At 66.3% G+C, this 57671-nt stretch carries 51 protein-coding genes, 1 tRNA gene and 1 pseudogene (1 of these 53 running past the window's edge); 34 read left to right on the top strand and 19 right to left on the bottom strand.

Features of this window, described 5'->3' with window-relative positions; translation table 11 throughout:
* Both gyrA and KVS69_RS06660 read left to right on the top strand, forming a co-directional pair.
* Positions 1-240 carry the 3' portion of a DNA gyrase subunit A gene (gyrA, locus tag KVS69_RS06665; RefSeq protein ID WP_217537552.1) on the top strand. 2475 nt of this gene lie to the left of the window's left edge, so only the last 240 of its 2715 coding nucleotides appear in the window; its start codon lies beyond the left edge, outside the window; its stop codon occupies positions 238-240.
* Between the two features lie 243 nt (positions 241-483).
* Positions 484-3033 carry a membrane-bound PQQ-dependent dehydrogenase, glucose/quinate/shikimate family gene (locus tag KVS69_RS06660; RefSeq protein WP_217537551.1) on the top strand — a complete coding sequence of 850 codons (2550 nt, stop codon included), beginning with the start codon at positions 484-486 and terminating at the stop codon, positions 3031-3033.
* 498 nt (positions 3034-3531) lie between these two features.
* Here KVS69_RS06660 and KVS69_RS06655 read toward each other — a convergent pair whose 3' ends face one another.
* Positions 3532-3921 carry a DUF3037 domain-containing protein gene (locus KVS69_RS06655; protein ID WP_217537550.1) on the bottom strand — a complete coding sequence of 130 codons (390 nt, stop codon included), beginning with the start codon at positions 3919-3921 and terminating at the stop codon, positions 3532-3534.
* Positions 3899-4675 (bottom strand): HipA family kinase, encoded by a 777-nt coding sequence (locus KVS69_RS06650; protein ID WP_217537549.1) that lies wholly within the window; start codon positions 4673-4675, stop codon positions 3899-3901. Before KVS69_RS06650 ends, KVS69_RS06655 begins: the two co-directional genes overlap by 23 nt.
* A gap of 76 nt (positions 4676-4751) precedes the next feature.
* Here KVS69_RS06650 and KVS69_RS06645 point away from each other — a divergent pair, with 76 nt between their 5' ends.
* The 6 genes from KVS69_RS06645 (at position 4752) to KVS69_RS06620 (ending at position 13549) form a co-directional block, all read left to right on the top strand.
* Positions 4752-5069: a DUF5076 domain-containing protein gene (locus tag KVS69_RS06645; RefSeq protein ID WP_083214175.1), complete on the top strand. Its 318-nt coding sequence runs from the start codon at positions 4752-4754 to the stop codon at positions 5067-5069.
* A 400-nt stretch (positions 5070-5469) separates the two neighbouring features.
* Positions 5470-7926, top strand: coding sequence for a prolyl oligopeptidase family serine peptidase (locus tag KVS69_RS06640; RefSeq protein ID WP_217537548.1), 2457 nt, complete (start codon positions 5470-5472; stop codon positions 7924-7926).
* A 94-nt stretch (positions 7927-8020) separates the two neighbouring features.
* Complete coding sequence (locus KVS69_RS06635) at positions 8021-10303, top strand: patatin-like phospholipase family protein (RefSeq protein ID WP_217537547.1); 2283 nt, start codon at positions 8021-8023, stop codon at positions 10301-10303.
* Between the two features lie 123 nt (positions 10304-10426).
* The gene (locus KVS69_RS06630) at positions 10427-12799 is read left to right on the top strand and encodes a GH92 family glycosyl hydrolase (RefSeq protein WP_217537546.1); all 2373 of its coding nucleotides are present in this window, start codon (positions 10427-10429) and stop codon (positions 12797-12799) included.
* 1 nt (position 12800) lies between these two features.
* Positions 12801-13193: a VOC family protein gene (locus KVS69_RS06625; protein ID WP_217537545.1), complete on the top strand. Its 393-nt coding sequence runs from the start codon at positions 12801-12803 to the stop codon at positions 13191-13193.
* Positions 13190-13549, top strand: coding sequence for a hypothetical protein (locus KVS69_RS06620; RefSeq protein ID WP_217537544.1), 360 nt, complete (start codon positions 13190-13192; stop codon positions 13547-13549). Before KVS69_RS06625 ends, KVS69_RS06620 begins: the two co-directional genes overlap by 4 nt.
* Before the next feature lie 91 nt (positions 13550-13640).
* On the opposite strand, the gene KVS69_RS06615 is transcribed toward KVS69_RS06620, so the two are convergent.
* From KVS69_RS06615 to hutI, 7 genes are all read right to left on the bottom strand, one after another.
* Positions 13641-14318, bottom strand: a complete 678-nt coding sequence (locus KVS69_RS06615) for a MarC family protein (protein WP_217537543.1) — start codon at positions 14316-14318, stop codon at positions 13641-13643.
* 29 nt (positions 14319-14347) lie between these two features.
* The gene (locus tag KVS69_RS06610; RefSeq protein ID WP_217537542.1) at positions 14348-14764 is read right to left on the bottom strand and encodes a hypothetical protein; all 417 of its coding nucleotides are present in this window, start codon (positions 14762-14764) and stop codon (positions 14348-14350) included.
* Positions 14765-14874: 110 nt separating this feature from the next.
* Positions 14875-16995, bottom strand: a complete 2121-nt coding sequence (locus KVS69_RS06605) for a TonB-dependent receptor (RefSeq protein WP_217537541.1) — start codon at positions 16993-16995, stop codon at positions 14875-14877.
* A 365-nt stretch (positions 16996-17360) separates the two neighbouring features.
* Entirely contained in the window at positions 17361-19025 is a 1665-nt protein-coding gene (gene hutU / locus KVS69_RS06600; RefSeq protein ID WP_217537540.1) for a urocanate hydratase, read from the bottom strand.
* Positions 19022-19870, bottom strand: a complete 849-nt coding sequence (gene hutG / locus KVS69_RS06595) for an N-formylglutamate deformylase (protein WP_217537539.1) — start codon at positions 19868-19870, stop codon at positions 19022-19024. Before hutG ends, hutU begins: the two co-directional genes overlap by 4 nt.
* Complete coding sequence (gene hutH, locus KVS69_RS06590) at positions 19867-21408, bottom strand: histidine ammonia-lyase (RefSeq protein ID WP_217537538.1); 1542 nt, start codon at positions 21406-21408, stop codon at positions 19867-19869. The genes hutG and hutH overlap by 4 nt, the downstream gene beginning before the upstream one ends.
* A gap of 23 nt (positions 21409-21431) precedes the next feature.
* Positions 21432-22631, bottom strand: coding sequence for an imidazolonepropionase (gene hutI / locus KVS69_RS06585; RefSeq protein ID WP_217537537.1), 1200 nt, complete (start codon positions 22629-22631; stop codon positions 21432-21434).
* A 63-nt stretch (positions 22632-22694) separates the two neighbouring features.
* On the opposite strand from hutI, the gene KVS69_RS06580 reads away from it, so the two are divergent.
* Positions 22695-24074, top strand: coding sequence for a formimidoylglutamate deiminase (locus KVS69_RS06580; RefSeq protein ID WP_217537536.1), 1380 nt, complete (start codon positions 22695-22697; stop codon positions 24072-24074).
* A 32-nt stretch (positions 24075-24106) separates the two neighbouring features.
* Positions 24107-24835: a histidine utilization repressor gene (gene hutC, locus KVS69_RS06575; RefSeq protein ID WP_068854693.1), complete on the top strand. Its 729-nt coding sequence runs from the start codon at positions 24107-24109 to the stop codon at positions 24833-24835.
* A gap of 3 nt (positions 24836-24838) precedes the next feature.
* On the opposite strand, the gene KVS69_RS06570 is transcribed toward hutC, so the two are convergent.
* The 3 genes from KVS69_RS06570 to KVS69_RS06560 form a co-directional block, all read right to left on the bottom strand.
* Positions 24839-25882 carry a restriction endonuclease gene (locus KVS69_RS06570; protein WP_217537535.1) on the bottom strand — a complete coding sequence of 348 codons (1044 nt, stop codon included), beginning with the start codon at positions 25880-25882 and terminating at the stop codon, positions 24839-24841.
* A gap of 220 nt (positions 25883-26102) precedes the next feature.
* Positions 26103-26594 (bottom strand): phasin family protein, encoded by a 492-nt coding sequence (locus KVS69_RS06565; RefSeq protein WP_068852795.1) that lies wholly within the window; start codon positions 26592-26594, stop codon positions 26103-26105.
* Between the two features lie 88 nt (positions 26595-26682).
* Positions 26683-26958 (bottom strand): polyhydroxyalkanoic acid system family protein, encoded by a 276-nt coding sequence (locus tag KVS69_RS06560; RefSeq protein ID WP_217537534.1) that lies wholly within the window; start codon positions 26956-26958, stop codon positions 26683-26685.
* Positions 26959-27081: 123 nt separating this feature from the next.
* Here KVS69_RS06560 and KVS69_RS06555 point away from each other — a divergent pair, with 123 nt between their 5' ends.
* From KVS69_RS06555 to aroA, 4 genes are all read left to right on the top strand, one after another.
* A complete protein-coding gene (locus tag KVS69_RS06555; protein ID WP_093536024.1) occupies positions 27082-27882 on the top strand; it encodes an FHA domain-containing protein in 801 nt (266 codons plus the stop codon).
* Between the two features lie 97 nt (positions 27883-27979).
* A complete protein-coding gene (gene serC / locus KVS69_RS06550; protein ID WP_217537533.1) occupies positions 27980-29065 on the top strand; it encodes a phosphoserine transaminase in 1086 nt (361 codons plus the stop codon).
* 29 nt (positions 29066-29094) lie between these two features.
* Positions 29095-30255, top strand: a complete 1161-nt coding sequence (pheA, locus tag KVS69_RS06545) for a prephenate dehydratase (protein ID WP_095362709.1) — start codon at positions 29095-29097, stop codon at positions 30253-30255.
* 91 nt (positions 30256-30346) lie between these two features.
* On the top strand, positions 30347-31654 hold the full coding sequence (gene aroA, locus KVS69_RS06540) for a 3-phosphoshikimate 1-carboxyvinyltransferase (RefSeq protein ID WP_217537532.1): 1308 nt from the start codon (positions 30347-30349) through the stop codon (positions 31652-31654).
* A gap of 75 nt (positions 31655-31729) precedes the next feature.
* On the opposite strand, the gene KVS69_RS06535 is transcribed toward aroA, so the two are convergent.
* Together KVS69_RS06535 and KVS69_RS06530 are read right to left on the bottom strand one after the other, a co-directional pair.
* Complete coding sequence (locus tag KVS69_RS06535; protein WP_217537531.1) at positions 31730-32308, bottom strand: energy transducer TonB; 579 nt, start codon at positions 32306-32308, stop codon at positions 31730-31732.
* 243 nt (positions 32309-32551) lie between these two features.
* Complete coding sequence (locus KVS69_RS06530) at positions 32552-33184, bottom strand: energy transducer TonB (protein WP_217537530.1); 633 nt, start codon at positions 33182-33184, stop codon at positions 32552-32554.
* A gap of 115 nt (positions 33185-33299) precedes the next feature.
* On the opposite strand from KVS69_RS06530, the gene serS reads away from it, so the two are divergent.
* On the top strand, positions 33300-34580 hold the full coding sequence (gene serS, locus KVS69_RS06525) for a serine--tRNA ligase (RefSeq protein WP_093536014.1): 1281 nt from the start codon (positions 33300-33302) through the stop codon (positions 34578-34580).
* A 157-nt stretch (positions 34581-34737) separates the two neighbouring features.
* Here the strand turns inward: serS and KVS69_RS06520 are convergent, their stop codons facing one another.
* A complete protein-coding gene (locus KVS69_RS06520; protein WP_184126984.1) occupies positions 34738-35325 on the bottom strand; it encodes an NAD(P)H-dependent oxidoreductase in 588 nt (195 codons plus the stop codon).
* Between the two features lie 124 nt (positions 35326-35449).
* Between KVS69_RS06520 and KVS69_RS06515 the strand changes: the two genes are divergently transcribed.
* The 3 genes from KVS69_RS06515 (at position 35450) to KVS69_RS06505 (ending at position 37270) form a co-directional block, all read left to right on the top strand.
* Entirely contained in the window at positions 35450-36442 is a 993-nt protein-coding gene (locus KVS69_RS06515) for a LysR family transcriptional regulator (protein WP_068854691.1), read from the top strand.
* A gap of 79 nt (positions 36443-36521) precedes the next feature.
* Positions 36522-36611: transfer RNA gene (locus tag KVS69_RS06510), tRNA-Ser, on the top strand.
* Between the two features lie 362 nt (positions 36612-36973).
* Positions 36974-37270 (top strand): hypothetical protein, encoded by a 297-nt coding sequence (locus KVS69_RS06505; RefSeq protein ID WP_217537529.1) that lies wholly within the window; start codon positions 36974-36976, stop codon positions 37268-37270.
* 60 nt (positions 37271-37330) lie between these two features.
* On the opposite strand, the gene KVS69_RS06500 is transcribed toward KVS69_RS06505, so the two are convergent.
* Complete coding sequence (locus tag KVS69_RS06500) at positions 37331-37690, bottom strand: hypothetical protein (RefSeq protein ID WP_217537528.1); 360 nt, start codon at positions 37688-37690, stop codon at positions 37331-37333.
* Positions 37691-37881: 191 nt separating this feature from the next.
* A complete protein-coding gene (locus KVS69_RS06495) occupies positions 37882-38052 on the bottom strand; it encodes a CsbD family protein (protein WP_068852760.1) in 171 nt (56 codons plus the stop codon).
* A gap of 201 nt (positions 38053-38253) precedes the next feature.
* Between KVS69_RS06495 and KVS69_RS06490 the strand changes: the two genes are divergently transcribed.
* Complete coding sequence (locus KVS69_RS06490; protein WP_217537527.1) at positions 38254-39162, top strand: NAD(P)/FAD-dependent oxidoreductase; 909 nt, start codon at positions 38254-38256, stop codon at positions 39160-39162.
* Between the two features lie 29 nt (positions 39163-39191).
* Here the strand turns inward: KVS69_RS06490 and KVS69_RS06485 are convergent, their stop codons facing one another.
* A complete protein-coding gene (locus tag KVS69_RS06485; protein WP_217537526.1) occupies positions 39192-41906 on the bottom strand; it encodes a UvrD-helicase domain-containing protein in 2715 nt (904 codons plus the stop codon).
* 135 nt (positions 41907-42041) lie between these two features.
* Positions 42042-43262, bottom strand: a complete 1221-nt coding sequence (locus tag KVS69_RS06480; RefSeq protein ID WP_093536040.1) for an MFS transporter — start codon at positions 43260-43262, stop codon at positions 42042-42044.
* 86 nt (positions 43263-43348) lie between these two features.
* Here KVS69_RS06480 and KVS69_RS06475 point away from each other — a divergent pair, with 86 nt between their 5' ends.
* The 15 genes and pseudogenes from KVS69_RS06475 to KVS69_RS21050 all read left to right on the top strand — a co-directional run.
* Complete coding sequence (locus KVS69_RS06475) at positions 43349-43891, top strand: D-Ala-D-Ala carboxypeptidase family metallohydrolase (RefSeq protein WP_217537525.1); 543 nt, start codon at positions 43349-43351, stop codon at positions 43889-43891.
* A 156-nt stretch (positions 43892-44047) separates the two neighbouring features.
* Positions 44048-44308, top strand: coding sequence for a hypothetical protein (locus tag KVS69_RS06470; RefSeq protein WP_093536000.1), 261 nt, complete (start codon positions 44048-44050; stop codon positions 44306-44308).
* A 30-nt stretch (positions 44309-44338) separates the two neighbouring features.
* Positions 44339-46012 (top strand): type IV secretory system conjugative DNA transfer family protein, encoded by a 1674-nt coding sequence (locus KVS69_RS06465; protein ID WP_095362704.1) that lies wholly within the window; start codon positions 44339-44341, stop codon positions 46010-46012.
* A 406-nt stretch (positions 46013-46418) separates the two neighbouring features.
* Positions 46419-46877, top strand: coding sequence for a hypothetical protein (locus KVS69_RS06460; RefSeq protein ID WP_068852741.1), 459 nt, complete (start codon positions 46419-46421; stop codon positions 46875-46877).
* A 41-nt stretch (positions 46878-46918) separates the two neighbouring features.
* On the top strand, positions 46919-48040 hold the full coding sequence (locus tag KVS69_RS06455) for a VirB8/TrbF family protein (RefSeq protein ID WP_217537524.1): 1122 nt from the start codon (positions 46919-46921) through the stop codon (positions 48038-48040).
* Positions 48037-48813, top strand: coding sequence for a TrbG/VirB9 family P-type conjugative transfer protein (locus tag KVS69_RS06450; protein ID WP_093535996.1), 777 nt, complete (start codon positions 48037-48039; stop codon positions 48811-48813). The genes KVS69_RS06455 and KVS69_RS06450 overlap by 4 nt, the downstream gene beginning before the upstream one ends.
* Positions 48810-50063 carry a TrbI/VirB10 family protein gene (locus tag KVS69_RS06445; RefSeq protein ID WP_217537523.1) on the top strand — a complete coding sequence of 418 codons (1254 nt, stop codon included), beginning with the start codon at positions 48810-48812 and terminating at the stop codon, positions 50061-50063. Before KVS69_RS06450 ends, KVS69_RS06445 begins: the two co-directional genes overlap by 4 nt.
* A gap of 15 nt (positions 50064-50078) precedes the next feature.
* The gene (gene virB11, locus KVS69_RS06440; protein ID WP_068852730.1) at positions 50079-51128 is read left to right on the top strand and encodes a P-type DNA transfer ATPase VirB11; all 1050 of its coding nucleotides are present in this window, start codon (positions 50079-50081) and stop codon (positions 51126-51128) included.
* Positions 51128-52081 carry a lytic transglycosylase domain-containing protein gene (locus KVS69_RS06435; protein ID WP_217537522.1) on the top strand — a complete coding sequence of 318 codons (954 nt, stop codon included), beginning with the start codon at positions 51128-51130 and terminating at the stop codon, positions 52079-52081. The genes virB11 and KVS69_RS06435 overlap by 1 nt, the downstream gene beginning before the upstream one ends.
* Before the next feature lie 45 nt (positions 52082-52126).
* A complete protein-coding gene (locus KVS69_RS06430; RefSeq protein ID WP_068852724.1) occupies positions 52127-52528 on the top strand; it encodes a TrbC/VirB2 family protein in 402 nt (133 codons plus the stop codon).
* Entirely contained in the window at positions 52521-52829 is a 309-nt protein-coding gene (locus KVS69_RS06425) for a VirB3 family type IV secretion system protein (RefSeq protein WP_083214171.1), read from the top strand. The genes KVS69_RS06430 and KVS69_RS06425 overlap by 8 nt, the downstream gene beginning before the upstream one ends.
* A gap of 89 nt (positions 52830-52918) precedes the next feature.
* The gene (locus tag KVS69_RS06420) at positions 52919-55366 is read left to right on the top strand and encodes a VirB4 family type IV secretion/conjugal transfer ATPase (RefSeq protein ID WP_068852720.1); all 2448 of its coding nucleotides are present in this window, start codon (positions 52919-52921) and stop codon (positions 55364-55366) included.
* A 53-nt stretch (positions 55367-55419) separates the two neighbouring features.
* Entirely contained in the window at positions 55420-56241 is an 822-nt protein-coding gene (locus KVS69_RS06415) for a hypothetical protein (RefSeq protein WP_095362699.1), read from the top strand.
* 79 nt (positions 56242-56320) lie between these two features.
* Positions 56321-57466, top strand: a complete 1146-nt coding sequence (locus KVS69_RS06410; protein ID WP_093535986.1) for a type IV secretion system protein — start codon at positions 56321-56323, stop codon at positions 57464-57466.
* Between the two features lie 62 nt (positions 57467-57528).
* Positions 57529-57671 (top strand): annotated as a pseudogene (locus tag KVS69_RS21050) (DUF4189 domain-containing protein); the annotation flags it as partial.

Here is a 57671-nt window from a genome sequence, read left to right as displayed (position 1 = left end):
GAAGTCCTGCTGATCTCCGACGGTGGCACCCTGGTGCGTACCCGCGGCTCGGAAATCTCGCGCGTGGGCCGCAACACCCAGGGCGTGACCCTGATCCGCCTGTCCAAGGACGAGAAGCTGCAGGCGGTGGAGCGGATGGATGCGTCCATCGACGATGTCGAGGACGAGGTGGAGAATGCGGCAACGCCGGTCGACGCCGCGCCGGCACCGGTCGCAGGCGACGAAAACCCGCAGGGTTGATCCACCCGCAACGCACTACGGAGAACGCCGGCCAACGCCGGCGTTCTTCGTTTCCGGCATCTGGAGCCCGCCGGCGTGCTCAATGTCCGGTAGCGCCGGCCGTTGGCCGGCCCAGGCCGCCCATCCGGAAGCCCGAAGAAAATCCCACCCCATTCACACCCGAACAGGCATAAGCTTCAAAAAAACCGGCCAGCAGGGGAGGCCGGCAGCATCCAGGGTTCCGCCGTACCGGGGAGAACACCGATGTCCGCTGTGCCGACCTCAGAGCCGCCCGTGGTGCTGCCGCCGCGCCACCCCCTCATAACCGTGCTCGCGCTGGTCCTGCTGCTCCTCGGACTTGTACTGGGCGGCCTGGGCGCTTGGCTCGCGCAACTGGGCGGGTCCTGGTACTACGTCCTGGCCGGGGCAGGACTGCTTGCCGCAGGCGTGCTGCTGTGGGGTAATCGCCGCGCCGGCGCATGGGCCTACCTCCTGGTGTTCGTCGGTACGCTGCTGTGGACGTGGTGGGAATCGGGCAGTGACTACTGGCGTTGGGTGCCGCGCATGGGCGTGATCACCGCGCTGGGCTTCCTGCTCGCGCTGCTGCTGCCGACCCTGCGCACGCCGGTGCCGCGGCGCATCTCCCGCACCCTGGCCGGGGCGCTGGGCCTGGTGTTCGCGGTGGCATTCACCCTGGCCTTCGTCCCGCACGGCGCGGTGGCCGGTGCGCAGGCATTCCCGGTCGATGCCGCCGGTACCGGACTTGCCCCGACCCGCGAGGCCAGCCCGCAACCGGCCGACCAGCCCGCCCCGGGCGACTGGACCGCCTGGGGCCGCAGCAACGCGGGCACGCGCTATTCACCGCTGCAGCAGATCACGCCGACCAACGTCGGCGACCTTGAGCTGGCCTGGCAGTTCCGCACCGGCGACCTGCCGAAGAAGCGCTGGGGCGCCGAGACCACCCCACTCAAGGTGGGCGACAGCCTGTACCTGTGCACCGCGCGCAACCAGCTCATCGCGCTGGACGCGGCCACCGGCAAGGAGCGCTGGCGCTTCAATCCCAAGGTGAAAGACGCATCCATTCCCTACACGGCCGCATGTCGCGGGGTGGCCTACTACGAAGTGCCGGGCGTGCCGCAGGTGGATCCGGTGCTGGCCGACGTCGCCGCCGACCTGGCGCTGCCCGAACCCCCGCCCAGCATGGGCAACCGGCCGCTCGCCGCGGGTAACCGCGCGCTGTGCGCGGCGCGCATCATCGAAGGCACGCTGGATGGGCGCCTGATCGCCGTCGACGCCGCCACCGGCCGGCCGTGTCCGGGCTTCGGCAACAACGGCCAGGTCGACATCACCCTGGGCATGGGCGAGGTGCCTCCGGGCTATGTGTCCATTACCTCGCCGCCGGCGATCGTGCGCGGGGTGATCGTCACCGGCCACCAGGTGCTGGACGGACAGCGCCGCGATGCCCCGTCCGGGGTCATCCAGGCCTACGACGCACAGACCGGCAAGCTGCGCTGGGCATGGGACATGGATGCACCCGACCGCAGCGGGCTGCCACCTCAGGGCCAGACGTATACGCGCGGCACCCCCAACATGTGGACCACCGCGACCGGCGATGAGCAGCTGGGCCTGGTGTACCTGCCGATGGGCAATTCGGCGGGTGACTACTGGAGCGGTTCGCGCACTGAGAACCAGAACCGCTATGCCACCTCGCTGGTGGCGCTGGACGTGGCCACCGGCAAACCGGTGTGGAACTTCCAGGCCGTGCGCAAGGATGTCTGGGATTACGACCTCGGCTCACAGGCCACGCTGATCGATTACCCGACCGCCGCCGGCAAGGTGCCGGCGATCCTGCTTCCGACCAAACAGGGCGACCTGTACGTGCTGGACCGGCGCACCGGTGAACTGCTGACGCCGGCGGAAGAGCGCGCGGTGCCCGGCGGCGGAGTTGAGCCCGAACAACGCGCGCCGACCCAGCGGTTTTCGCTGTACCACACGCTGCGCAAGCCCGACCTGACCGAGCGCGACATGTGGGGCATCACGCCGATTGACCAGCTGGTCTGCCGCATCCAGTTCCGCAAGGCCAGTTACCAGGGCTTCTACACGCCGCCCACTGCAGACCGTCATTCCATCGAATACCCGGGTTACAACGGCGGTTCGGACTGGGGCAGCGTCGCGGTGGATCCGCGCCACGGCGTGATCGTGGCCAACTACAACGACATGCCCAACTACAACCGGCTGGTGCCGCGCGCCGAAGCGGACCGCAAGGGCTGGGTGCCACGCGAGCAGGTGCGTGCCGACCGCGGCGGCGCCGAAGGGGCAGGGGACCCGCAGACCGGCACCCCGTATGCCATCGACGTCAACGCCGGCTGGCGCCTGCCGTTCACCAGACTGCTGTGCAAGCAGCCGCCGTATGGGGGTATCCGTGCCATCGACCTGCGCACGGGCCAGCTGCTCTGGGACCGTCCGTTCGGCAGCGCGCGCGGCAACGGCCCGTTCGGCATCCGCTCCGGCCTGCCGATCGAGATCGGCACCCCGAACAACGGCGGCGCGGCGCTCACTGCTAGCGGCCTGATCTTCATCGCCGCCGCCACCGACGACCTGCTGCGCGCCATCGACCTGAAGACCGGCAAGGAACTGTGGCACGCCAAGCTCCCTGCCGGTGGCCAGGCCAACCCCATGGTCTACGAATACGACGGCCGCCAGTACGTCGTGATCATGGCCGGCGGCCACCATTTCATGGAAACCCCGGCCGGCGATTACGTGATGGCATATGCGTTGCCGAAGGCGAGCAAGAACGGTCAGAGCCAGCGGTAGAGCCGACTGTTAGTCCACTGGCTGGCGCAGTTGCGGACCCACACCATGGGCTACTGCGTGTAGCGCTTCAAGGCGCGCAGCAGCTACCTGATGAATCGATGTCGGAAGCGTAGCGGCGCCGTCTGGCAGCCGGGCTACTACGACCATGCGATCCGGAGCGACGAATCACTGCGCGAACAGGCGATGTACATTCTTGCCAATCCAGTGCGTGCAAAGCTTGCGGAACGGATAGGCGACTATCCACACGCATGGTGCAGATGGGCGCTGTAGAGGGAAGGAACAAAGCAGACGGTAGAGCCGACGGTAGAGCCGACTGTTAGTCGGCTGCTCTTCGCGAAACAAAAAAACACCCGACCAGCAAATCAACCCCCAAAAGCAAAAGCAGCCGACTAACAGTCGGCTCTACCGCAGGGGCAAAAGCAGCCGACTAACAGTCGGCTCTACCGCAGGGGCAAAAGCAGCCGACTGACAGTCGGCTCCCAACCCATGATGCAACCATCACACCACCCGCACCATCCTGCGCATCAGATGCTCCACCACGCCCTGCGGATCCGCTGTCCGCCCTACGTGCGTGCTCGACATCTGCACCACCGAACTGCGCTTGGCAGTGAGGAAGTGGAACCGCGCGCGCGCTGGAAGCTGCGCGATCGGGCCCGCAGCAGCATCACCCCGACAGATCGCCACGATCGCATCCAGCCATGGCTGCAACGCCTCCACATCCAGCGACGGCGCGAACGCCTGCATCCGCACCGGGTCAATCTCAATCGCCGCCTGAAGATGCTTCGCCCCCGGGCAGGATACGATCACCCCGACGTTGATGAACTCTTCGCGTTCCACCCGCGGTACCACGCGGATCACCGCATAGTCATACGTGTGCAGCGTGGGCACGGACGGCCTCCTCTACAAAAGCGGCACGAGCCTGCAGACGGCACTTCAGATAATCGATGTACGCCTGGCGGTAGGCCGCCGGGCTTTCAAAGGCCGGCTCGTCCACCAGCCAGCTGTCCGGCACCAGCGCGACGATGCGTTCAATCTCCGCATACGGCAGCCGCGCCGCCAGCTCACCATCCACCTCGGCGATGTTCGTGGCGAACGACAGCAGCACATGGTCGCGGATCAGCAGGAACGGCTTTACGCAGGCATCGCCCGCCGTGGCCCAATCGTGATGGAAGTACATCGCTGCACCGTGGTCGATCAGGTACAGCTTGCGGTGCCACACCATCAGGTTCGGGTTGCGTGCGGTGCGGTCGACATTGCTGGTGAAGGCGTCGAACCACACGATGCGCGAGGCGAGGTCGGCATCCACCGGCATCGCCGCCACGTCGTAGTTGATCGCGCCGGGCAGGTAATCGCTGCCCAGGCTGAGGCCTTCGCTGGCGCGGATCAGGTCCTGGATCTCCGGGTCGGGCTCGGTGCGCGCGAACTCGCGGTCAAGCTCGACGAACACGATTTCCGGAATCGGCAGGCCCAGCGTGCGTGCCAGCTCGCCGGCGATCAGCTCGGCAATCAGTGCCTTGGGACCCTGGCCGGCGCCCCGGAACTTCAGCACGACCATGCCGTCGTCGTCGGTCTCGACCACGGCCGGCAGGGAGCCGCCCTCGCGGAGCGGTGTGATGTAACGGAGCGCGTGGACGGTACGCAAGGGACATCCATTGACGGAGTGAGCAGCGCCATCTTACCGTGGCGCCGCCCCCTCCCGCATGCAAGGACGACACCTGATGTACACCGACGAACTGCGCATCCCTGACGGCGTCCTGAGCGACCCAGAGGCCTTCGAGATCATGCGCCTGTGGGCCGCCCACGAAGAGCTCCACGTGACCCTCAATTCCGATCTCAGTGGCGGCGCCGCCGATTTCGGCGAGTTGCTCTCGGACCTGTTCGAGCATGCCGCGCGGATGTTCGCCGAACGCGATGGGCAATCCGTCGAGCACTGCCGCGAGGTGATGCTGCGCGACTTCATGGAGCGCATCGGCGCACCCAAGGACAGCATCGAAGGCGCAATCATCGACCGCGGCGAGCGCACGCCAGCCCATTGATCCAGGGACCCGGCACACGGCAGCCCCCAAGGGCGACGCCCCCGTAGACCCGGGCCGTGCCCAGCCCCGCAACCCAGCCAGGAGTGCCGTCATGCACGACAACCAAGGCCTGGCGCGCACCAATTCCTGCCGTCGCCACCTCCCGCATCTTGTTCAGTTCGCACAGCAACCGGAACTTCGCCATCGAGCTGCCGCCCCGGTTGCTCGGCCGAATGGCAGCGTTGGGCATTTCACTTGTACACGACGTTTACCAGGGCGCCTGATTGACGGCATCCGAAGTGCAAGGCCGGCAATGCACCCAGTGCTTTCGGCCCATTCCGGCGCGATGACCCGGTGCTAGATTTGTGGGCATGCCGGCGACATGTGCGCCGCCGGGACCCACACCTTCAAGGGGATCTGGATGCTCATCCGTCGTACCTGCCTTGCCACCGCCGTCGCCGTGGCCGCGCTCAGCCTTGCCGCACCGGCCTTCGCCGATTACGCCAAACCGCCGGAGCAGCTGCTCAAGGTGCTCAAGGCGCCGCCACCGCCGCAGCCCAGCCTGGACCCGAGCGGGCAGCGGCTGCTGCTGACCACGCTGCAGACCTATCCGTCGATCGAGCGCGTTGCCCAGCCGTATCTCAAGCTGGCCGGCGTGCGGCTGGAACCGAAGAACCGCAGCCGCCACGATACCCAGGGCGGCTACGGCATTCCGGCGTGTGTCGCCGATTTCTCGCTGGTGGATGTCGGCACCGCCCGCACCACCAAGGTCGCGTTGCCGCAGGGCTGTGCCGGGGTGGCGCAGTGGTCGGCCGATGGCAGCCACTTCGCGTTCCAGAACGCAGTAGACACCTCGGTGCAGCTGTGGGTCGGTGATGCGCGCACCGGCCAGGTCAAACAGATCCCGGGCGTCCAGCTCAATCCCATCTTCGGTTACACCGTGCAGTGGCTGGGCGGTGGCCAGCAGCTGCTGGTCAAGACCGTGCCGGCCAAGCAGGGCCCGGCCCCGAGCAGCGGCAACGGCCCCGGTGGCCCCGACGTACAGGAATCGCTGGGCAGCAGTGGCGAGAGCAGCACCTACGAAGCCCGCGACACCCTGACCAGCGCGCATGACGAAGCCCTGTTCGCCTACTACGGTACCTCGCAGCTGGCCGTGGTGGACGCCAGCGCCGGCAGCGTGCGCGCGATAGGCGCGCCGGCGCTGTACAACGAGGTCAATGCCGCCCCCGATGGCGTGCATGTGCTCACCGAAACCCTCAAGGCCCCGTTCTCGCACGCGGTGACCTACCAGCGTTTCGCCAATGACGTTGCGGTGCTCGACCTGGGCACGGGCCGCAACACGCCCATCGCCAGCCTGCCGCTGGCCGACCGCGTGCCGGTGCACGGCGTGCCCGAAGGCCCGCGCGATTTCGACTGGCGCTCCACCGATCCGGCCACGCTGGTCTATGCCGAAGCGCTGGACAAGGGCGACTGGAAAGTAACCGTGCCGCACCGCGACCGCGTGCTGGCGCTGAAGGCACCGTTCTCCGCCAAACCGCAGGAAATCGCGCGGACCGCGCAGCGCTTCGAAGGCATTGCCTGGAGCGCGGACCCGGCGGTGTCGTTCCTGTTCGAAAATGATGAGAACCGTCATTGGCGGCAGACCCGCATCGTCGATGTCGACCAGCCCGGGCAGGAAGGCCGGCTGTTCTGGGACCTGTCCAGCGACGAGCTCTACGCCGACCCGGGCAACCTGGTGTTCAAGCGCCTGCCCAACGGCGCGCCGGTGGTGCGCCAGGACGGCAGCTTCGTGTTCCTGCGCGGGCAGGGCAGTTCGCCGCAGGGCGACCGTCCGTTCCTGGACCGGTTGGACCTGGGTACGCTCAAGACCGAGCGCCTGTTCCGCAGTGGCGCCGACGCCTATGAGCAGGTGTTGGGGCTGACCGCCACCCCGGGCCGCTACCTGACCTGGCACCAGTCCGTGATGGACCCGCCGAATGCGTTCGTGCGCCAGCAGGGCGAACGCGCTGCCAGCGCTGAAGACGGCGAGGCGCAGTACACCTCCACCGCCACCGCGCTGACCACGCTCAGCGACCCGACCCCGGAAGTGCGCCAGATCAAGAAGCGCCTGGTCACCTACAAGCGCGCCGACGGGGTGGACCTGTCGTTCACCCTGTACACCCCGCCGGGCTACCAGGAAGGCGAGCGCGTTCCGGCCATCCTTTACGCATACCCGGCCGACTTCGCCAATGCGGCGCAGGCCGGGCAGGTCTCCGGTTCGCAGCAGACCTTCACGCGCCTGGCGCCGTACCGGCTGATGCTGCTGGCCGGCTACGCGATCATCGACAACGCCGCGTTCCCGATCGTCGGTGATCCGAAGAATGCCTACGACACCTACCTGGAGCAGCTCGAAGCCGATGCCAAGGCCGCGGTCGACAAGGCAGTGGACCTGGGCGTGGTGGACCGCAACCGGATCGGCGTCACCGGGCACAGCCATGGTGGGCTGATGACCGCCAACCTGATCGCGCACACCGACCTGTTCAAGGCCGGCGTGGCCACCAGCGGGTCGTACAACAAGACCTTCACCCCGTTCGGTTTCCAGAACGAACGGCGTTCGGTGTGGCAGGCGCAGGACGTGTACCTGAAGGCCTCGCCGTTCTTCTATGCCGACAAGATCAAGCTGCCGCTGCTGCTTGTCCACGGCGAGGACGACGCCAACCCGGGTACCGAACCGTTCCAGTCGCGCAAGCTGTACCAGGCGATCCGCGGCAACGGCGGCATCACCCGGCTGGTGATGCTGCCCAATGAACCGCACTGGTACACGGCGCTGGAGTCCAACGAGCAGCTGGTCTCGGAAATGCTCAACTGGTTCGACACCTACGTCAAAAACGCCAAGTAGCGCCACGCCCTGCGTGCTGCCCGTCGATCTGGACGAGCGCGGGTGGCACAGGCACAGTGCGGGCATCGGCCAGAATACGACGCCAGGAGCTGACATGCAGGATGACCCCCGTCCGTCGCACAGGAAGGTGCGCCTGCTCCGTCGGTGGGCATTCGTTGCTGCGCTCCTGCTGCCGCTGGCAGCCGGGGCGCGGCAGGCAGCGACGGATACGCACGCCGGCACGCACCACGACCGCCCGCGCACCTGCCTGGTGCTCGGCGGTGGCGGCGCGCGTGGCGCAGCGCATATCGGCGTGCTCAAGGTGCTGGAGCGCGAGCGGGTGCCGGTGGACTGCATCGTCGGCACCTCGATGGGCGCGGTGGTCGGCGGGCTGTATGCCTCCGGATACTCGGCCGATGAAATCGAAACCGTGCTCGACCGCATCGACTGGGCCGACGTACTGCGCGACAAACCACCGCGCAACGAACGCAGCATGCGCCGCAAGGAAGACGACCTGCGCCTGCTCGGCGGGGTCGAAGTCGGCCTGAGCAACGGCAAGATCGCATTCCCGCGCGGCCTGATCCAGGGCCAGAAACTGGAAATGCTGTTGCGCCGGCTGCTGCTGCCGACCTGGCAGGTGCGCGATTTCGACCAGCTGCCCATCCCGTTCCGGGCGGTGGCCACCGATATCGTCACCGGCGACAAGGTGGTGTTCGGCCAGGGCGACATGGCGCTGGCGATCCGCGCCAGCATGTCGGTCCCCGGCGTGTTCGCACCGGTGCGTTACCAGGACCACCTGCTGGTCGATGGCGGCGTAGTCGACAACCTGCCGATCGACGAAGCGCGCCGGCCCGGCGCGCAGCGCCTGATCGTGGTGCGGGTGGGCACGCCGTTGATGAGCGAAGAACGCCTGGATTCGCCGTTGGCGATCAGCCACCAGATGGCCGGCGTGCTGATGAAGCGGGTGGTCGATGCGCAGCTGGCCACGCTGGGTACGCAGGATCTGCTGATCACGCCGCCGCTGGGCGACATGGGCAGCCAGGACTTCAATCACTCGCCGGCAGCGGTAGCGGTGGGCGAGCAGGCCGCACAAGCCGAGGTGGCGGGCATCCAGCGCTACCAGGTGGATCCGGCGCAGTACGCGATCTTCCAGCAGCAGCACCGGCCGCCGGCCTATGAAACGCCGATCGTCGCGTTCATCGACGTGCTGCGCGAGGACACGCAGACCCCGCGCTTCATCGAACAGCGCCTGCAGCCGCAGCTGGGCCAGCCGCTGCAACCGGAACGGATCGAACGCCAGGTTGCACTGACCTACGGCGAGGGCCGCTACGAGCAGGTGCAATGGCGGCTGGACCAGCGCGATGATCAGTTCGGCCTGGTCGTCGCCCCGCAGGACAAACGCTGGGGCCCGGATTTCCTGCATTTCGCGCTGCGCCTGTCCGATGACTTCGATGGCAGCAGCAACTACCAGCTGATCAGCGAGTTCACCCGCACCGGCCTGACCGACCAGGGCGCCGAACTGAAACTGCGCATCGGGCTGGGCGAAGTGGAAGAAGCCTTCGCCGAGTACGACCACCCGTTTGGCAGCAGCGGCCGGCACGCGCTCTCGACCTATGCACGCTACCGCGCCACCGACCTGGACCTGGCGCTGCTGCAGCGTGGTTCGCTGGCGCAGTACCGCTACAGCCAATGGCTGGGTGGCCTGCGCTGGGCCTGGTCGCCGCATCCGGACTGGGAACTGGCCAGCTTCCTCGAGCGCGGGCAGGAGCGCACCCGGCTGGATGTGGGCAATCCCAGCGAGCTGGGCAACTACCGCGCCGACATGGGCAGCATCGGCTGGCAGCTGCGCCACGATTCCATCGACAGTTCGGCCTTCCCCAGCCGCGGCCAGCGCCTGTCGCTGACCCGCCAGCACTACCTGGACGCGCTGGGCACGGATGATCCCGCCGCCGTTACTCGCCTGCAGTGGGATGGCGCCTGGGCGCGGGGCGAAAGTCGCTGGCTCGCTGGACTGCGCATTTCATCCGCCCACGGTGGCGACGACCTGCTGGCCACCTACGGCTTCCTGGGCGGCCTGGGCAACCTGTCGGGGTACCCGGAAGAGGCGATCTTCGCCCCGCAGACCGCGCTGGCGCGCATGGTGTACTACCGCCGCGTGGCCCATGCCGACTCGTTGCTGACCATTCCGCTGTACGTCGGGGGCAGCCTGGAATGGGGCGGGTTCTGGCGCACGCGTGATGAGGTGAACATCGACGGCATGCAGAGTGCCGGCAGCGTGTTCGTCGGGGCCGATACGTTCCTTGGGCCGGTGTTCCTCGGCTACGGCCGCGCCCAAGGCGGGCACGACTCGTTCTATCTCACCTTCGGTTCGTTGCTGCGCACCCTCGACGGGTTCTGACGCCCCGCGACAGGGGTGCCTTTGGTCAGATTGCGGGCGGGGTTTAGATCGATACAATCGATCCAGCCACGCAGGCCGTGGCGCTACGTTGATGGCCCGTCCTTTCCGCTCTGGGAGTTCGTCGTGCACCGTTCGATGCTGGTTGCCGTTTCGCTTGTCCTGACCGCCGCGCCCTGCGCCCTGCAGGCCGCCGACCTCGCCGCCGAGGTCAATCCCTTCATCGGCACCACCAACGCCGGCAATGTGTATCCGGGTCCGTCAGTGCCGTTCGGCATGGTGGCCTTCAGCCCCGAGATGACCCCGCTGCCGGGCAAGCGCTTCGCCATTGCGGCGCCCGGTGGCTACGAGTGGCGCGGCAACGGCGTGCGCGGCTTCAGCCTGACCCATGTGTCCGGTACCGGCTGCACCGGGGCCAGCGGCGACGTTCCGATCATGCCGGTCACCAACAAGGTGGAACTGTCGCCGTCGTCGGCCGAGGCCGGGCTGCGCTACGCCAGCGTGCTGGACCACAAGCGCGAGTCGGCCAGTCCCGGTGCGTACCGGCTCACGCTCGACAACGGCGTGGTGGTGGACCTGGGCGCCACTGCGCGCACGGCGGTGGGGCAGTTCCAGTTCCCGGCCGACAAGCCGGCCAACCTGCTGTTCCGCACTTCCGACAGTGAAGTGGGGAGTACCGATTCGAGCATCGTGATCGATCCGGCCACGCGCACCGTGCGCGGCACGGTCACCGCCGGCAACTTCTGCGGCTACCTCGCCGAAGATCGCCGCGAAAGTTATTACACGCTGCATTTCGTGGCCGAGTTCGACCAGCCCTTCGAGGTCGGCGGCACCTGGCGCGACGAGACCGTGCAGGCCGGCGCGCGCGAAGGCGGTGGCGGCACCAGCTACGGTACCCAAGGCCACCCGCCAGTGGGGAAGGGTGCCGGCGGCTGGATCCAGTTCGATCCCAAGCGCAGCCCGAAGGTGACCACGCGCATCGGCATTTCCTACGTGGACGAGGCCGGTGCACGCGCCAACCTGCGCCGCGAAAGCCCGGTGGGCACCACCGTGGAAGCGACCCAGGCCGCGACCCGCGCCGAGTGGAACAAGACCTTGGGCCAGGTGCGCGTGGCCGGTGGCACCCCCGACGAACGCACCGTGTTCTACACCGCGCTGTACCACACGCTGCTCGCGCCCAACCTGTTCAGTGACGGCGATGGCCGCTACCGCGGCATGGACGGCAAGGTGCATGCGCTGTCGAAAGGCCAGCGTGCGCAGTACGCCAACTACTCGGGCTGGGACGTGTACCGCTCGCAGCTGCAGCTGGTCACGCTGCTGCAGCCGCAGGTCGGTTCGGACATCGCGCAGTCCCTGCTCAACCAGGCCGACCAGAACGGCGGCGTGTGGGACCGCTGGACGCACCTGACCGGTGCCACCGGGGTGATGAACGGCGATCCGTCGCCGCCGTCGGTCGCTGCGATCCACGCGTTCGGTGGCCGCAGCTTCGATCTGAAACGCGCCTACGCGTCGCTCAAGAAGGCGGCCACGGTGCCGACCGAACGCGACCTCAGCCGGCGCGGCTGCCCGGTACTGTGCGTCGGCCAGCGCCCGGGCCTGGATCAGTGGATGGCGTTGAAATACATGCCGGTGGGCGCGCCGGGCTGGGGCACCGCCTCGGACACGCTGGAAATGGCGGCCGCTGATTTCGGCCTTGCCGAACTTGCCAACGCCGCAGGCGACAAACAGGGCGCGGCGCTGTTCCGCCAGCGATCCGGCTGGTGGCGCAACCTGTACAACCCCAAGGCCACGGCGCAGGCCGGCTACATCCAGCCGCGCAATGCCGACGGCAGCTGGCCGGCGTTCGACCCGGCCTCGGATGAGGAGTTCGTCGAAGGCAGCGGCGCGCAGTACCTGTGGATGGTGCCGTTCGACCCGGCCGGGCTGATCGCCACGCTTGGCGGCCGCGACGCGGCCATCCAGCGCCTGGATGCGTTCTTCCGCAAGGAAGATGGCGCATGGGCGGTGACCAAGTCCGGCCCGTTGCATGCCGAGCTGGACAACGAACCCTCGGTGGCGGCACCGTGGCTGTACAACTTCGTCGGCCAGCCGTGGAAAACACAGGAAACCGTGCGCCAAGCCATGCGCCAGATCTGGACCAATGCGCCTGAAGGCATGCCCGGCAACGATGACCTGGGCCAGATGTCGTCGTGGTACGTGTGGTCGGCGCTGGGCCTGTACCCGCTGTACCCGGGCCGTGCCGACCTGGTGATCGGCAGCCCGCTGTTCCGCGAAGCGGTCATCCAGCGCCCCGGCGCCACCTTGACCATCACGGCCAATGGCGCGGCGATGGACGCACCGTACGTGCAGTCGCTGCGCGTGGACGGCAAGTCCAGCGACGCCAGCTGGCTGCCGGCCAGCGTGGTGCAGAAGGGCGGCACGCTGGAGTTTGAACTGGGCAAGGCGAAGAACACGCAGTGGGGCACCGCCACGCTGCCGCCGTCGTATGGGCCGAACTGACATGCTGCACCACATTTCGCTCGGTGTTCGCGACCTGGTTGTTGCAGGCAGGTTCTACGACGCGGTGTTGAGTGCGTTGGGCTACCGCCGTGTGTTCGAGGACGACACGGCGATCGGTTACGGATTGATCGACGACCAGGATCTTTTTTGCTTGAAGCTTCGTGACGATGCCAGCGCACCGGGGGCCGGCTTCCACCTGGCCTTCGCGGCATTGTCGCGTGAGGCGGTCGATGCCTTCCATCTCGCCGCCCTCCAGGCCGGCGGTCGAGATAATGGTACGGCGGGCTTGCGGCCGGATTACGGCGATGGCTACTACGCAGCATTCGTCATTGACCCGGATGGTCACCGGATCGAGGCAGTGATCAATGCCGTGGAAGGGGCCAGCCAGGGGTGAACCTAGCCCATCCGCTCCTGCAGCGCAGTGCCGGCATCCTGCCGTGGGTGGGGTTGGCCGCAAGTGTGGCCATGGCGTTCGTGGTGACCCTGTTCGGGGCACTGCTGCTGCCGCAGTTCGTGGAGATGTTCGGCAGCGCCGGCCAGGCTCTGCCGTGGATCAGTCGCGTCTACAGCCAGGGTTATCTGCTGGCCTGGCTGGCGCCGGCGCTGGTGGGGGCGTGCTGGCACTTCGGCCCGCCCATCGCCGGCCGCATCCTGGCCGGGCTGCTGGGCCTTGGCGCAGGCCTGCTGGGCTCGGTGGGCCTGCTGTTTGCGATGTACCTGCCTTACTTCATGCTGGGTTCGCTGGTCTGAGTTCAACGGCGGCATCGAGACTGGGCCTGCACCAGGTGGTGCAGCCGCTCCGGCACCGCGGGGCGACCTGACCTGGGTCAAGCCCAGCCGATCAGTGCGCCACTGGCAGCCCCAGCAGCTCGGACAGTCCCATCCAGCCGATCTCGACACCGATGCACAGGATCACGAACGCCAACAGGCGCAGCATCACCTGCATGCCCGCAGGCCCCAGCAAGGATTGCAGCCGCCCGGCGTAGCGCATGCACAGGTAGATCAGCACGCTCAACGCCAGCAGCGCGCAGCCTGCCGCGACGACATGCACCGATTCCGGCCCGTCTTTGGGCGAGGTGGTGCCTACGGCCGTCGCAACCGCGATCGCACCGGGACCCACGGTCAGCGGCAGGGTGAACGGATAGAAGGTCTGCGACTCCACCGTGGCATCCAGGTCGTGGCGCGCCTCCGCTTCGGCGGCGCCGGCCACCGAGCTGCGTTCCGCCTGCGCCGGTGCCTGCAGCAGGCGCCAGCCGGTGGCGGCAATCACCAGCCCGCCGGCCAGGCGCAATACCGGGATGGAGATGCCGAAGAAGGACAACACCCACGCCCCGACGCTGACCGACACAGCGAGCATCACCAGGCTGTTGAAGGCCACCGCGCGAGCGACCCGGCCGCGCTGGGCGGGCGTGGCATCGGGCAGCAGGCCCAGCACCATCAGTGCCGCTCCCGGCGGATTGATGACCGGCAGCAGGCTGGTGAAGATAACCAGGAAGGTGTGGCTGAATTCATTCCACATGGGGGAAGGGCGCGCGACTATCCGGCCGCTCAGGGCCGCCAGAACCCAGCCCGCAGTTCGGTCAGGGTCAGGTTATTGTCGTGGTTGGCGTCCAGCGACTGGAAACGCATGTCGGTCACGCGGCTGACTTCGTCTTCGGTCAGCTCGCCGTTGTCGTTGAGGTCGGCCACGCGGATGCGGTCAGCCGCGCTGAGCTGGCCGTCGCGGTCCGGGCCGAGCACGGACTGGATGTCCTCGACCGACACCCGGTAGTTGTGGTCGACATCGAGCAGGCGAAACAGGGCCGCGCCATCGTATTCGTCCTCGCTGACCTGGCCGTCGCCGTTCTTGTCCAAAGCGGTGAAACGCTGTTCGGCGGTGTCGCTTGGCGTCTGCGCCTGGCAGGTGGCGGCTGCGCCCAATCCGAGCAGCAGGGCACAGGCAAGCAGGGGAATGGACTGGTTCACGGGAACTCCGCAGGGCGGCCAGGGAGGTTCCAGTGTCTGCCGCACCGACGCGTGCGGCTACGGCAATAGATGCGCCGGGCGCCAGTATTTCTACTGGCACCCGGGCACCCTCATTCGAATCGCCAACGCACGCCCGCGTAAACACCGCGACCATCGCCGGGGGTCGAGCGCGCCACGTCGCGGCCGGCGTCGTCATAGCCGGGAGTCACCGTCGCGGCGTAATGGCGGTCGCCGATGTTGCGCAGTTCCGCCCAGGCCTGCCAGCGGCCGTTCGGTGCATCGAAGCCCACCCGCGTGCCGAAGATGAGGTGGCTGTCGGCGCGGAAGCTGTTGGCGTAATCCACGAACATCGCCGAGGCGTACTCGGTGTTGACCGCGGCGTAGAACCCGGTCGGATGATCGAAGCGCAGTTCGCCCTGGTAGTAGTGGCGCGGCAGGCCCGGCAGGCGGTTGCTGCCGAAGCGGGCATCGTGGCGGTAGCGGAAGTCGCTGAAGGTATACGCCTGGCGCAGCGAGAGGCGACCGTCTGCGCCCTGCCACAGGGTGCTGTCCAGCCCGGCCTCGATGCCACGGTGCACGGTCGGGCTGGCGTTGTTCTCGGCCACGAACAGGTTCGGCACGGGAACGACCTCCACGCTCAGCAGTTCATGCAGCACGCGCGCGTAGTAGCCGGTCAGTTCCCAACGGCCGAGTGCGCTGTCGCCGCGTGCGCCCAGCTCCAGCGTGGTGGCGGTCTGGTTGTCCAGCGCCACCGGTGCGCGTTGGCGTCCGCTGGACGCGCCGTTGCCCGGGGCGAAATACAGGTTGGAGCCCCAGATCATCGACCACGGGTGCGCCGGCTCCACCGAGCGGCTCAGGTTGCCGAACCACTGCGTGGCAGGCGTCTGCTGCCAGGTGAAGCCCAGTCGCGGCGCGTAGTCCCAGTCGCTGCCCGACAGCCGTTCCGGCGTGCTCGGCCAGGTGACCTGCACATCGTGGCGGGTGTTGATCAGCGCGAGGCCGGTCTGCAGGCGCAGCGTGTCGCTCAGCGCCAGGTCGTTGCCCACATGCAGCGTGCTGTTGGTGCCGTGGTGGGAGAAGTCGCGGGTGTGGGTGCCGGCGGGGTAGCCGTTGCTGGGGTAGCGCAGGGTTTCGCGCACGTCCGCATCCAGGTCGTGGGTGACGCGCAGGCCGAGCGTGGTCACGCTGTCGCGCCCGAACAGCGGGTGTTGCCGCCGGTAATCCAGCGTGGCGTTGAGGTTGGTGTAATCCAGCTGCTGCCGGTACAGGCTCTCGTTGAGATCCATCGGGTAGTGGTGGTAGACCAGCCCCGCCTGCAGCGAGGAATCGTCATCGATCTGCAGCGTGGTCATGTTGCCCAGCCAGGTGCTGCCCGGCTGCGGGCGCTGCGCATCGATGGCAAGGTTGGCCGGATTGGCCGCACGCGGATCGTTGCGGATCTGCGCGCGGGTGAGGCGTCCGGGCGTCTGGTGGTTGGTCTCGCGGTAGCGGAGGAAGAAGCGCGTTTCCAGCTGCGGGGTGATCTGCCAGCCCACGTTCGCCATCGCACCCTTGCCGTCGCCGGCGGCGTGCTGCTGGTAGCCGTCGTATTCGGTATCGGTGTAGGCCAGGTAGTAGTCCACGTCGCCCGCCTCGCCGCCGTAGCCTACGCTGCGCTTCTGGTAGCCACGGCTGCCCGCTTCATACTGCAGTTCCAGGCCGGTGGCGTCACGGCCGCTGCGGCTGACGTAGTTGATCGCACCCCCCAACGCCAGCGCGCCGGTTTCAAACCCGTTGGCCCCGCGCAGCACCTCGGCGCGGCTGAGCCACAACGGTTCCAGCAGCTCGTAGGGGGTGCCACCCGGGCCGGTGAGGGGCAGGCCATCCAGCGAGACCGAGATGCCGGAGGCATGCGCGCCGGGGCCGCGGTTGATGCCCGAGCCCCGAATGGAGACCTTGGCCCCTTCGTTGCCGGGCGACTGCGCGCTGATGCCGGGCTGGTAGGCCAGCACATCGGCGGTGCCGGCCAGGCGGCCATCGGTGCGGGCCAGGTCGATCACATTGCCGGCACCGGGCACGCGCTTGAGCGCGGCACGCGCCTGTTCGGTGGTGTCGGCGGCGGTGACGTTGACCGATTCCAGCGTCGTCGGGTTGTCGGCCGGGGCGGCGGAGGCGGTGGCAATCAGTACGCCCGAAAGGGCCAGGGTCAGCGTGGACAGGGTGGGGCGGTGCAACGACAGGAGAGGGGGCATGCGTCTGGAATCGGTACGAAATGGGCAGCGGCGGCCAGGCACGACACCTGTAAACCGTCGCGAGGTCGCGAAAGTTAACAGGTTGCGCCGCCGCCGTCACCCACCGAAGGAACGGGGGGGTAGGGTCGGTTCCCAAACGACTGCACGCACGGCAGGCGATCCCTTTAACGCATGGACGCCTGCAACCACGCTGCTTCGGGAGAGGCGATCCCGATCATTGCAATGCCGCCACGGGGCGCGGTGTGGCCATCGGCAGTCGATCGGGATGCGACCCTACCAAGGTGCGGAACGTGCGGCCTGGGTGAGAAACAAGTTTCCCGGGCTCCCGGCACGGCCATGCTGACCTCAAGCTGGGCGGCATGCGTTCAAAGAATCCCAGGCAGATCCAACCCCTTCTCCCTCGCGCATTCAATCGCGATCTCATAGCCCGCATCGGCATGCCGCATCACGCCGGTCGCCGGGTCGTTCCACAGCACGCGCGCGATGCGCTTGGCGGCGGCTTCGGTGCCGTCGCAGACGATCACCATGCCGGCGTGCTGCGAGAAGCCCATGCCCACGCCGCCGCCGTGGTGCAGCGACACCCAGGTCGCACCGCTGGCGGTGTTGAGCAGGGCGTTGAGCAGCGGCCAGTCCGAGACCGCATCGGAGCCATCGGCCATCGCTTCGGTTTCGCGGTTCGGTGAGGCGACGCTGCCGCTGTCCAGGTGGTCGCGGCCGATCACCACCGGTGCCTTCAGCTCGCCGTTGGCGACCATTTCGTTGAACGCCAGCCCGAGGCGATCACGATCCCCCAAGCCGACCCAGCAGATGCGCGCGGGCAGGCCCTGGAACTTGATCTTCTCGGCGGCCATGTCCAGCCAGCGGTGCAGGTGCGGGTTGTCCGGAATCAGTTCCTTCACCTTCGCATCCGTTTTGGCGATGTCCTCCGGGTCGCCGCTCAGGGCGGCCCAGCGGAACGGGCCGATGCCGCGGCAGAACAGCGGGCGGATATAGGCGGGCACGAAGCCGGGGAAATCGAAGGCGTTTTCCACGCCTTCTTCCAACGCCATCTGGCGCAGGTTGTTGCCGTAATCCACGGTCGGCACGCCCAGCGCATGGAAGGCGAGCATGGCCTGGATGTGGTTGGCCATCGATGCGCGCGCGGCTTTCTCGACCACCTTCGGCGCGCTCACGCGCTGTTCGTCCCATTGCTCCACCGTCCAGTCCTGCGGCAGGTAGCCGTTGACCGGGTCATGCGCGGAGGTCTGGTCGGTCAGCAGGTCCGGCTTGACCCCGCGCACCAGCAGTTCGTCCAGCACGTCGGCGACGTTGCCGAGCAGGCCCACCGACAGCGGCTTCCTGGCCGTGCAGGATTCCTCGATCAGGCGCAGCGCTTCGTCCAGGCTGTCGGTCCAGGTATCCAGGTAGCCGGTGCGCAGGCGCATCTCGATGCTGCTCTTGCGGCACTCCACGGCCAGGCACGAGGCGCCGGCCATCACCGCGGCCAGCGGCTGCGCGCCACCCATGCCGCCCAGGCCGCCGGTGAACAGCCACTTGCCGGCCAGGTTGCCGTTGTAGTGCTGGCGGCCCATTTCCACGAAGGTTTCGTAGGTGCCCTGCACGATGCCCTGCGCACCGATGTAGATCCAGCTGCCGGCGGTCATCTGGCCGTACATGGCCAGGCCTTTCTTATCCAGCTCGTTGAAGTGGTCCCAGTTGGCCCAGCGCGGCACCAGGTTGGAATTGGCGATCAACACGCGCGGTGCATCGGCATGGGTGCGGAACACGCCCACCGGCTTGCCCGACTGCACCAGCAGGGTCTGGTCGTCTTCCAGGCGGGTGAGGGTCTCGATGATGGCGTCGTAGCTTTCCCAGTCGCGTGCGGCGCGACCGATGCCGCCGTACACCACCAGTTCCTGCGGGCGCTCGGCCACGTCCGGGTGCAGGTTGTTCATCAGCATGCGCAGCGGCGCTTCGGTCAGCCAGCTCTTGGCGGTGAGCGTGCTGCCGGTGGGGGCGATGATGGTGCGGGTGGAATCGTGACGGCTCATGCAGCACTCCGGTAGTTCGCGAATTCAAGGCAGGCGGTAAGCACCTGCTGCAGCGTGTGGCGCAGCGGCGCCGCGTGGTCGGGGTCGAGCGGGGTGGGCCAGCTGTGCACGTCCACCTGTTCGGGTTCGTGCATGTAGCCGCGGCAGGCCAGCTCCATCTGCAGGCTGTGCACGCCGCCGGCGATGTCGCTGTAGTGGCGTGTGATCCAGCCGCCCTTGAAGCGGCCGTTGCGCACGTGCGGCAGGCCGCTGATCCGGCACAGGTTTTCGACTACGTCGCTGAGCGCGTTGTCGCAGGACGTGTCCGGCGCGCCGGAGGGACCGGCAGTGCCCAGGTTGAACTGCGGCAGTTCGCCGTCGAACAGGTGCGGGATGTGCGAGCGGATCGAATGCGCGTCGTATACCACCACGGTGCCGTGGCGCTGGCGCAGGCGCGCGATCTGCGCGGCCAGCGCCGCGTGGTAGGGCGCAAAATACGTATCGCGGCGCTGGGCGATGTCGGCGTCATCCGGCTCCCGCCCCGGGTGGTACAGCGGCTGGTTGTCGAAGGTGGTCAGCGGGCACAGCCCGGTGGTGTTCTGCCCGGGATACAGCGAGACGCCGCTGGGGTCGCGGTTGAGGTCGATCACCGAACGCGAGATCGCCGAACGTACCGTGGTGGCGCCCATGCGCTGCGCGAAGTCATACAGCTCATGCACCCACCAGTCGGCATCGCGGCGGGCCAGCCACGGCGACACGAAATCGTCGGCCAGCGCATCGGGCAGCTCGGTGCCGGTGTGCGGGAAGCTGACGATCAGCGGCGCATCGCCCTCGTGCACCTGCAGCCAGTCCGGGTGGGTGTTCATGCCAGCGGCTCCACCTGCGGCAGGATGTCGGCCAGCCCTTCGGCCAGCGCGCCGCTGCGCACCAGCGCGGTGGCGGCCAGTATGTCCGGGTGGAAGTAGCGGTCATCCTGCAGGGTCGGCACCTGCGCACGCAGGCGCTGGCGCACTGCTTCCAGTGCATCGCTGGAGCGCAGGCCACCGTGGAAGTCGCACCCCTGCGCGGCGGCCAGCAGCTCGATACCTACCACGTTGGCCGCGTTCTCGGCCATCTGAAGCAGGCGGCGTGCGCCATGCGCGGCCATCGAGACGTGGTCTTCCTGGTTGGCCGAGGTGGGAATCGAATCCACGCTGGCCGGGTAGGCGCGCTGCTTGTTTTCCGAAACCAGCGCGGCGGCGGTCACCTGCGGAATCATGAAACCAGAATTCAGGCCCGGCTTCGGGGTGAGGAACGCGGGCAGGCCCGACAGCGCCGGGTCGACCAGCATCGCGGTGCGGCGTTCACTGATCGAACCGATCTCGCACACCGCCATCGCCAGCATGTCGGCGGCGAACGCCACCGGTTCGGCGTGGAAGTTGCCGCCGGACAGCGCTTCGTTGGTATCGGTGAACACCAGCGGGTTGTCGGACACGCCATTGGCCTCGATCGACAGCGTGGTGGCGGCCTGGCGCATCACATCAAACGCCGCGCCCATCACCTGCGGCTGGCAGCGAAGGCAGTACGGGTCCTGCACGCGCACGTCGTTGTCGCGATGCGATTCACGGATCGCCGAGCCCTGCATCAACCTGCGCAGTGCCGCAGCGGTGGCGATCTGGCCACGCTGGCCGCGGATCTGGTGGATGCGCGGATCGAACGGGGTGTCCGAGCCCTTGGCCGCTTCCACCGACAGCGCACCAGTGACCAGCGCGGCCTGGAACACGGTGGTGATCTCGAACAGCCCGGCCAGCGCATAAGCGGTGGAGTACTGGGTGCCGTTGAGCAGGGCCAGGCCTTCCTTGGCGCCCAGGACCAGCGGCGCCAGGCCGAAGCGGGCCAACGCATCGGCGGCCGGCAGGCGCTCGCCGCCGACGAAGGCCTCGCCTACGCCGATCATTACGCTGGCCAAGTGCGACAACGGCGCCAGATCGCCCGAGGCGCCCACCGAGCCCTGGCACGGAATCACCGGCACCAGGTCTTGCTGCAGGAAGGCTTCCAGCAAGGCGAGCGTTTCCGGGCGGATGCCCGAGGCGCCCTGGGCCAGGCTGGTCAGCTTCAGCGCCATCATCAGGCGCACCACCGGCGCGGGCATCGGCTCACCGACGCCGGCGGCGTGCGACAGCACGATATTGCGCTGCAGGGTTTCCAGGTCGTCGCGTTCGATGCGTACGCTGGCCAGCTTGCCGAAGCCGGTGTTGATGCCGTACACCGGCTCGCCCTTGGCCACGATGTCGGCCACGGTCTGCGCGCTGCGGCGCACCGCCTCGGCCGACGCGGGGTCCAGGCGCACGCGGGCACCGTCGAAGATCGCGCGCCAGTGCGCCAGCGTCACCGCGCCGGGCTGCAGGGTCAGGGTCGTACTCATGGAATCTCCAGGCATCTCTATGTTCAGACGGATACGCCGCGCATCACGCGCGCGTGCAGGGGGTTGAAGCCAATGCGGTAGACAAGGTCGGCAGGCGCCTCGATGTCCCACACGGCCAGGTTGCAGTCCAGCCCGACCGCCAGGCGGCCGATCCGCGCCTGCCGGCCCAGCGCACGCGCCGCTTCACGGGTGAAGCCGGCAATGCACTCGTCCACGGTCATGCGGAACAGTGTCGCGGCCATGTTCATGGCCAGCAGCGGGCTGGTCAGCGGCGAGGTGCCGGGGTTGCTGTCGGTGGCCAGTGCCAGCGGTACGCCGGCCGCGCGCAGCGCGTCGATCGGGGGCAGGGTGGTGTCGCGGGTGAAATAGAACGCGCCCGGCAGCAGCACCGCCACGGTGCCGGCGGCACGCATCGCGGCAATGCCGTCTGCATCGAGGTGTTCGATGTGGTCGGCCGACAGCGCGCCATGCCGCGCGGCCAACGCAGCGCCGTGCTGGTTGCTGAGCTGTTCGGCGTGGATCTTCACCGCCAGGCCGTGCGCCTGCGCGGCCACGAACACCTGCTCGGCCTGCGCGGTGCTGAAGGCGATGCTCTCGCAGAACACATCGACCGCTTCGGCCAGGTCCTGCGCGGCCACCGCCGGAATCATCACGTTGCACACCTCATCGATGTACTCCTGCGCCTGCCGCCCCGGCGGCACCGCGTGTGCACCAAGGAAGGTGGGCACCACCTCGACCGCGCGCTGCCGCGACAGCTCGCGGGCCACGCGCAGCTGCTTGGTTTCATCGTCAAGCGAGAGGCCGTAGCCGGATTTGATTTCCACCGTGGTGAGGCCTTCGGCCAGCATCGCGTCCAGCCGCGGCAGGCTGGCCGCCAGCAGCTCCGCTTCGCTGGCGGCACGGGTGGCGCGCACGGTGGAGACGATGCCGCCGCCGGCACGGGCGATGTCGGCATAGCTCACCCCCTGCAGGCGCTGTTCGAATTCATTGGCGCGGTTGCCGGCGTACACCAGGTGGGTGTGGCAGTCGACCAGCCCCGGGCTGATCCAGCGTCCGCCGCAGTCCACGCGGCGGTTCGGCTGCAGGTGCGCTTCGGAACCGGCCGGGCCGACGTGCACGATGCGGCCGTCGTGGGCGGCGATCACCCCGTCGCGGATCACGCCAAGGCCAGGGCCGTCGACGGTGATCAGGTGGGCGTTGGTCCAGAGGGTGTCACAGTGCATGGCAGCAACCACGGCGGCTTATATGTCTATACAATATAGGCGCCACTTCCGGGATGTCCAGTGATGCCAGCCAACCCCGCTTCCGTCCTCGCTTTCCACGCCGACCAAGCCCTGCTGCCGCAGGGGTGGGCGCGCGATGTGCGCATCGTCTGCGCCGGCGGCACCCTGCAGTCGGTCACCCCGGGCGTGCCCGCGCAGCCTGGCGACACGGCGCTGGCGATCGCGCTGCCCGGGCTGGGCAACCTGCACAGCCACGCCTTCCAGCGCGGCATGGCCGGGTTGACTGAAATCGGCGGGCGCAGCGGCGACAGCTTCTGGAGCTGGCGCGAACTGATGTACCGGTTCCTGGCCCACCTGCAGCCCGATGCGGTGCAGGCCATTGCCGAACAGGCCTACGTGGAGATGCTCGAATCCGGCTTCACCCGCGTGGGCGAGTTCCACTACCTGCACCATGCCCCGGACGGCACGCCGTATGCCGACCGCGCCGAGATGGCCGCGCGCATCGCCGCGGCAGCGCAGGGCAGTGGCATCGGCCTGACCCTGCTGCCGGTGTTCTACGCGCACGCCGATTTCGGTGGCGCAGCGCCGAACCCGGCCCAGCGCCGGCTGCTGCATGACGTGGACGGGTTCGCCGCGCTGCTCGACGGCTGCCGCCATGCGCTGCGCGGGCAGGACGATGCGGTGCTGGGCATCGCGCCGCACAGCCTGCGAGCGGTGACCGGCGAGGAGCTGGCGGCGCTGCTGCCGCTCAACCGCGGCCCGGTGCACATCCATATCGCCGAACAGACCCGCGAGGTCGATGCCTGCGTGGCCTGGAGCGGGCTGCGTCCCGTGCGCTGGCTGTACGAACACGCCGCCGTTGATGAACGCTGGTGCCTGGTGCATGCCACCCACGTCGATGCCGACGAAGTGCGGCGCATGCTGGACAGCCGTGCCGTGGTCGGGCTGTGCCCGATCACCGAGGCCAACCTGGGCGATGGGCTGTTCCCGATGCAGGCCTTCGCGCGTGGCGGCGGCCGGTTCGGGGTGGGCTCGGATTCCAACGTGCTGATCGATGCGGCCGAAGAGCTGCGCCTGCTCGAATACGGGCAGCGCCTGCAGCTGCGTGGGCGCAACGTGCTCGCACCGCAGGAGGGCGTTTCCAGCGGGCGCTGGCTGTTTGAGCAGTCGCTGCAGGGCGCAGCGCAGGCCTTGGGCGTCACCACTGGCCTGCAGCCCGGTGCGCCGGCCGACGTGGTGGAACTGGACCCGCAGCACCCGGCGCTGATCGCGCGCGACGGCGATGCCTGGCTTGACAGCTGGGTGTTCGCCGCCCGTAATGGCGCCGTCCGATCGGTCTGGCGCGGGGGGCGCGAGCTGGTACGGCAAGGCCGCCACCTGCAGCGCGACGCCGTAGCGGCGCGCTTTGCCCACGCCCTTCGCGGCGTGCTTGCCGCGCACTGAACGTGGCCGCCACCCCCCACCAGGATTCCCGCGTGACCGGCAAGAAAGCCGAAACCCTCAACCAGCGCATCCGTGCCGACCTCGAGAGCCGCATCCTGAGCGGGGAGTGGGCGCCGGGGTTCCGCATTCCGTACGAGCACGAGTTGATGGAGCAGTACGGCTGCTCGCGGATGACCGTCAACAAGGTGCTCACCGCGCTGGCCGAGAGCGGCATGATCGAGCGCCGGCGTCGCGCCGGCTCGTTCGTGGCGCGCCAGCCGCCGCACCTGGAACAGGTGGCGCTGGAGATTCCCGACATCGCCATGGCGGTCGGTGCGCGCGGCCATGTGTACGGCTACCAGCTGCTGGACCGCGCCTACCGGGCGCCGGACACGCAGGTGGAGGAAGAAATGGCGTTGTCCGCTGGGGAGAAACTGCTGGCCATCCGCTGCCTGCACCGTGCCGACGGCAGGCCGTTCGCGCTCGAACACCGGCTGATCAGCCCGGTCGGCGTGCCCGAAGTGCTGGACGTGGATTTCAACACGACCGCGCCGGGCAGCTGGCTGCTGCAGAACGTGTCGTGGACCCGCGCCCAGCACAGGATCAGTGCGTGGGGCGCCGATGCCGCAGCAGCGGCCCTGCTGGAAGTGCCGCTGGGCACCGCGTGCCTGGTGATCGACCGCCTCACCTGGCGAGGCGACCAGCCCATCACCTGCGTGCGGCAGATGTTCCTGGGCGACGCCTGGGACCTCGTGGCGCGGTTCGCGCCCGGCGCGCGCTGATCCTTACGACGTGGCGCACTGGCGCCAGCGCACCGGCTCGTCGGTGTTGATGCGGGGATTGAGCTGGATGCGCACCGTGCGCAGTGCCGGGTAGCGCTTCACCTGGGTGCAGATACGGGGCCAGACCTCGTCGATCTCGGCCGAGCGGTTGACTGCCAGCGTCTGCCGGGTCTGCCAGAACGCGCTGAGCACGCCCTCTTGCTGGGCCAGCAGTGTTGCCAGTTCGCGCTGGTACACCGCCAGCGTGGCCGCATCCGGGTCGGCCACGGTGCCGAGGATCTGGTTCGGCGCGGTGGCCGTCTGGGCCGGGTTGGCCGGCGCAGCAGGTGCAGCAGGTGCAGCGGGTGCAGCAGGTGCAGCAGGTGCAGGGGCGGGTGGGGTGGGCGCCGGCGGGGTCGCTGCCTGCACGGGGGCCGACGCCGGCGCGGGCGCCTGGGCTGCCTGGTCCAGGCGGGACGTCAGGTATCCCATGCCGACCAGCAGGCCCAGCGTCAGCGAGCCCAGCCCGGCGATCGAGATGCGCCGTACCGCTTCGCGGCGTGCCGCGTGCTTGACGCGGGTTTCCACGTCACCGGGCAGGTAAGGCTGCAGCATCGGCCACAGCAGCGCTCCATCCAGCACTTCCACGTTCTGCTTGTCGGCGGTGGAACGTCCATCGCGCTCGACCATGCCTTCGGTGATGAGGATGCCGCCGCGGGCACCGGCCAGGCGCGCCGCGGCGCCCAGCTCGTTCACCGCCGCCCGGCCGATCCGGTAGGCGCGGCCATGCTTGCACGACACCAGGTAGCGCTGGTGCTGGGCGTCCTGCATCAGGAAGTCGCTGCTGGGCTCACGGCTGTCGTCGGCCTCGCCGGTCACGTCCTGCAGGCCGCGCTGTTCGTGCAGGGCGCGCCGGACGATTTCCGAGAAGTCCCGCCAGTGCATGCCGGCCAAGGCGTTGAGCCCCAGCCGGGTCTCCTTGCGGCGGCGTTTCACCAGCCAGAAGTAGGCAGCGGCGAGGGACCAGACAACGAGGGCCAGCAGGAGAGCCAGAATCCAGGAGAACATGGGACCTAGAGATGAACACGGAGGTGCAGACGACAGTTTATATGCGCCCGCCCCTGTCTGCGGGATGTCGTTTTGAGATCGCGCACACAGAAAACCCGCCAATCCTTAGCCGTGAGGGGAGGGAACAAACGGCGCAGAAGCAATTGGCGGGTCGATTTCGATTGTCAACAAAGTGGTGCTGCTTTGCAACAATCGCCGTACGGAACAATGTGGTCCGCGCTCAGGGGTCCGAACCGGGCGACTGGTGCGTGCCGGGCCGTGGGTCTGCGTTGGGGGAGGCGTTGCGGGCCTCGGCGCGGTTGAGCCGGGCGGTCAGGGCATCGATCCGCACATTGAGCGCCGCCACGTCTTCTGCCGTGGGGATATGCAGGCGCTTGAGCACGCCCTGGACCCGGTCGTCGAAGGCCTTCTCGACCTTGTCCCAGGTGCCGGCGGCCTTTTCGCGCGCCTCGCCCAGGTGTTCCTCGACGTTGTCGCGCCAGCGCGGGGTGTCGCCGGCCTGCTCGCGGTTGCGCGCGTCCACCGACTCGCCTTCCCTGACCAGGTCGTCGAAAACGCGGCTGCCTTCGGCCTGGGCGCGTGCGAACACGCCGAGCCCGGCCAGCCAGATCTGCTGCGCCGAACCGGTCAGCCTGCGCGAGAAGCGCTCGGCCTGGTCCTGCAGCGAGGGCTTTTCGCCGGTGCGGTCATCGTAGTCGTCGTGAGTATTCATGGGGCGATCCTGTGAGTGGCCACCCGTTGATCCTACCCAGCGCTTCGATTGCGTGGCGTGATGGCGTGCCCGCCGCCACGCCAGCGGTTCAGGCCAGCTTTTCCTGCAGGACGCGTTGGATTTCGCCTTCGACCATGCCCTTCATCATCGACACCGGGAAGCCCAGGTCGGCGACCACGCGCACCTGGTGAGCCAGCAGCTCGATCTGGCCATTCACGCCGGAGCCGTTGAACGCGAGCGCATCGCCGTCCCACTGGGTCTTGAGGGAAAACTTGTCGGTGAGCTTGGCCGCCATCGCCTCGATCGCGTCGCGGGCCGCTTCGGTGGACAGCGTGTGGTCGTGGCGGATATCGATGCGGGACATGCGGACTCCTGACGGGCGATAGCGGGAAACGGGCGTGCATTGTGCGCATCCGCAGACAGAACTCCAAGCAGTGCGTCACACTTCTCTATCTTCCCTGACATCCAACCTGCTAGGCTGCGCCGCGTGCAGAACCTGCTTGTCCACTTCACTCATCGCCAACACCCCGACCAGCCGTTGCGGCCCGGGGTACAGCGCATCGTGCGCCATGCCTCGGGCAGCGTCCGCCTGGGCGGCGACGCGGCCGGCACGCTGTTGCTGGCCCAGTTCTGCCTGGACGACCGCGGCCTGTGGCTGCAGGTAGCCGCCGGCATGCGCGGCATCCACGTCAATGGTCGCCCGGTGCGGCGCATGGCGCTGCTGCGGCCCGGCGACGCGGTCTACGCCGACGGCGTGGAAATGCTGATCCAGGGCGAATGCGAGGCCCTCAACCACGCCCCGTCGCGCAGCGATGAGAGTGGGGAGGACCAGCGCCTGCTGCGCGGGGTGGGTGGCCAGCACCACGGGCGCAGCTTCACCCTCGACCGCCCGCGGGTGATCGGGCGCGGCGCCGAATCCGACATCGTGATCGACGATCCCGCGTTCGCCGAACAGCACGCGCGCCTGGAACGCCACGGCGACCGCCTGTTGTTGCGGGATCTGGGGGCGGGCGAATCGACACGGGTCAACGGCGTCAGCGTCAGGCACTGCTGGCTGCAGCCCGGTGACCAGCTGGTCTTCGATGCGCAGCACCGGTTCGTGCTGGAAGTGCCGCACGACGGCCGCAAGCGGGTGGTCAGCGATGAGGAGGACGAGCTGCTCGACCTGCCATCGCCGGTGGAAGCCCAGGCCAAGCCGAAGCGGGTAAGCCGCTGGCCGTGGCTGCTCGGCAGCGCGCTGCTGCTGGCCGGCCTGATCAGCCTGCTGCTGTGGTTCGGCGCGCGCTGAACCGATAGATTCGGATGCAACCAATTTCGCCTTGTCCTGCAAGGCCTAAAGGCTGGTGCGCTGCGGCATACTAGGGGTCTTGCCCCATAGGTGTGACATGACGCGCGCGTTCAATTTCAGTGCCGGCCCTGCAACCCTGCCGGAATCGGTCCTGCGCCAGGCGCAGGAAGAGATGTTGGAATGGAACGGCGCTGGCGCCTCCATTGTCGAAATGAGCCACCGCGGCCCGGAGTTCATGGCCGTTGCCGCCCAGGCCGAAGCCGATCTGCGCCGCCTGCTCGGCGTGCCGGACGATTACGCGGTGATGTTCCTGGCCGGCGGGGCGACCACCCAGCAGGCCCTGCTCGCGCTGAACTTCGCCGCCCCCGGGCAGACCGTGGATTACGTGCTCACCGGGCATTGGGGCAAGACCGCGATCAAGCAGGTCAGCCCTTACGTGCGGGTCAACGTGGCCGCCAGCAGCGAAGCCGGTGGTTTCCATGACATCCCGCCGCGCAGCCAGTGGCAGTTGTCCGACGATGCCGCCTACGTGCACATCACCGCCAACGAAACCATCCACGGCGTCGAGTTCCGTGACACCCCGGACGTCGGCAGCGCGCCGCTGTTCGCCGATTTCAGCTCCTCCATCGCCAGCGAACCGCTGGATGTCTCGCGCTACGGCCTGATCTACGCCGGTGCACAGAAGAACCTGGGCCCGGTCGGCGTGTCGGTGGTGATCGTGCGCCGCGACCTGCTCGAGCGCAGTGGCCAGCCGCGCGCGGACATCTTCGATTACCGCTCGCACGTCGCCCGCGATTCCATGCTCAACACTCCGCCCACCTGGAACTGGTACCTGGCCGGGCTGGTGTTCCAGTGGATGCTCGCCGAGGGCGGGGTGGAAGAATTCGCACGCCGCAACGCGGTCAAGTCGACGCTGATCTACGGTGCCATCGATGCCTCCGGCGGCTTCTACCGAAATGAGGTGGTGCCTGCCGCGCGTTCACGCATGAACATTCCGTTCTTCCTGCCTGACGAAACCCTCACCGCCCGTTTCGTGAGCGAATCCAAGGCTGCCGGGCTGCTGGCGCTGAAGGGCCACAAGGCCGTCGGCGGCATCCGCGTCTCGCTGTACAACGCACTGCCGGTGGAAGGCGCACAGGCGCTGGCCGCCTTCATGCGCGATTTCCAGCAACGCAACGGCTGACGTTCCCGAATCTGTAACTGGATACCCTGATGGCCACCAAACCCGCCAAGCCCAAGGCACCCGCCGCCAAGCCCACCAAAGCCAAGGCCGACGCCGTACCTGCTGTCGCCGCCCCGGTGCTGTCGGACGTGCGCGCCAAGATCGACCACATCGACCGCAGCATCCAGGCGCTGATCGCCGAGCGCGCCCAGTTCGCCCACCAGGTCGGCAAGGCCAAGGGCAAGCTTGCCGCTGCCGTGGATTATTACCGCCCCGAACGCGAAGCCCAGGTGCTGCGCATGGTAGTGGACCGCAATGAAGGCCCGCTCAGCGATGAAGTGCTGGTGCATGTGTTCCGCGAAATCATGTCGGCCTGCCTGGCCCAGCAGGAGCCGCTGAAGATCGGTTACCTCGGCCCGGAAGGCACCTTCAGCCAACAGGCCGTGCTCAAGCACTTCGGCCGTTCGGCGCTGGGCCTGCCGTTGGCCAGCATTGAAGAAGTGTTCCAGGAAGTGGAAGCGGGCAACGCAGATTTCGGCGTGGTGCCGGTGGAAAACTCGGGGCAGGGCACCATCCAGATCACCCTGGACATGTTCCTCACCTCCAACCTGAAGATCTGCGGCGAAGTGGAACTGCGCGTGCAGCAGTACCTGATGTCCCGCAGCGGCCGGCTGGAAGATGTCGAACGCGTGTATGGCCACCCGCAATCGTTCATGCAGACCTCCTCCTGGCTGCGCGCCAACCTGCCCAAGGCCGAGAAAATCCCTGTGTCGAGCAATGCCGAAGGCGCGCGCCGCGCCCGCAATGCCGATGACGCCGCCGCCATTGGTGGCGAAAGTGCAGGGCACGTGTATGGCCTGAAGAAGGTCGTGACCAAGCCGATCCAGAACGACGCCGACAACACCACCCGCTTCCTGGTGGTGGGCCGCCAGTTCTTCCCGACCTCCGGCCACGACCGCACCTCGGTGCTGGTGTTCATCCACGACAAGCCCGGTGCGCTGTTCGACGTGCTCAGCCCGTTCGCGCGGCACGGCATCAGCATGAACCGCATCGAATCGCGCCCGTCGCACAACGCCAAGTGGGAATACGGCTTCTTCATCGACCTGGCCGGCCACATCGACGACGAGGCCATGCAGGCCGCGTTGGCCGAACTGAAGGCGCACTCGGCGCAGATCAAGGTGTTGGGCTCCTACCCGGTGGCCGTGCCCTGATACCTCGGCGCCGCCGCACTGCGCGCGGCGCCGCTTACCGTCATTCCGCACCATCGCTGCCTTCGCGGGCGGCTTTCTACAGGATTCACCGATGACCGCTTCCGCTTCCTGGACCGCCCGCAAGGGCCAGCCCCTGCAGGGCAGCCTGACCATTCCCGGCGACAAGTCGGTCTCGCACCGTGCGGTGATGTTCGCTGCACTGGCCGATGGCGTTTCGCACATCGACGGTTTCCTGGAGGGCGAGGACACCCGCGCCACTGCCGCGATCTTCTCGCAGATGGGCGTGCGCATTGAAACCCCGTCGCCGTCGCAGCGCATCGTCCACGGCGTGGGCGTGGATGGTCTGCAGGCACCGGCCGGCCCGCTGGACTGCGGCAACGCTGGCACCGGCATGCGCCTGCTCGCGGGCGTGCTCGCCGCGCAGCCGTTCGACGCAGTGATGGTGGGTGATGAATCGCTGTCACGTCGCCCCATGCGCCGGGTAACCGGCCCGTTGGCGCAGATGGGCGCGAAGATCGACACCGAGGCCGACGGCACCCCGCCGCTGCGCGTGCATGGCGGCCAGCCGCTGCACGGCATCGACTTCGCCTCGCCGGTGGCCAGCGCGCAGGTCAAATCGGCCGTGCTGCTCGCCGGCCTGTATGCGCAGGGCGAGACCGCCGTGACCGAACCGCACCCGACCCGCGACTACAGCGAGCGCATGCTGCGCGCGTTTGGTGTCGAGATCGAGTTTTCGCCCGGCAAGGCCCGCCTGCGTGGCGGCCAGCGCCTGCGCGCCACCGACATCGCGGTGCCGGCTGACTTCTCCTCGGCTGCGTTCTTCCTGGTGGCGGCCAGCATCATTCCCGGTTCGGCACTCACCCTGCGCCAGGTCGGCCTCAACCCGCGCCGCACCGGCCTGCTTGCCGCGCTGCGACTGATGGGCGCCGATATCCGCGAAGAAAACCATGCAGAGCAGGGCGGGGAAGCCGTAGCAGACCTGGTGGTCCGCCACGCACCGCTTCACGGCGCCGAGATTCCCGAAGCGCTGGTGCCGGACATGATCGACGAGTTCCCGGCCCTGTTCGTTGCCGCTGCCGCTGCACAGGGCAACACCATCGTGCGTGGCGCGGCCGAACTGCGGGTCAAGGAATCCGACCGCCTCGCGGCCATGGCCACCGGCCTGCGCAGCCTCGGCGTACAGGTGGATGAAACCGAAGACGGCGCCACCATCCACGGCGGGCATGAGCTGGGCAGCGGCACCATCGAAAGCCACGGCGACCACCGCATCGCGATGGCCTTCGCCATCGCCGGCCAGCTCAGCAGCGGCGAGGTGCGCATCAACGACATCGCCAACGTCGCCACCTCGTTCCCCAACTTCGACGGCATCGCCCGCGCCGCGGGCTTCAACCTCGGGTAAGGCACCGCCGGCGGCAAAAAAAAGGAGCCGACCAGATCGTCGGCTCCTGCTCCCCCGCCGTTTTACAGATGAGGGTTACCGCTGCTCGGTGCGGAAATCCACCGGCACGCGTACCACGCTGGCCACGGCGCGGCCGTTGTGCATGGCCGGTTCGAACTTCCAGTCACGCACGGTGCTCAGCACTGCACGGTCCAGGTCGCGATCACGACCGCCGCTGCGCTGCACGATATTGGCGTCGGTCACCTGGCCGCGCGGGTCCACGTTGAGGCTGGCAATCACGCTGCCTTCCACGCCACTACGCAGCGCGGTCCGCGGATACACCGGCTTGGCATTGCTGCTCAGCGGGCGCGCATCGCGATCGCGAACAACCGGAGCAGCACGGCGCTGCGTGGTGGCAGGCGCCGCTTCACGGCTGGCCGGGGCCGGCGTCACCGCCACCGGCGTCTCGGTAGCAGGCAGCATGCGTTCCCCGACCGGCGCGCTGGCGCCTTCATCGGGATTGGCATAGCGCAGCCACACCAGCGCGGCGGCAAACATCGCGACGATCAGCGCGATCCACAGCAGGGGGGAGGTACGACGGCGGCCCGGCTCGTCAATGATGTCGCGCTGCTGCTGCGGCGACGAAGGCATCTCGTGTGCATGGGTAACACTCATGGCGGACTCCTGGTGTCGAGTTGACAACGCCAGTCTTGCCTGAGCCGGGTTGCGGGTGTGTCACCGATGCGTCAACGCGATGAGTGCATTCCCGTCGAGGTTCAGCATCATGAGCCGGACCTTTACGCGGAGCTCGCGCGGTTTTCAAGTGTGTGCCCACTAACAGTGGGCACCTACCAGTGGACACCCAGCCGTGGGCACCTGCCCGTGGGCAGCTACCAGTGGGCATCTAGCCGCGCAATTTCACTGCGCTTTGAAATCGAACGGGACTTCGATGCTGCCCGGCACCGCGATGCCGTTGCTCTGCGCCGGCTGGAAACGCCAACGGCGCACGGCGTCGCTGGCAGCGCGATCCAGGTCACGCGAGCCGCTGCGCTGGATGATGGTGACGTTCATCGGGTAGCCGGTCGCGTCCACATCCACGCGCACCACCACGCTGCCTTCCACGCCATTACGCAGGGCGGCAGGCGGGTAGGTCGGTGGCGGCGACTGGTCGGCAATCGGCTGCGGGCGGTCGCCGGCGGCCATCGCCACCGGGGCGGTTTCCGGCGCGGCAGCGGCCGGGGCAGCCGGTGCCGGCGGCGGAGCGGTTTCGACCAGCTGCGGCTTTTCGTCTTCCACCGGCAGCGGCTTGGCGTCAGGCATGTCGCTGGACCCGGCCGCGGCGGGCAGGGGTTCGGGCAAGGGTTCGACCTGGGCCACTTCCTGCGGGGTCTGCGCGGGGCCGGCCTTGTAGAAGTCGTTGTTGCGGTTGCCCAGCCACACGGCCAGGAACAGCAGCACGCCGACGCCAAAGGCGATCCCGGCGATCATGAGGCTGCGGCGGGGCAGCTGGAAGGTGATGTTCTTGCCAGACGAGGAACGGGAAGCGGACATGAGCCATACCATGGTGAACCCCCCGATTCTGCCACGCCGGGAATGAACCGGGCGGCAGAAAAGCCGATTACAGGCGATAATCCCCCTCCAGACCCGTACTTACCGCCCAAACGCCATGCTCGATCCAGCCCTGCTCCGCCAACAACCCGCCGAACTCGCCGAACGCCTGCGCTCCTCGCGCGGTTTCGAGCTGGACGTCTCCGGGCTGGAGTCGCTGGAAGCCGACCGCAAGCGCATCCAGATCCGTACCCAGGAGCTGCAGAGCCTGCGCAACAGCCGCTCCAAGGCCATCGGCCAGGCCAAGGCCAAGGGCGAGGACGTCTCGGCGATCATGGCCGAAGTGGCCGCCTTCGCCGACGAACTCAAGGCCTCGGAAGTCACCCTGGACGAGCTGCGCGAGAAGATTGAAGCCATCGCGATGGGCATCCCCAACGTACCGGCCGACGATGTCCCGTACGGCAAGGACGAATCGGAGAATGTCGAGCAGAAGCGCTGGGGCACCCCGCGCAGCTTCGATTTCCCGGTGCTCGACCATGTCGAACTGGGCGCCCGGAACCAGGGGTTGGATGGTGAAGCCGGCGCCAAGCTGTCCGGTTCGCGCTTCACCGTGCTGCGCGGCCCGGTCGCGCGCCTGCACCGCGCCCTGGCCCAGTTCATGCTCGACCTGCACACCGGCGAGCACGGGTATGAGGAAACCAACGTCCCGGTGCTGGTGAACCCGGAATCGCTGCGTGGCACCAGCCAGCTGCCCAAGTTCGAAGACGACCTGTTCAAGACCGCCGTGGGCGAGTCGACCCGCTACCTGATTCCGACCTCGGAAGTGTCGCTGACCAACATCGTGCGCGACGAAATCGTCGATGCCGAGCGCCTGCCGCTGAGCATGACCGCCCATTCGCTGTGCTTCCGCGCCGAAGCCGGCAGCGGCGGCCGCGACGTGCGCGGCATGATCCGCCAGCACCAGTTCGAGAAGGTCGAGCTGGTCACCGTGTGCGCCCCGGCCGAGAGCGAAGCCGAGCACCAGCGCATGACCCGCTGCGCCGAAGTGGTGCTGGAAAAGCTGGGCCTGCCTTACCGCAAGGTGCTGCTGTGCACCGGCGACATGGGCTTCTCGGCAATCAAGACCTACGACCTGGAAGTGTGGCTGCCCTCGCAGGACACCTACCGCGAGATTTCCTCGTGCTCCAACTGCGGCGACTTCCAGGCGCGCCGCATGCAGGCGCGCTGGCGCAACCCGGAAACCGGCAAGCCGGAACTGGTGCACACGCTCAACGGCTCGGGCGTGGCCGTGGGCCGCGCGATGATCGCGGTCATGGAAAACTACCAGAACGCCGACGGCAGCATCACCGTACCGGATGCGCTCAAGCCCTACATGGGCGGCCTGGAAAAGATCGCGTAACAGCAGAAGCCCGCCGAAAGGCGGGTTTTTTTGCGCGTAGCCGCCTGAAAAAGAAACGGCCCCGCAGAGGCGGGGCCGCAGGGTGGGCCGGATGGGGGAGGGGGAATCCGGCCCGGGCAGGGCGTCCGACGAGGACTCAACGCCTGCCCTGGAACACTCAGGCTTCGGCCAGTTCTTCGAACTCGGCGGCCGGCAGGCTGGCCAGCGCTGCGGCAATGGCTTCTTCGCGGTGGGTCGGCGAATACGCAATGCCTTCGGCACGCACGAATTCGACATTGGTGATGCCCATGAAGGCGAACACCTGGCGCAGGAACGGCTCCTGGAAGTCAGCCGGCGAATCGGTATAGATGCCGCCACGCGAGCTGGCGATGATCACGCGCTTGCCACCGGCCAGGCCGACCGGGCCATTCTCGGTGTACTTGAAGGTGCGCCCAGCCACCGCCACGCGGTCGATCCAGGCCTTCAGGGTCGACGGAATGCTGAAGTTGTACATCGGCGCGCCGATGACAATCACGTCTGCGGCAAGGAACTGCTGCATCACCGCTTCGGCATCGGTGGCTTCGGCCGCGTCCACCTGGGCCAGCGAACCACTACTCAAATGGGGAATGGGATTACGATCGAGATCGCGGTAGGTTACATCGAGGTTCTCAACGGTCTCATTGAACCGTGCGACGACGGCCGCGGACAGCTGGCGGGAAACCGAGTTGTCGCCCAGCACGCTGGCATCAATGTGAAGAAGCTTCATGGCAATCACCTGTATCCGGGGAGGGGCGGTCAAGGCGCCGCCGACGGAAAGCAGGCTAGGTTGTTGCGTCGCTGGGATAAAGGTGGTTGAATACCACGTATTGTTCTATATCTGGAACTTCGGTATGCACGACCTCAACGACCTGTACTACTTTGCCATGGTGGTGGACCACGGCGGTTTCGCCGCTGCCGAACGCGCCTTGGGCATCCCCAAATCCCGTCTGAGCCGCCGTATCAGCCAGCTGGAAACCGATCTGGGCGTGCGCCTGCTGCAGCGCTCCACGCGCCGCTTCGCGGTGACTGACGTCGGCACCAGCGTACACCGCCACGCGCAGACCATGCTGGCCGAAGCCCAGGCCGCCCGCGAAGTGGTGGACCGCCTCAGTGCCGAGCCACGCGGCCTCGTGCGCGCCAGCGTGCCGGTCTCATTGGCGCAGATGCAGCTGCCCAAGCTGCTGCCGAAGTTCCTGGCCCAGTACCCGAAAGTGCGCCTGCAGCTGAACATCAGCAACCGACGCGTGGACATCATCAACGAAGGCTATGACGTCGCCCTGCGCGTGCGCTCACGCCTGGACGATGACGGCAGCCTGGTAATGCGCAGCTTCGGCCAGGTGCAGGAACTGCTGGTGGCCAGCCCGAAATACCTGGATCGCGCCGGCCGCCCGAAAGATCCCGATGAACTGGCCAACCACGTCACCCTGAGCATCAGCGAAGACGAAGCCCGCCAGCGCTGGGAACTGCACGGCCCGGAAGGCGCGGTGCGCCGCGTGGACCTGCAGCCGCGCGTTGCCGGGTTCGACTTCCCGCTGCTGCAGAGCATGGTCAAGGACGGCTTCGGCATCACCATGCTGCCCGAGACCGTCTGCGCCGACGCCGTGCGCAGCGGCGAACTGGAAGTGGTGCTGCCGGAATGGTCGCTGCCGCAGGGCATCTGCCACGCCGTATTCGCCTCCCGCCGCGGCCTGCTGCCGGCGGTGCGGGTGTTCATCGATTTCCTGGCCGAGCACCTGCCGCCGCAGCTGGAAGCGTCGCGCCTGGACTGCGGTGGGGCGTGCGAGCGGGCCAAGGAGAAGATCCGCGCCAGCGCCCTGGGCGCCCTGGCGGTAGACGCCGGCTGACGCTGCCGGGGTCGGCCTTGGGTAAACCCGGCCGACCATGCGAGAATACGCGCCCGGCCCCGGCCGGCGCGCGACATCCGGAGAGATGGCCGAGCGGTTTAAGGCACCGGTCTTGAAAACCGGCGAAGGGTCATTCCTTCCGTGGGTTCGAATCCCACTCTCTCCGCCACTAGATGCTAAAAAAGTGATCTGGATTGAGATCTTGATTTGAGTCGATTGGAAGGCAGGAAGCATGCAGAGGAATCACTCGCATGCGCATCGCTCGTCGTCTGAGCCGGCCCGCCACCGGCCGCTGGTCCTTCGTCCAGCGAGTCCACGTCGATCTTCACGTCGTGCTCGACTGCCGGCTTATCTAGCGTACCTTCCGGACCAAAGATCTGGCCCACGCCACGTGCGTGCGGTCGTCCTTTCATCGGCTGGGCTCGACTCTTCGCATAGTTGAAGGATCAACGAGTCGTCAAGCTCAGCAAGACGGATGCTGACCTGGTCATCACTCGATTGACGGGCACCGGGGAGTTACAGGAGCCCCCGTTGAACCGGAGCGGCTCCCCAGACGCCACGGTCAACGAGCAGTGGCAGATCGAGAGCCCTGGCGCTGTGGAATCCATCCTTGTTCTTGAGTTGTTTGCGTTTATCGCCTTGTGTCTGGCGATGATGGCAAGCGGCAAAGCAGTGGTGATCTTCTCGCTGATCACTATAGTTTTAGTCATCTGGATTCCATTCCAAGCCAATGCGGGGAACCGTTTGACCCGGGCCCTAAGCATCGCGCTCCCGATTGCTGCTATAGCAAGGACTGTCGTTCACTTCCTGCCAAACCCTTCGCTTTAGGAGCTGAACTACATGAATGTGCTTGGATATTTCGCGGCGGCGGCCTTGGCGGTCTATGCCTCAAGCCTCATGCAGGCGGCGACGCAGCGCCCCCACCGCTGCCGCGATAGCCATCGCGGGCACCGCCAGCACCGCTGCGTATACCAGTCCGGCCAGAAACATCGGGCCAAAGCCCGACGCCATGGCCGCCACTGGCACCTCCAGCGCCATGAACAGCAGGCCCCACAGCCACGCATGCCGGGGAAAACACGCGCCTAGAGCCGCAGCGATCCCCAGTGCGATGGGATAGACGACGGTCCAGAACGCGGGCGCGTCCCAAGGCTCGCCCCCCGGAGTTCGCCAGGCCACCAGTACCCAGAACACGATGCCTACCTTCAGCGTGACAGCACTTGCTGCAAGAAAACTGCCCGATATCCGCATAGTTATTCTCCCGCACGAACATTCAGCATGCCCCTGTCACGTTGACGGTGTATGACCAGCACCGGCAGGCGTTTTGCGTATCTGGCGGAAAGCGCCGGATGTCGAAGCAGAAAACGGCAAAAAGAAAACGCCCCAGGAAGGGGCGTCTTTCATGAGGTTGACGCAATGCCACGCCATGCGTGGCACCGGCATCAATGGCGCGCGTTATCGCGGGCCTTGCCCACGTCGCTCTGCACCTTGCCGACTTCCTTCTGGACCTTGCCTTCCAGTTCCTGCGACTTGTCGCCGGTCACCTTGCCAGCTACTTCCTTCACGGTGCCCTTGACCTGGTTCTTCGCGCCTTCAGTACGATTCTTGTCCATGTTCAATTACCTCGTGGTTGAACCCGTTGTGGGTGAATCGATCCTGCTTGGAACCCGGTAGCGAAGCAGTGAATCCCGGCCTCACGCGGCGCGAACACTAGGCAACTGTTCATTTGACGCTGCGTGCCGCAAGCACGTGAGCGGTACTTCACGCGGCAACCGTATGCTGCCGAAATCCATCTACACAGGTACCACCCGCGCATGAGCCGTACAGCGGAAGACCATTTCGACGTCATCATCATCGGCGGCAGCTACGCCGGCATGTCGGCCGCCCTGCAGCTGGTCCGGGCCCGGCGCAGCGTGCTGGTGATCGACAGTGGCCTGCCGCGCAACCGCAATTCCCTCGAAGCGCACGGCTTCATCGGCCGGGAAGGCATGCATCCGGCGGAAATCGCCGCGCAGGCGCGCACCGAACTGCTTACTTATCCCACCGTGACCTGGGTGGAGGGCAAGGCCGCGAGCGCCCGCGTCGTGGAGGAAGGCGTTTCGTTCGAGGTGGACTGCGACGACGGCCGCACGTTCGCCGCCGACCGGCTGGTGCTGGCATATGGCGTAACCGATACCTTGCCGCCCGTCGATGGCCTTGCCGAGCGCTGGGGACGCAGTGTCTACCATTGCCCCTACTGCCACGGCTATGAGTTGTATGAAGGCAACATCGGCGTGCTCGGCTGCGCCAAGGATGGTGGCGTCGGGCAGGCGCTGCTGCTGTGCGACTGGGGAAAGATCACGCTGTTCTGCCCGGACCCGGGCAGCATCGACCCGGACAAGCGCGAGCGGCTCGATGCATGCGGCGTGGTGATCGAATCGACCCGCGTCCAACGTGTCGAAGACACGGCGACCGTAGTGCTGGCCGACGACCGCCGTGTGGTGCTCGATGCGCTGTTCCTGCTGCCGACGTCGACGTTGTCCTGCGACCTGGCCGAACAGCTTGGCTGCGAGCTGATGGATGCCGGCTGCATCACGGCCGATTCGGCCAAGCAGACCACGGTGCCGGGCGTGTTTGCCTGTGGCGATGCCGGGCGGATGGCCGGCAGCATCGCGTTGGCGGTGGGCGAGGGTGCGTTGGTCGGGGTTGCGGTGCACCGGTCGCTGTTGGGATTGCTTGATTGATTGATGCGTCAGCCACGCATGGCGTGGCGCTACCGTGGTGCCGTTGCCGCCGCCGTGTGTCGCGGTTTGTACTGGCAGCGCGGGTAGCCCGAGCATGAGGCGAACTCACCGTAGGACCCGCTGCGCTGCACGATCACCCCGCCATCGCACGCCGGGCAGGCCTGCTCGCGGATCGTCTCGCCGTTGGCGGCCGTGATCTCCACGGCGCCATCGTGGACCAGCTCGTCGAGGAACGGCGAGCGTTTGCCCTGCACGGTAAACATGACCACCGCGCGTCGCGCACGGGTCAATGCGACATAGAACAGGCGGCGCTCCTCGCTGAGCGGATACGCATCGGCATGCGGCATTGCCAGCGCGAGCACCGGATCATCGGCGCGGGCACTGGGGAAGCTGCGGTCGAGCATGGCCGGCAGGATCACGATATCGGCCTCGGCGCCCTTCGCGCGGTGCGCGGTGAGGAAGCTCAGCTGCAGGTGTGCGCCGAAGCGCGCCGCCCAGTGCGAGGGAAGGAACGCGCGCTCGGCGTTGTACCGCCCTACGATGAACACCGACAACCGGCCATCGCGGCCGGGCGCCATGGCCCCGCTCTGAAGCTGCTGCTGCAGTCGCTGCAGGTACTGGTAGATCGCATCCTGCAGGCGGTCGCGCGCGGCCACCTGGAAGGCCTGCAGGACCGGGCCCTGTGCCGGTGCGAGCGAGCGCACCTGCTTGGCGATCTGCCCGGGGTTCCTTGAAACGAAGCGGCTGGAGGCGTCGCACAACGCCTGCGGGCAGCGGAAGGTGCGGGTGAGGTGCAGGATCTGCGACGGCCCGAAGGTCGCTTCGAAGTGGGTCATGCAGCTCACATCCGCGCCGGCGAAGCGGTTGATCGACTGCCAGTCGTCGCCCACCGCGAACAGATACCGCCCTGGCGCCTCCACCAGTGCCCGGCACAACCGCGCACGGGCACGCGAGGCATCCTGGAACTCATCGGCCATCACCAGCAGATAGGGTGATGCGTAGCGGCCCTGTTCGAGATGTTCGGCGGCCTGGTTGAGCATGTCCTCGAAGTCGATGGCATTCTCGGCAGCCAGCGCATCGTCCCACGCGTGCAGGATCGGCGTGGCCAGTTCGAGGAACAGGCGGTAGCGGTGCTTGAAGCGGTCCTCGGGCAGCTGGCGCAGGCGCTCGGCGAGGTCGGCCACGGCAAGGCCGTTGCTCTTGGCGTGGCTGATGAAGGTACGCAGCAGGCCAATGAGGTCGCTGTCCGGCATCGGCTTTGCACCCTCCGCAGGCAGCTCGCGGTCCGGGTTGGGGTCGAGCCGGATGCGGTGCGCGCTCAACGCCGTTTCGAGTGCCTCGAACAGCGCGCCGCTGCGCAGCTGCCCGCTGCTGGTCTGCAGTTGCATCGCATCGCGGCCGCGCGGGTGCGGATCGGCGCCGTCACCCGTGCGATGCGTGTGGTACAGCGTGGTGCCCGGATAGAAGAAGTCCGCGCGACCCGGTTGCCAGGTATCGGTGGTGGTATCCAGCACCGGGTGCGGTTCGTAGGTGTATTCAACGCCGTTGTAGAACAGCCAGTCGGCAATCACGCATTCTTCGATGTTGCCCACGCGTTCGCCACGAAGCGTGCGCACATAGCGGTGACCCTCGGCGTCCCAGCCGTCGGCCGGCGCGGCCTGGCCCTGCGGCGGCAGGTCGCGCGCGAACACCAGCCGGAACATGTCCCACTGCGTGCGGAAGTGCAGCGACCGGTCCTTGAGGCGGTCGATGATGTCGGCCAGCTGTTCGAATCCCTGGGCGGCGTCCACCGCCCACGCAGGCACCTCCGGCATGCGCCCGGTGACCTTGCCGATGATCTGCCGACCGAGCGCGTGGAAGGTACAGGCGGTAACGTCGCCGGCAGGCAGGCCCAGCCGCTCGAAGGCGGCGCTGGTGCGCTGCTGCAGTTCGCCGGCCGCTTCGCGGTTGAAGGCCAGCATCACGATCTGGTCCGGTGCCATCAGGCCGCGCTCGACGGCGTAGGCGGCCTTGGCCACCATCGTCGAGGTCTTGCCCGAACCGGCGGCGGCCACCACCAGCATCCGGCTGTCGAAGCACAGCACCGCGCGTGCCTGCTCGTCGCTGAGGGGCAGCCGTTCCACGTGGCTCAGCAGCCCCGCCGCATCGGTCCGTTCGCGTTGCAGGTGCGCTTCGTTGCGTGACGCCCACACCGCCGTCCAGTCGTCCGACCAGCGCAGCAGGTCATCCTCGATCACCGCAGCGGTCCCATCAAGCTGCGGGCGCAGCGCAGGATCGTCGAACACCGCCCACAGCGCATCGTCGTCCAGCGCCAGCACCGGGCGCGCGTGCAGCAGCGCATGCTGGTGTTCCTGGGTCAGCCAGCGGTCCGCGGCATCGGCACCCGCCATCACCGCGTCGACCTGTTGCAGCCACTCACGGATCTGCGCCAACGCTGCATTGGCCTCGCCCACCGCGTGGTCCTGTCGATGGACGTGCGCACTGGCGCTCCACAGCGCTTCCAGTTCGTGCGCCTGCGCGTTGGGGAGCCCGCCCAGGCGAAGCTCACCCTCGTCGGTCGACATGCACAGCGTGGTCCATACCGCACCGCGCTGCAGGTGCCACGCCTGGGTTGCGCTGACCGGCAGGGAATACACCTGCGCGTCGACGGTGAGCTCGAAACGGTCATCGAGCCGGCGCAGCCGCCAGTCCGGCGAACGCGAGAGGCGTCGGCCCCACGGGGAAGGGGACCAGTCGTGGATCATCGGTACATCCAGGAAAGCGGGCCACGTACCGGAACGGGCCGGCATCGGGGAGAGGTGGGCCGCCATGATAGGAAAATCCCAACAAAAAAGCCCCGCCGGAGCGGGGCTTCTTCAGCGCGGCGCCACGTTTGCGGATCAGCGCTCGCAGGCCACCACCGCACCAGTGCGCGACTGGCGCTGCACCAGTACTGCCACGACCCACAACAGCAGGCCGCCCAGCGCGGTGGCCGCACCGACATAGCCGGTCACGGCGGGGCTGAAGCCGGCGCCGATAGCCAGGCCACCGAACCACGGGCCCAGCGCATTGGCGGTATTGAACGCGGCATGGTTGGACGCCGCGGCCAGGGTCTGCGCTTCGCCCGCCACGTCCATCAAGCGGGTCTGCAGCACGGCGGCGAGGGCGCCCATGGTGCCTACCGCGATGATCATCGGGAAGATCGTCCACACCGAATTGGCGGCCAGCGGATAGGCCAGCAGCACCACGATCGACCACAGCAGCACGATCGCGGCCGCCCGGAACTGGAAGCGGTCCACCAGCCAGCCACCGGCGACATTGCCGATGATCGCGCCGATGCCGAAGATGCCCACCGCCACCGGCATCCACGACTCGGCCAGGCCGGTCACCTGCACCAGCGTCGGCGCCAGGTAGGTGAACACGCAGAACATGCCGGCAAAGCCCACCGAGCCGATCGCCAGCGCCAGCCACACCTGTGGCCGGTTGAACGCGCGCAGTTCGCGCATCGGCGAGGTGCGCACTTCATCCGGGTCCGGCAGCAGGAAGCGGGCAATCATCAGCACCGTGGCAATCGCCAGCACGCTCACCAGCGCGAACGCGGTACGCCAGCTCAACTGCTGGCCCAGCCAGGTGGTGAGCGGATTACCGACCAGGATCGCCACCGACAGTCCAAGCAGCACCTTCGATACGGCGGCGCCACGTTGCGCCGGCGGACTGATCGCGGCGGCCACCAGCATGGCCACGCCGAAGTAGGCGCCGTGCGGCAGGCCCGCCACGAAACGGGCAATCAGCATCGTCAGGTAGTCCGGGGCCAGCGCGCTGGCCAGGTTGCCCACGGCATAGAAGCCCATCAGTCCCAGCAACAACGTGCGGCGTGCATACCCCGCGCCGGCGAACGCCAGCACCGGTGCTCCCACCACCACGCCGATGGCATAGGCACTGATCAGGTGGCCGACCTGGGTCTCGCTGATCGACAGCCCGCGGCTGATCTCCAGCATCAGGCCCATGCTGGCGAATTCGCTGGTGCCGATGGCGAAGCCGCCGAGCGACAGCGCCAGGATGATCAGCGTGCGCTGGCGCGCGGTGAGGCGCGCGGCCAGGGGGAGGGGAGTGGGGCTCATGGGCAGCAGGCGGAGAATGAAGCGGCCCATTGTACTGCTGCGGCGCAACATATGGCCGGAATCAAGGTATCCGGTGCTGGAATGCTGTGGCGTGGCCGCTGGAACCGGGGATCGGTTTCGCCTTTTCTTCACGCGATCTTCACGTCGGCGAGGTGCGCACGCTTCACGCTTGGACCATCCCATTCCGCGTGTGGATGCCGATGCTGCTGACGCCGAACTTCCATCTTGAAGAGTTCACCCGGACCGCGACAGGGCTGCCCAACGTGCCCAACCGTGCAGAGCGCGCCGCACTACAGGCTTTGGCTACAAACGTGCTGCAGCCGTTGCGCGATTCAATTGGTAAACCGGTGTACATCACGTCCGGCTTCCGCTCGGCCGCGGTCAATCGCGCCGTAGGCGGGGTGGCTGGCAGCCAGCACCGCAGTGGCCAGGCCGCAGACATCCAGGTGGAGGGGATGAGCTCCATGGCGCTGGCGCGACGCATCGTCGAACTGCAACTTCCGTTCGACCAGCTCATCGAAGAATTCGGTGAGTGGGTGCATGTGTCCCATGCACCGCAACCTCGGCGGCAACAACTGACCGCAGTGAGACGTGCGGGACGTACACGCTATCTTCACGGCTTGCGATGAGTGTTGAACGCGATCTCGTTACATTGTCCCGCCACGCGCAACATTGTTGCGAGTACACCTGTATTCACAGCTGTATTGTAAGTAATTTCTGATTGGCATCGCCGTAAACGTGCATTAGCATGCGCGCATTGGCATCGACCCGAGGGAGCGTGCGTGATGGTGCAATTCCCTCACGCACTGCGGGTAGATGGCAGGTTTCAGCTGGTGGCTTTGACATATTCGCCGGTCTACAGTCCGGCCGATGTGTTCGGCTTCGCCGTCCTCACTTCCGACGGCGCGCGGCTGACCGATGTGGTGTCGCTTGATGAGGCGCACCTGCACTGGTCGCTGTTGCGCGAGGAAGCGAAGACGGCCCTTGGGGAAGTTGAAGCAACCGGTACACGCGCGGCGCCACGCAGGCGTCGGCGTCAGTCGTAGCGCCTTCGGGCGCGTCATGGAGGATTGGGTTTGTCCACGCAGAAGATCGTTGTCACCGCTGTTGTCATCCTCTTGACCGCACTTGTTGGCTACTGCCTTGCCGGCTACCTCACGCTGCTGTTCCTCGGCCTCGATACCGGGCTGTTCAAGTGGAATACCTATTACCAGTACGTCCAGGCGATGGACCAGCCGGCGGTTGCGCCGTACCTGACCAAGATCAAAGCGGCGGGCGTGGTGGGTTTCAGCCTGCCGATCGTGGCCTGCCTGGTTGCGCTGTTCTTCGTGCTGAAGCCGAAGAAGAAATCCCTGCACGGCGATGCCCGCTTCGCGGAAGCCGCCGACCTGGCCAGGCACGGTCTGTTCAAGAAGACCGACAACGGCATCGTGGTGGGCAGCTTCGGCGGCAAGCTGGTGCGCCTGAGTGGCCAGCAGTTCGTGATCCTCGCCGCGCCGACCCGTTCGGGCAAGGGCGTGGGCGTGGTCATTCCGAACCTGCTCGAGTACGGCGAGTCGGTGGTGGTGCTGGACATCAAACAGGAAAACTTCGACCTCACCAGCGGCTGGCGTGCCAGCCAGGGCCATGAGGTGTTCCTGTTCAATCCGTTTGCCGAAGACCGCCGCACCCATCGCTGGAACCCGCTCAGCTACGTCTCCGACGACCAGGCCTTCCGCGTCTCGGAACTGATGAGCATCGCCGCGATGCTGTACCCGGATGGTTCGGACGAGCAGAAGTTCTGGATCAGCCAGGCGCGCAATGCGTTCATGGCCTTCACCCTGTACCTGTTCGAGAACTGGGACGACGAGCGTCGCCAGGGCTTCCCCGGCGGGCAGGGTACGCCGACGCTGGGCGCGGTGTTCCGCCTGTCCACCGGCGATGGCAGCGACCTGAAGAAGTACCTCAAGGCCCTGTCCGAACAGAAGTTCCTGAGCGGCAATGCGCGTTCGGCATTCGCCAACCTGCTGTCGCAGGCCGATGAAACCTTCGCGTCGATCATGGGCACCTTCAAGGAGCCCTTGAACGCCTGGATCAACCCGGTGCTGGACAAGGCCACCAGTGCCAATGACTTCCTGCTGACCGACCTGCGCAGGAAGAAGATGACCATCTACATCGGCATCCAGCCCAACAAGCTGGCTGAAAGCCGATTGATCATCAACCTGTTCTTCAGCCAGATCATCAACCTCAACACCAAGGAACTGCCCAAGTCCAACCCGGACCTGAAGTACCAGTGCCTGCTGTTGATGGACGAATTCACCGCGATCGGCAAGGTGGACATCATCGCCTCGGCGGTATCCTACATGGCCGGTTACAACGTGCGCCTGCTGCCCATCATCCAGAGCATGGCCCAGCTCGACGCCACCTACGGCAGGGACGTCTCGCGCACCATCATCACCAACCACGCCTTGCAGATCCTCTACGCGCCGCGTGAGCAGCAGGATGCCAACGACTATTCGGAAATGCTCGGCTACACCACCGTGCGCAGGAAGAATGTCACGCACGCCCGTGAAAAGACCCACAGCTTCACCGAAGAGCGGCGCGCGCTGATGCTGCCGCAGGAGCTGAAGGCGATGGGCAACGACCATGAGGTGTTCCTCTACGAGGGCATTCCGCATCCGGTCAAGTGCGACAAGATCAAGTATTACCAGGACCGCTACTTCACATCGCGTCTGTTGCCGAAGACGTCGGTGCCGACGTTGGATCTGTAATCGTCATATGTGAAGGCATGTGACGTGCGTCAAAGAAACGCGGGATGAACGTTAAAAAATTGTCGCTTTTGACGTTGATTTGACGCGAATGTGTGGCATCGTATTTGTGATGGACGTTCTGTACGTCATGAATTTGTTGTTGAGACCAGTGCTGGAAGACATGCACTGAAGCAGTCAAGAGGAACATGGATGGCTTTTCTCGGGTTGGGTGTGCAGGCGCAGGGGCCGGACAGGCGTTCGGGGCGTTTACACACCAGACGGGGCGGGGGCCCGGTTGCACCGGTGAAAGGTGTTGCTCGCATCCAACGTTGCGTTGTCGGGCCTGACCGCAGGCCATGACACGTCAGCGTGTTGCCGTTTTTTCCCGGTTAAAAGCCGCTATTCCGTACGTCATAGGGAAGTTCGTATGAAGCAAGCGTTTCTGTCAAAGGGATCCATCAGCGTTGCCACCGCCGTTGCCGTGCTGCTGCTCGCCGGTTGTGCGACTCCCGACGCGCCGGATTTTGGCGGTCGCTGGAAGCCGGTGAACCGCTTCGCCAGCACCACCATGGAAATTCCGCTGTACACCAGCTACGTGTACCAGGCCTCGCCCATGGATGGCACCTTGAAGACCATGCTTGAACGCTGGGCCAAGGATTCGGGGATGACGCTGGATTACCGCATCAGCTCCGATTACACGCTGTATGGCGCGGTCTCCACGATCGGCACCACCAATCCGCAGCAGGCGATGATCGATCTCACTGCCGCCTATGCAGGGCAGGGCGTGTCGGTGTCCATCGTCGGCAACCAGATCGTCGTGCAGTCCGCCTCCGCCGCATCGCCGACCGCTGCCGCCGGCAGTGTCGACGCGTCCAGCGGAAGCTGAGTTCCGCGGCCCCTTGATGTTCCAGCAGTACGGATGACCCCATGTTCCGAAAGAAGGAAACAGGCAACACCCCCAAGGTCGACCAGGCGGTCGCCAAGGCGGTGAGCTACGAGTTGACCGTTGCCGACATGGCGCGCCGCAGCGAGCGCCGCGCCTGGTGGGTGGCGACCGGTTCACTGGTGATGTCGCTGGCGTTGGCCGGCGGCTATTACTACATGCTGCCGCTGAAGGAGAAGGTGCCGTTCCTGGTGATGGCCGACGCCTACACCGGCAACGCAACCGTGGCCCGGTTGGCGGGTAATTTCGGTGACGGATCGATCACCGCCAACGAAGCCATCAACCGCAGCAACGTGGCCCAGTACGTGCTGGCGCGCGAGTCGTTCGACTCGGCGGTGATGGGCCTGCGCGATTGGGACCTGGTGTTCACGATGTCGTCCGAGCCGGTCGCCGCCACCCAGCGCCAGCGCTATGCGAACAACAACCCGCAGAACCCGGTGTTCGTGTACGGCACCAACAAGGCAATCCGGGTCAAGATCCTGAGCATCACGCCGCTGGCCGCCGAAGGCAACGGCAGCTTCCGCGGCGCCTCGGTGCGCATCCAGCGCAGCCTGCTCGACAAGACCACCGGGGTCTCCCAGTTCCTGGACAACAAGCTGGTCACGATGCGTTTTGATTACCGCACCGACCTGGCGTTGAGCGAACAGGACCGGATCCTCAATCCGCTGGCGTTCCAGGTGACCGAATACCGCGTCGACAACGACTACGCCCGTGGCGTGCCGGTGCCCGACGACGCCGATATGGCCAGGCAGGCCAACCAAGCGGCTGCGGCGCAGGCGGCGCAGGCGGCAGCGGCTGCCGCCGCGGCAGCGCCGGTGTACGACCCGAACAACCCGGCCACCGCCACCATGATCGACCCGGCCACCGGCCAGCCGGTTGCGGTGCCGGCCCAGGCCGTCCCCGGCCAGATGGTGGTGCCGGGGCAGCAGGTGCCGGGCCAGATGACGGTGCCGGGCCAGGTCCCCACGCAGCCGATGCAGCAGCAATACCCCGGGCAGGCAGTGCCGGGCCAGGCGATACCAGGACAAGTCGCGCCGCGGCAACCGGCCAACGTGCCGGCACAGAACATTTCCACCGGAACTGCTGAGGGAGCAAGCAACCGATGAGTAGTAGCAAACTTTGGTGGGCCGCATTGGCCTTGGTGCCGATGATGTCCCTGGTCTCCGCGCCTGCGAAGGCCCAGGTGGTCGACCACTACGAATACGAACAGGACCGCATCTATCCGGTGCGCACCGGCCTGGGTCTCACCACCCAGATCGAACTGAGCCCCAACGAGAAGATCCTGGATTACAGCACCGGCTTCAGCAGTGGCTGGGAGCTGACCCGTCGCGAGAACGTGTTCTACCTCAAGCCGAAGAACGTCGACGTGGACACCAACATGATGGTGCGCACCGAGACCCATTCCTACATCTTCGAACTGAAGGTGGTGGCCACCGATTGGCGCCAGCTGGAACAGGCGCGTCGTGCCGGCGTGCAGTACAAGATCGCCTTCAGCTACCCCAGCGATACCGAGTTCGGTACCGCCCAGCAGGCGGTGGATGAAGAGGTCAAGCCGCTGCTCAGCTCGGAACTGGCCAAGGATCGCCAGTACAACTTCGACTATTCGTACTCCACCCGCCGCGCCAAGAAGATGGGCTGGCTGATCCCGGTCAATGCCTACGACGATGGCCGTTTCACCTACCTGAAACTGCCGGCGTCGCCGGAGTACAAGACGGGCATTTTCCCGGCGGTGTTCGGCCGTGAGAGCGAGTACGGTGAGGATTTCGTGGTCAACACGACGGTGGAGGGCAATTCGCTCATCGTGCATGGCACCTATCCCTACCTGGTCATCCGTCACGGTGACAACGTCGTTGGTCTGCGAAGGAACGTGAAGAAATGAGCCAGCACAACACTCCCGGCAACGAGCCGAACCACGGCCGTGACGACGGCGACGCGCCGAGCAACCCGTACTACGGCCAGAACGTGGCCGACAACAATCCCAACCTCGATGCCGCCGCGCCGCAGCTGCGCTCGGCCGAGGAACAGCGCCTGAACCGCAAGGCGCTGGCGTTCCTGGGCGGCATCCTGGTGCTGATCATCGCCATGGGCTTCCTGCTGCTGCGCAAGAGCAGCGACGACCAGGACGGTCCGGCCAAGGTCAACGAACAGGCTCGCGTGTCCACGCCTGAACTGCCGACGGCGCAGCCGGTGCTGCCGCAGGCCCCGGTGGCCGATACGCAGCCCATTGAAATGCTGCCGCCGCTGCCGCCGCCGGAACAGGACAACCCGTACCGCACACCGCCGGCCATTCCCAGTGACATGGGCATGTCCAACGAACCGCGTCAGCCGTCGCTGCTGGACCGCCGCATGGCGTCGGGCAACGGCGTGGGTGGCAGCAATGGGGCGACTGGGGCCGAAGGGCAGGGTGGCCTCGGTGGCCGTCCCGATGACGAGTACACCCGCGCGATGATGGCGCAGCTGCCGGGTGCGCAGCAGCCGGCACCGACTAAGGTCCGCCGCGGTCCCGACGTCGAAGACGTCTCCAGCGCTGCCTTCATCCGCAGCCCGGATGCACTGCTGGTGCGCGGCACCTACCTGCGCTGCGTGCTGGAAACCCGCATCATCACCGACGTCTCCGGCTTCACTTCGTGCCTTCTGACCGAACCGGTGTACTCGATCAACGGCCGCAGCCTGCTGCTGCCGAAGGGTTCGAAGATCTACGGTGCGTATGGCGGCGGCCCGAAGGGCAAGCGGGTCGAAGTGATCTGGGACCGCATCACCACGCCGAACGGCATCGACGTGGCCATGTCCAGCCCGGGTATCGACCAGCTCGGTGGCGCGGGCCACCCGGGCGACTACAGCGCGCACTGGGGCAGCCGTATCGCCTCGGCGCTGATGATCAGCCTGATCGCGGACGCCTTCAAATACGCCGCGGCCGAACACGGCCCGGAGACCACCACCATCAGCAGCAACGGTTTTGCCGTGCAGTCGCCCTATGAGAGCGCCACCGCGCGAAGCATGGAGCGCCTGGCCAACGAAGCGATGAGCGAGCGTCGCCCGCCCACCGTCACCATCAACCAAGGCACCGTGATGAGTGTCTACGTGGCCAAGGACGTCGATTTCAGCGACGTGCTGCCGCGCCGCCGCTGATCGCCTGGACAGAACATGGACGCCGAAGTGGCCCCTGTAGCCGACGTTTCCAGTGAGTTTCTCAGGTACCAGTACGAGGTCCTGGGCATTCACCAGTACATGACATCGCCCGACGTGACGGAAATCTGCATCAACCGTCCGGGCGAGGTGTACCTGGAAACGCGTGACGGATGGCAGCGTGTGGAAGTTCCCACGCTGACCTTCGAGCGTGCGCGCCAGTTCTGTACCGCCGTGGTCAATGAAAGCAACACCGGCCAGCGCATCACCGACGTCGATCCGGTGGTGTCGCTGACCTTCCCGACCGGCCAGCGCGCCCAGTTCGTCATCCCGCCGGCGTGCGACGCCGGCAAGGTGTCGATTACCATCCGCCTGCCGTCCAAGCACACCAAGACCCTGGAGCAGTACCAGAGCGACGGGTTCTTCAACCAGATCCTGGAGCAGGGCCACGCGCTGAGCGAACAGGACCAGGAACTGCTCGCCCTGCGCCAGAACCGCGATTACGCCGAGTTCTTCCGCAAGGCCGTGCAGTACCGCAAGAACATCGTGGTATCCGGTGCCACCGGCAGCGGCAAGACCACCTTCATGAAGTCGCTGGTCAACCACATCCCGGCCAACGAACGCCTGGTCACCATCGAAGATGCGCGCGAGCTGTTCATCAGCCAGCCCAACGTGGTGCACCTGCTGTATTCCAAGGGCGGGCAGAGCGCCAGCAACGTCACCGCCAAGAGCTGCATGGAAGCGTGCCTGCGCATGAAGCCGGACCGCATCATCCTGGCTGAGCTTCGCGGCGATGAAGCGTTCTACTTCATCCGCAACTGCGCTTCCGGCCATCCCGGGTCGATCACCAGCTGCCATGCCGGCAGCCCGGAACAGACCTGGGACCAGCTGGGCCTGATGGTGAAGGCCTCGGCCGAAGGCTCCGGCCTGGAGTTCTCGGTGATCAAGCGCCTGCTGAAGATGACCATCGACGTGGTCGTGCACATCAAGGCGCATGCCGGCAGCCGCTACATCACCGGCATTGATTTCAGCCCGGAACGCGCGTTGGCCGCAGGGAGTGACGCCTGATGCTGCCCGGTCTGGAAGCCATGGTGTGTCCGGAAATGGCGGTGTCCATGGACGTGATGCAGCACGTGATCAACGTCGAATCCTCGCGCAACCCCTACGCCATCGGCGTGGTCGGCGGCGCGCTGGTGCGCCAGCCCAAGCAGCTGGACGAGGCCCTGGCCACCGTGCGGATGCTGGAAGAGAAGGGCTACAACTTCTCGGTGGGCCTGGCCCAGGTCAACCGCTACAACCTGGCCAAGTACGGACTGGACTCCTACGAGAAGGCGTTCCAGCAGTGCCCGAACCTGCAGGCCGCCTCGCGCATCCTGGCCGAGTGCTATGGCCGCTCGGGCAGGGACTGGGGCAAGTCCTTCAGCTGCTACTACTCGGGCAACTTCACCACCGGCTTCCGCCACGGCTACGTGCAGAAGGTGTTCGCGTCCATTTCGCGCCAGCGCGGCAACATGGTCGCCGCCAACGGTGCCGCGCCGATCGACGTGGTCAGCCGTGCCCAGCGCCGCGCGGTCGAGGTGGCCCACCACCCGCAGTTCAGCGGCCAGCCGCAGGGCGTGGCCGAAGCGCGCGTGCAGGCCATGCAGGCGCTCTCGCCCACGTATGCACAGGCCGTCGTGCCGGTGGATCCGGCGCGTGCCTACGAGGTCTACCCCTCCACCGGCGCGATGGTGCGCGGTGGCCTGGTCCGCACCGCCGACGCCGCGCTGTCACGCGTGGTGATGGGTGCCATGGATCAGGTGGTGCCGCAGCCGCAGGCCGCCCAGATGCCCGCACCGCAGCCCATCGCCCAGCAACCAGTCGCACCGCAGCCCATGCCGGCACAGAACGACGCCGGCCCGGTCGTGGTGCGCGCCTGGAGTGAACGCAATGCCCCGGTGGCATTACCCGCGCAGGCCGCACCTGCGCAGGCCATGCCGGTACAGAACATCCCCGCTGGGGATGAAGCCTTCGTGTTCTGAAGGACCGATCCAGTCGTGTTAGACCATCAACAAGGAAAACCCACCATGAAGCGTAACAACCTCGATATCGCCCAGGCCCAGCGCACTCTGAAGACCGTGCTGATGGCCGCTGCCTTCGCCGCTGCCGTGTTCGTGCCGGACGTGTTCGCCCAGTCCACCAACTTCGGCGGCACCGACACCAAGGTGTGCGGCTTCTTCTCCAACATCAACGGCCTGCTGAACATCGCCTCCATCGCCGTGGTGACCATCGCCGTCATCTTCGCCGGCTACCAGATCGCCTTCGCCCACAAGCGCATCGGTGACGTGGCCCCGATCCTGATCGGTGGCCTGCTGATCGGCGCCGCTGGCCAGATCGCCAAGATGCTGCTCGGCGACGGCGGTTCCAGCTCCTGCGCCGGCAGCGCCACCGGCGCCATCATGAACGCCGTCCAGTACTACAGTGCATAAGAACGTCCTGTTCCGCGGCTGCACGCGGCCAGCGATGTTTCTGGGCGTTCCGTACGTCCCGTTCTTCCTGGTCGCAGGCGGCTTGCTGTTGCTGAGCATGTACATCGACATGCGGCTGTTGATCACCATCCCGATTGCCATCTTCATCCTGCGTCACATGGCAAAGCGCGATGAAATGATCTTCCGCCTGATCGGGTTGCGCCTGCAGTTCAAGTTCCGCGCGCGCAACCTGCAGCAGCACGACGGAATGTGGGTCTTCACGCCCAACCATTACCGCGACAAGCCGCCGCCGTCGGACTGACCACGGCACGCTACAGGCCGGGCAGGCGATCACATCGCCTGCCCGGTGCAGGCCCCGCACCATCCCCGCAGCACCCTTTGGAAGCGCCCATGTTCAGTCCCGATACCTCGATCAGCGAATTCATTCCCCTGTCGTCCCATGTGGCGCCGACGGTCGTCAAGACCACGGGTGGAGACTTCCTGCTGACCTGGCACCTGGAAGGCCTGCCCTTCGTGGGGCGCGAGGATTGGGAGCTCGAACACCGCCACAACACCTTCAATCGACTGCTGCAGACCCTGCGCGCACCGGATTTCGTCAACGTCGCCTTCTGGGTGCACGACATCCGCCGTCGCCGCCAGCTCAAAGGCAGCAGCAAGTTCTCCCAGCGCTTCAACCAGGACGTGTCCGACCAGTACATGGGCATGCTCTCCTCGCAGCGCATCATGCAGAACGAGCTGTACCTGACCATGATCTACCGGCCGGTCGTGTCCGGTAAGCGCTTCATGGACAAGTCCTCCAGCATCACCCAGCTTCAGGCCGAGCAGGACCAGTCCGTGGCCAAGCTGCTGGAGATGGCCGGCAACGTGGAAGCGGTGATCCGCGACTACTCGCCGTACCGCATGGGCATGTACGAAGCCAAGAACGGCATGGTGTTCTCCGAGACCCTGGAGTTCTTCGGCTACCTGCTCAACCGGGTCGACGAGCCGGTACCGGTGCTGTCCGCGCCGGTCAAGGACTACCTGCCGATCAGCCGCCACATGTTCTCGGCCAAGACCGGCGATTTCGTGATCAGCACGCCCAACGGCGTCAATCACTTCGGCGCCATCCTCAACATCAAGGAATACGCCGAGGGCACCTATCCGGGCGTGCTCAACGGCCTGAAGTACCTCGACTTCGAATACGTCATCACCCATTCGTTCAGCCCGATGGGCCGCCAGGACGCGCTCAAGGTGCTCGACCGCACCAAGGGCATGATGATCTCCTCCGGCGACAAGGCGGTCAGCCAGATCGTCGAGCTCGACCAGGCGATGGACCAGCTGTCCTCCGGCAACTTCGTGCTGGGCGAGTACCACTTCATCATGGCCGTCTACGCCGACAGCCAGGAAAAGCTCTCGCAGAACATCGCCACCACCCGCGCCGAGCTGTCCAACGCCGGGTTCGTGTCGACCAAGGAAGACCTGGCCGTCACCGCCTCGTTCTATTCGCAGTTCCCGGCCAACTGGCGCTACCGCACCCGCCTGGCCAACATCAGCTCGCTGAACTTCCTGGGCCTGTCGCCGCTGCACAACTTCGCCACCGGCAAGCAGCACAACAACCCGTGGGGCGACTGCGTGACCACGCTGCAGACCACCAACGGCCAGCCGTACTACTTCAACTTCCACGCTACCCACCCGTCGGAGAACTCGCTGGGCGAGAAGGCCATCGCCAACACCATGGTGATCGGCAAGTCCGGTACGGGTAAGACCGCGCTGATCAACTTCCTGCTCAGCCAGGTGCAGAAGTACGACCCGTCGCCGACCATCTTCTTCTTTGACAAGGACCGCGGCGCGGAGATCTTCGTGCGCGCCTGTGGCGGTAACTACCTGGCGCTCGAGAACGGCCAGGCCACCGGCTTCAATCCGTTCCAGTGCGAGAACAATGAAGCCAACGTGCAGTTCCTGGCCGACCTGATCAAGGTGCTGGCCAACAAGCACGAGTACAGCGCCCGCGAGGAAGAGGACATCTTCCGCGGTGTCGAGAACATGCTCGACACCCCCATGCACCTGCGCAGCATGACCAACTTCCAGAAGAGCCTGCCCAACATGGGCGACGATGGCCTGTACGCGCGCTTGCGCAAGTGGACCTCGGGCAACTCGCTGGGCTGGGTGTTCGACAACCCGGTCGACACCGTCGACCTGAGCCGCGCCAACATCATCGGCTTCGACTACACCGACATCATCGACAACCCCGAAGTGCGCGTGCCGGTCATCAACTACCTGCTGCACCGCCTGGAATCGCTGATCGACGGCCGCCCGCTGATCTACGTGATGGACGAATTCTGGAAGATCCTGGACGGCGAGGGCGGCCTGAAGGAATTCGCCAAGAACAAGCAGAAGACCATCCGTAAGCAGAACGGCATGGGCATCTTCGCCACCCAGAGCCCGGAAGATGCGCTCAAGAGCGACATCGCCGCGGCGTTGATCGAGCAGACCGCCACGCTGATCCTGCTGCCCAACCCCAATGCCAGCCGCTCGGATTACATCGACGGCCTGAAGCTGACCGAGTCCGAGTTCAAGGTGGTCACCGCCCTGGACGAGCGCTCGCGCTGCTTCCTGGTCAAGCAGGGCCACGCTGCCAGCGTGTGCCAGCTCAACCTGCGTGGCATGGACGACATCCTGTCGGTGATTTCGGCCTCCACCGACAATATCGACGTGATGCACCGCGTCCTGCTCGACGCCGCCCAGCGCGAGAAGGTATCGCAGGCCGACCTCACCCCGGACCAGTGGCTCAGTGAGTTCTACAGGAAGCGCAAGGGCTCTGGAAAGCCCGCCGGGACACGACAGGACGCCGTTGCCTGACGGTCCCCCGGCCGATCAGGGACAGGCTTTCGCCGCATTCGATGGAGATAATTATGGACATTGCCATGAACAAGAACACGACCCGCCGCCGTCACTTCAGCTTCCGCCTGGCCGCCCTGTCGCTGGTGACCGTGCTGATGTGCAACGCGCCCGCGCCCGCCTACACGATGCCCGTGGTCGAAGTCGGCCCGAGCGTGTACCAGCAGATCATGAACCAGATCAACACCTACAAGGCCGAGATCACCGCGTACGCCTCCAAGGTGCAGGACGCGGCCGAGTATGTCGAACAGCGCACCCGCTGGATCCGCACGCTGGAGCAGTATGCGCAGGCGTTGGTCCAGGTGCAGGCGGTACTCAACAACTTTGGCATGCCGCAGGGTATCGCGCTCACTCCAGTGGCGGACAACTATCTGGTTGCGCAAAGCTGTGGCGGTACTACCGACCTGAGCGTGACCGGCCTGTTCAAGACCTTCGTCTTCAACCCGAAGGCCGATTTCAAGCAACAGCAGACACAAATCTGCGTGAACATCCGCATGATGCAGAACCGGAAGTACAACGAGGCGGTCAAGTTCATGACCGAATCTGTGCCGCTCATGCAGTCGTCGCTCACCCGGATTTTCAACATGCGTATTTTCAGCAACAGCCAGGGCAACGTGCAGGGCACGGACAGTGAAGCCCTTCGCATGGCCAACGACCTGGCGGTTCAGGCGCAGATTTGGCAATCGCGGATGCACTCGTACGACGCCTACATCGAGGTGATGGAAGCCAACCAGAAGGTGGTTGCCGAGAACGCCCTCAAAGGCGATACAACCAACCAGATCATCGGGACACTGGTGAAGACCGCCGCCCTCAAGGGCGCGCTCAGCGTCAAGTAACTCGCCCAAGCAGGTTCAGCGGGTCTGCAAAGTAATGCCGGACCCAAAGCAGTAGCAGCATCACCAAGGGATTGTGGAAATGTCGATCAGGTCGATTGCCAACGTTTTTGATTTCTCGGGCGGATTGCAGGATCTGCTGGGCTACGCAGTGCGTGTCCAGTCGATTGGCGACTTCGTGTTCTTCAAGCTGATCCTGGATTACCTGCGCGAGCGCATCAACGATTTCGGTATCGAGATGATGGGCCGCATGATGGCCTGGGTCGGCGGTATTGCCTTGATCCTGATGACCCTGTGGGTGCTGATCCAGGGCTACCGCATCGTCACTGGCCAGAGCCGCGACTCGATGATGGTGCTGGTCACCAACATGGCCCGCGCGGCGCTGATCATCAGTGTGGCAACGTCGATGGCGATGTTCGGCAGCAGCGTCAGTGACTTCCTGACCAAGGACGTTGGTGGCCTGATCACTCGCGTTGTCACCGGCAAGAGCGGCACCGCTGAAGACCAGATCGACAAGAGCCTGGCCTGGATGCAGGTGGCGTTGTCCAGTATCGATGCGATCAAGGTGCTGGACGATGGCGGCCTGCGCGAGGAGAAGACGCGTGCCATGTGGTTCATCGGCATTGGCACGGGCGGCCCGGCCGTGACGGCTGGCGCCATGCTGCTGCTTTACCAGGTTGCAATCGCGCTGTTCATCGGGTTCGGGCCGCTCTTCATTCTGTGTCTACTGTTCGACCAGACCAAGCAGTTCTTCCAGAAGTGGTTGTTCTATGGCATAGGCACCATGTTCTCCATGGCGGTGCTGTCGGCCATGGTCTCCATCGCGTTGGACATGGTCATTCGTGTTTCGGCGGCATTCTGGACATCGTCGCTGATCAACAGCTTCTTCCTTGATGATGCGATGAGCGACGGCATGACCAGCCAGGCCATGCAGCAAGGTGGCATGGGCCTCATCCTCACGACACTGATTCTGACTGCGCCCCCAATGGCCGCGATGTTCTTCCAGGGTACGTTGGGTAGCTTCATGGCATATTCCCAGATAGGTGGCTCGGCAGCCGCGGGTCCGCAGGGCCAGCCGCCGGGTTCTTATACGCCGGCGCAGACGTCCAATGCTTCGAGTGGCGGAACTGAAAATCAAGTGCAGCAGACAGGCCGTACGATTTCCGGGTCTCAATCCAGTTCCCCATCTGCCGCCACTGAAACTGGTAGGTATGGAAAGGCGGAGTGAGAGGTCTGACTCTGCATTCTGCAGCAGCCTGTGTTGAGTGTAGAGCGACTTAGGAGTGGTGTATGAAAAGAATGGTATGTCTGTTCGTCTTGGCTCTCGCTTCTGGCACGGCCTTTGCGGAGGGCTCATGCCCACCAGGCTCCTATCCTATCGGTGGACAGGGTGTGCAAGGCTGCGCGCCCATTCCACAAACCGGGTCAGGTGA

This window comes from Stenotrophomonas sp. GbtcB23, assembly GCF_019091045.1.
Taxonomy (GTDB): domain Bacteria; phylum Pseudomonadota; class Gammaproteobacteria; order Xanthomonadales; family Xanthomonadaceae; genus Stenotrophomonas; species Stenotrophomonas rhizophila_A.
This window is presented reverse-complemented; position numbering and strand designations above follow the sequence as displayed.

Coding starts and splice junctions, on each gene's coding strand:
- KVS69_RS06660 (WP_217537551.1), top strand. CDS start 484: ATGTCCGCTGTGCCGACCTCAGAGCCGCCCGTGGTGCTGCCGCCGCGC.
- KVS69_RS06645 (WP_083214175.1), top strand. CDS start 4,752: ATGTACACCGACGAACTGCGCATCCCTGACGGCGTCCTGAGCGACCCA.
- KVS69_RS06640 (WP_217537548.1), top strand. CDS start 5,470: ATGCTCATCCGTCGTACCTGCCTTGCCACCGCCGTCGCCGTGGCCGCG.
- KVS69_RS06635 (WP_217537547.1), top strand. CDS start 8,021: ATGCAGGATGACCCCCGTCCGTCGCACAGGAAGGTGCGCCTGCTCCGT.
- KVS69_RS06625 (WP_217537545.1), top strand. CDS start 12,801: ATGCTGCACCACATTTCGCTCGGTGTTCGCGACCTGGTTGTTGCAGGC.
- KVS69_RS06615 (WP_217537543.1), bottom strand. CDS start 14,318: ATGTGGAATGAATTCAGCCACACCTTCCTGGTTATCTTCACCAGCCTG.
- KVS69_RS06605 (WP_217537541.1), bottom strand. CDS start 16,995: ATGCCCCCTCTCCTGTCGTTGCACCGCCCCACCCTGTCCACGCTGACC.
- hutU (WP_217537540.1), bottom strand. CDS start 19,025: ATGAGCCGTCACGATTCCACCCGCACCATCATCGCCCCCACCGGCAGC.
- hutG (WP_217537539.1), bottom strand. CDS start 19,870: ATGAACACCCACCCGGACTGGCTGCAGGTGCACGAGGGCGATGCGCCG.
- hutH (WP_217537538.1), bottom strand. CDS start 21,408: ATGAGTACGACCCTGACCCTGCAGCCCGGCGCGGTGACGCTGGCGCAC.
- hutI (WP_217537537.1), bottom strand. CDS start 22,631: ATGCACTGTGACACCCTCTGGACCAACGCCCACCTGATCACCGTCGAC.
- KVS69_RS06580 (WP_217537536.1), top strand. CDS start 22,695: ATGCCAGCCAACCCCGCTTCCGTCCTCGCTTTCCACGCCGACCAAGCC.
- KVS69_RS06570 (WP_217537535.1), bottom strand. CDS start 25,882: ATGTTCTCCTGGATTCTGGCTCTCCTGCTGGCCCTCGTTGTCTGGTCC.
- KVS69_RS06565 (WP_068852795.1), bottom strand. CDS start 26,594: ATGAATACTCACGACGACTACGATGACCGCACCGGCGAAAAGCCCTCG.
- KVS69_RS06560 (WP_217537534.1), bottom strand. CDS start 26,958: ATGTCCCGCATCGATATCCGCCACGACCACACGCTGTCCACCGAAGCG.
- serC (WP_217537533.1), top strand. CDS start 27,980: ATGACGCGCGCGTTCAATTTCAGTGCCGGCCCTGCAACCCTGCCGGAA.
- pheA (WP_095362709.1), top strand. CDS start 29,095: ATGGCCACCAAACCCGCCAAGCCCAAGGCACCCGCCGCCAAGCCCACC.
- aroA (WP_217537532.1), top strand. CDS start 30,347: ATGACCGCTTCCGCTTCCTGGACCGCCCGCAAGGGCCAGCCCCTGCAG.
- KVS69_RS06535 (WP_217537531.1), bottom strand. CDS start 32,308: ATGAGTGTTACCCATGCACACGAGATGCCTTCGTCGCCGCAGCAGCAG.
- KVS69_RS06530 (WP_217537530.1), bottom strand. CDS start 33,184: ATGTCCGCTTCCCGTTCCTCGTCTGGCAAGAACATCACCTTCCAGCTG.
- serS (WP_093536014.1), top strand. CDS start 33,300: ATGCTCGATCCAGCCCTGCTCCGCCAACAACCCGCCGAACTCGCCGAA.
- KVS69_RS06520 (WP_184126984.1), bottom strand. CDS start 35,325: ATGAAGCTTCTTCACATTGATGCCAGCGTGCTGGGCGACAACTCGGTT.
- KVS69_RS06515 (WP_068854691.1), top strand. CDS start 35,450: ATGCACGACCTCAACGACCTGTACTACTTTGCCATGGTGGTGGACCAC.
- KVS69_RS06500 (WP_217537528.1), bottom strand. CDS start 37,690: ATGCGGATATCGGGCAGTTTTCTTGCAGCAAGTGCTGTCACGCTGAAG.
- KVS69_RS06495 (WP_068852760.1), bottom strand. CDS start 38,052: ATGGACAAGAATCGTACTGAAGGCGCGAAGAACCAGGTCAAGGGCACC.
- KVS69_RS06490 (WP_217537527.1), top strand. CDS start 38,254: ATGAGCCGTACAGCGGAAGACCATTTCGACGTCATCATCATCGGCGGC.
- KVS69_RS06485 (WP_217537526.1), bottom strand. CDS start 41,906: ATGATCCACGACTGGTCCCCTTCCCCGTGGGGCCGACGCCTCTCGCGT.
- KVS69_RS06480 (WP_093536040.1), bottom strand. CDS start 43,262: ATGAGCCCCACTCCCCTCCCCCTGGCCGCGCGCCTCACCGCGCGCCAG.
- KVS69_RS06470 (WP_093536000.1), top strand. CDS start 44,048: ATGGTGCAATTCCCTCACGCACTGCGGGTAGATGGCAGGTTTCAGCTG.
- KVS69_RS06460 (WP_068852741.1), top strand. CDS start 46,419: ATGAAGCAAGCGTTTCTGTCAAAGGGATCCATCAGCGTTGCCACCGCC.
- KVS69_RS06455 (WP_217537524.1), top strand. CDS start 46,919: ATGTTCCGAAAGAAGGAAACAGGCAACACCCCCAAGGTCGACCAGGCG.
- KVS69_RS06450 (WP_093535996.1), top strand. CDS start 48,037: ATGAGTAGTAGCAAACTTTGGTGGGCCGCATTGGCCTTGGTGCCGATG.
- KVS69_RS06445 (WP_217537523.1), top strand. CDS start 48,810: ATGAGCCAGCACAACACTCCCGGCAACGAGCCGAACCACGGCCGTGAC.
- virB11 (WP_068852730.1), top strand. CDS start 50,079: ATGGACGCCGAAGTGGCCCCTGTAGCCGACGTTTCCAGTGAGTTTCTC.
- KVS69_RS06435 (WP_217537522.1), top strand. CDS start 51,128: ATGCTGCCCGGTCTGGAAGCCATGGTGTGTCCGGAAATGGCGGTGTCC.
- KVS69_RS06430 (WP_068852724.1), top strand. CDS start 52,127: ATGAAGCGTAACAACCTCGATATCGCCCAGGCCCAGCGCACTCTGAAG.
- KVS69_RS06420 (WP_068852720.1), top strand. CDS start 52,919: ATGTTCAGTCCCGATACCTCGATCAGCGAATTCATTCCCCTGTCGTCC.
- KVS69_RS06415 (WP_095362699.1), top strand. CDS start 55,420: ATGGACATTGCCATGAACAAGAACACGACCCGCCGCCGTCACTTCAGC.
- KVS69_RS06410 (WP_093535986.1), top strand. CDS start 56,321: ATGTCGATCAGGTCGATTGCCAACGTTTTTGATTTCTCGGGCGGATTG.